The sequence below is a fragment of the Halalkalibacter sp. APA_J-10(15) genome (genome assembly GCF_023017105.1).
Lineage (GTDB): Bacteria > Bacillota > Bacilli > Bacillales > Bacillaceae_D > Halalkalibacter.
Genome location: NZ_JALKEV010000011.1, coordinates 115,343 through 165,173, shown reverse-complemented (window position 1 = coordinate 165,173; position 49,831 = coordinate 115,343). Strand labels below are relative to the sequence as shown.

General features: G+C 38.5%; 59 protein-coding genes, 1 rRNA gene and 2 pseudogenes. 24 read left to right on the top strand and 38 right to left on the bottom strand.

Going from position 1 to position 49,831, the window contains the following annotated elements; all coding sequences use genetic code 11:
* From MW695_RS14190 to MW695_RS14180, 3 genes are all read right to left on the bottom strand, one after another.
* A 16S ribosomal RNA gene (locus MW695_RS14190) occupies positions 1–203 on the bottom strand; the annotation flags it as partial.
* A 252-nt stretch (positions 204–455) separates the two neighbouring features.
* Positions 456–1,328, bottom strand: coding sequence for a nucleotidyltransferase-like protein (locus tag MW695_RS14185; protein WP_247106008.1), 873 nt, complete (start codon positions 1,326–1,328; stop codon positions 456–458).
* A 113-nt stretch (positions 1,329–1,441) separates the two neighbouring features.
* Positions 1,442–1,597 (bottom strand): hypothetical protein, encoded by a 156-nt coding sequence (locus tag MW695_RS14180; RefSeq protein ID WP_247106007.1) that lies wholly within the window; start codon positions 1,595–1,597, stop codon positions 1,442–1,444.
* 73 nt (positions 1,598–1,670) lie between these two features.
* On the opposite strand from MW695_RS14180, the gene MW695_RS14175 reads away from it, so the two are divergent.
* Positions 1,671–2,039 (top strand): YgzB family protein, encoded by a 369-nt coding sequence (locus MW695_RS14175; protein WP_247106006.1) that lies wholly within the window; start codon positions 1,671–1,673, stop codon positions 2,037–2,039.
* 278 nt (positions 2,040–2,317) lie between these two features.
* On the opposite strand, the gene perR is transcribed toward MW695_RS14175, so the two are convergent.
* The 4 genes from perR to MW695_RS14155 form a co-directional block, all read right to left on the bottom strand.
* Entirely contained in the window at positions 2,318–2,758 is a 441-nt protein-coding gene (gene perR / locus MW695_RS14170; RefSeq protein ID WP_247106005.1) for a peroxide-responsive transcriptional repressor PerR, read from the bottom strand.
* A gap of 138 nt (positions 2,759–2,896) precedes the next feature.
* Complete coding sequence (locus tag MW695_RS14165) at positions 2,897–3,199, bottom strand: cyclic-di-AMP receptor (RefSeq protein WP_247106004.1); 303 nt, start codon at positions 3,197–3,199, stop codon at positions 2,897–2,899.
* A gap of 61 nt (positions 3,200–3,260) precedes the next feature.
* Positions 3,261–3,734, bottom strand: a complete 474-nt coding sequence (gene bcp / locus MW695_RS14160) for a thioredoxin-dependent thiol peroxidase (protein WP_247106015.1) — start codon at positions 3,732–3,734, stop codon at positions 3,261–3,263.
* A 56-nt stretch (positions 3,735–3,790) separates the two neighbouring features.
* Positions 3,791–4,204, bottom strand: a complete 414-nt coding sequence (locus MW695_RS14155) for a potassium channel family protein (protein WP_247106003.1) — start codon at positions 4,202–4,204, stop codon at positions 3,791–3,793.
* 152 nt (positions 4,205–4,356) lie between these two features.
* Here MW695_RS14155 and sda point away from each other — a divergent pair, with 152 nt between their 5' ends.
* From sda to MW695_RS14140, 3 genes are all read left to right on the top strand, one after another.
* Positions 4,357–4,485: a sporulation histidine kinase inhibitor Sda gene (sda, locus tag MW695_RS14150; protein WP_247106002.1), complete on the top strand. Its 129-nt coding sequence runs from the start codon at positions 4,357–4,359 to the stop codon at positions 4,483–4,485.
* 143 nt (positions 4,486–4,628) lie between these two features.
* On the top strand, positions 4,629–5,927 hold the full coding sequence (locus MW695_RS14145; protein ID WP_247106001.1) for a glutamate-1-semialdehyde 2,1-aminomutase: 1,299 nt from the start codon (positions 4,629–4,631) through the stop codon (positions 5,925–5,927).
* Between the two features lie 13 nt (positions 5,928–5,940).
* Entirely contained in the window at positions 5,941–7,011 is a 1,071-nt protein-coding gene (locus MW695_RS14140) for an FUSC family protein (protein WP_247106000.1), read from the top strand.
* A 654-nt stretch (positions 7,012–7,665) separates the two neighbouring features.
* Here the strand turns inward: MW695_RS14140 and MW695_RS14135 are convergent.
* From MW695_RS14135 to fabL, 4 genes are all read right to left on the bottom strand, one after another.
* Complete coding sequence (locus MW695_RS14135) at positions 7,666–9,405, bottom strand: ABC transporter ATP-binding protein (protein ID WP_274169707.1); 1,740 nt, start codon at positions 9,403–9,405, stop codon at positions 7,666–7,668.
* Between the two features lie 227 nt (positions 9,406–9,632).
* Positions 9,633–10,160, bottom strand: coding sequence for a nucleoside tri-diphosphate phosphatase (ntdP, locus tag MW695_RS14130; RefSeq protein ID WP_247105998.1), 528 nt, complete (start codon positions 10,158–10,160; stop codon positions 9,633–9,635).
* Positions 10,161–10,477: 317 nt separating this feature from the next.
* Entirely contained in the window at positions 10,478–10,687 is a 210-nt protein-coding gene (locus MW695_RS14125) for a gamma-type small acid-soluble spore protein (protein ID WP_247105997.1), read from the bottom strand.
* Between the two features lie 59 nt (positions 10,688–10,746).
* Entirely contained in the window at positions 10,747–11,499 is a 753-nt protein-coding gene (fabL, locus tag MW695_RS14120; RefSeq protein WP_247105996.1) for an enoyl-[acyl-carrier-protein] reductase FabL, read from the bottom strand.
* A gap of 209 nt (positions 11,500–11,708) precedes the next feature.
* Here fabL and MW695_RS14115 point away from each other — a divergent pair, with 209 nt between their 5' ends.
* Both MW695_RS14115 and MW695_RS14110 read left to right on the top strand, forming a co-directional pair.
* Positions 11,709–11,930: a cytosolic protein gene (locus MW695_RS14115; protein ID WP_247105995.1), complete on the top strand. Its 222-nt coding sequence runs from the start codon at positions 11,709–11,711 to the stop codon at positions 11,928–11,930.
* A 22-nt stretch (positions 11,931–11,952) separates the two neighbouring features.
* Positions 11,953–12,288 carry a hypothetical protein gene (locus MW695_RS14110; RefSeq protein WP_247105994.1) on the top strand — a complete coding sequence of 112 codons (336 nt, stop codon included), beginning with the start codon at positions 11,953–11,955 and terminating at the stop codon, positions 12,286–12,288.
* A 56-nt stretch (positions 12,289–12,344) separates the two neighbouring features.
* On the opposite strand, the gene MW695_RS14105 is transcribed toward MW695_RS14110, so the two are convergent.
* From MW695_RS14105 to MW695_RS14095, 3 genes are all read right to left on the bottom strand, one after another.
* Entirely contained in the window at positions 12,345–13,100 is a 756-nt protein-coding gene (locus tag MW695_RS14105) for an SDR family NAD(P)-dependent oxidoreductase (RefSeq protein WP_247105993.1), read from the bottom strand.
* Between the two features lie 27 nt (positions 13,101–13,127).
* A complete protein-coding gene (gene mutY, locus MW695_RS14100; protein ID WP_247105992.1) occupies positions 13,128–14,219 on the bottom strand; it encodes an A/G-specific adenine glycosylase in 1,092 nt (363 codons plus the stop codon).
* 431 nt (positions 14,220–14,650) lie between these two features.
* The gene (locus tag MW695_RS14095) at positions 14,651–14,962 is read right to left on the bottom strand and encodes a hypothetical protein (RefSeq protein WP_247105991.1); all 312 of its coding nucleotides are present in this window, start codon (positions 14,960–14,962) and stop codon (positions 14,651–14,653) included.
* Between the two features lie 84 nt (positions 14,963–15,046).
* Here MW695_RS14095 and MW695_RS14090 point away from each other — a divergent pair, with 84 nt between their 5' ends.
* Complete coding sequence (locus MW695_RS14090) at positions 15,047–16,027, top strand: metal-dependent hydrolase (protein ID WP_247105990.1); 981 nt, start codon at positions 15,047–15,049, stop codon at positions 16,025–16,027.
* 46 nt (positions 16,028–16,073) lie between these two features.
* Here MW695_RS14090 and MW695_RS14085 read toward each other — a convergent pair whose 3' ends face one another.
* Entirely contained in the window at positions 16,074–16,340 is a 267-nt protein-coding gene (locus tag MW695_RS14085; protein WP_247105989.1) for a YfhJ family protein, read from the bottom strand.
* Between the two features lie 89 nt (positions 16,341–16,429).
* Between MW695_RS14085 and sspK the strand changes: the two genes are divergently transcribed.
* Both sspK and MW695_RS14075 read left to right on the top strand, forming a co-directional pair.
* Positions 16,430–16,582, top strand: coding sequence for a small acid-soluble spore protein K (gene sspK / locus MW695_RS14080; protein ID WP_060526032.1), 153 nt, complete (start codon positions 16,430–16,432; stop codon positions 16,580–16,582).
* Positions 16,583–16,605: 23 nt separating this feature from the next.
* Complete coding sequence (locus MW695_RS14075) at positions 16,606–16,761, top strand: YpzG family protein (protein WP_081728018.1); 156 nt, start codon at positions 16,606–16,608, stop codon at positions 16,759–16,761.
* Between the two features lie 1,050 nt (positions 16,762–17,811).
* Here the strand turns inward: MW695_RS14075 and MW695_RS14070 are convergent.
* The gene (locus MW695_RS14070) at positions 17,812–18,123 is read right to left on the bottom strand and encodes a YfhH family protein (protein ID WP_247105988.1); all 312 of its coding nucleotides are present in this window, start codon (positions 18,121–18,123) and stop codon (positions 17,812–17,814) included.
* Between the two features lie 13 nt (positions 18,124–18,136).
* Complete coding sequence (gene recX / locus MW695_RS14065) at positions 18,137–18,937, bottom strand: recombination regulator RecX (protein WP_247105987.1); 801 nt, start codon at positions 18,935–18,937, stop codon at positions 18,137–18,139.
* A gap of 97 nt (positions 18,938–19,034) precedes the next feature.
* On the opposite strand from recX, the gene MW695_RS14060 reads away from it, so the two are divergent.
* The 6 genes from MW695_RS14060 to MW695_RS14040 all read left to right on the top strand — a co-directional run bounded on the left by MW695_RS14060 (position 19,035) and on the right by MW695_RS14040 (position 24,380).
* Positions 19,035–19,949 carry a TIGR01777 family oxidoreductase gene (locus tag MW695_RS14060; protein ID WP_247105986.1) on the top strand — a complete coding sequence of 305 codons (915 nt, stop codon included), beginning with the start codon at positions 19,035–19,037 and terminating at the stop codon, positions 19,947–19,949.
* A gap of 745 nt (positions 19,950–20,694) precedes the next feature.
* Positions 20,695–21,243 carry a GNAT family N-acetyltransferase gene (locus MW695_RS14055; RefSeq protein ID WP_247105985.1) on the top strand — a complete coding sequence of 183 codons (549 nt, stop codon included), beginning with the start codon at positions 20,695–20,697 and terminating at the stop codon, positions 21,241–21,243.
* A gap of 257 nt (positions 21,244–21,500) precedes the next feature.
* The gene (locus tag MW695_RS22715) at positions 21,501–21,611 is read left to right on the top strand and encodes a YfhE family protein (RefSeq protein ID WP_260505915.1); all 111 of its coding nucleotides are present in this window, start codon (positions 21,501–21,503) and stop codon (positions 21,609–21,611) included.
* Between the two features lie 433 nt (positions 21,612–22,044).
* A complete protein-coding gene (ectA, locus tag MW695_RS14050) occupies positions 22,045–22,533 on the top strand; it encodes a diaminobutyrate acetyltransferase (RefSeq protein ID WP_260505914.1) in 489 nt (162 codons plus the stop codon).
* Positions 22,534–22,609: 76 nt separating this feature from the next.
* A complete protein-coding gene (gene ectB / locus MW695_RS14045) occupies positions 22,610–23,893 on the top strand; it encodes a diaminobutyrate--2-oxoglutarate transaminase (RefSeq protein WP_247105984.1) in 1,284 nt (427 codons plus the stop codon).
* A 100-nt stretch (positions 23,894–23,993) separates the two neighbouring features.
* Complete coding sequence (locus tag MW695_RS14040; protein ID WP_247105983.1) at positions 23,994–24,380, top strand: ectoine synthase; 387 nt, start codon at positions 23,994–23,996, stop codon at positions 24,378–24,380.
* Between the two features lie 169 nt (positions 24,381–24,549).
* Here MW695_RS14040 and MW695_RS14035 read toward each other — a convergent pair whose 3' ends face one another.
* Positions 24,550–24,846: a hypothetical protein gene (locus MW695_RS14035; RefSeq protein ID WP_247105982.1), complete on the bottom strand. Its 297-nt coding sequence runs from the start codon at positions 24,844–24,846 to the stop codon at positions 24,550–24,552.
* A gap of 30 nt (positions 24,847–24,876) precedes the next feature.
* Positions 24,877–26,748 (bottom strand): putative bifunctional diguanylate cyclase/phosphodiesterase, encoded by a 1,872-nt coding sequence (locus MW695_RS14030; RefSeq protein ID WP_247105981.1) that lies wholly within the window; start codon positions 26,746–26,748, stop codon positions 24,877–24,879.
* A gap of 374 nt (positions 26,749–27,122) precedes the next feature.
* On the opposite strand from MW695_RS14030, the gene MW695_RS14025 reads away from it, so the two are divergent.
* On the top strand, positions 27,123–27,362 hold the full coding sequence (locus MW695_RS14025; RefSeq protein ID WP_247105980.1) for a hypothetical protein: 240 nt from the start codon (positions 27,123–27,125) through the stop codon (positions 27,360–27,362).
* A gap of 77 nt (positions 27,363–27,439) precedes the next feature.
* Complete coding sequence (locus MW695_RS14020) at positions 27,440–27,802, top strand: hypothetical protein (protein WP_247105979.1); 363 nt, start codon at positions 27,440–27,442, stop codon at positions 27,800–27,802.
* A gap of 130 nt (positions 27,803–27,932) precedes the next feature.
* Here MW695_RS14020 and MW695_RS14015 read toward each other — a convergent pair whose 3' ends face one another.
* The 8 genes and pseudogenes from MW695_RS14015 to MW695_RS13980 form a co-directional block, all read right to left on the bottom strand.
* Positions 27,933–28,970 carry a linear amide C-N hydrolase gene (locus MW695_RS14015; protein ID WP_247105978.1) on the bottom strand — a complete coding sequence of 346 codons (1,038 nt, stop codon included), beginning with the start codon at positions 28,968–28,970 and terminating at the stop codon, positions 27,933–27,935.
* A gap of 91 nt (positions 28,971–29,061) precedes the next feature.
* Positions 29,062–29,463, bottom strand: a complete 402-nt coding sequence (locus MW695_RS14010; protein ID WP_368859660.1) for a GyrI-like domain-containing protein — start codon at positions 29,461–29,463, stop codon at positions 29,062–29,064.
* 30 nt (positions 29,464–29,493) lie between these two features.
* On the bottom strand, positions 29,494–29,943 hold the full coding sequence (locus MW695_RS14005; RefSeq protein ID WP_247105976.1) for a helix-turn-helix transcriptional regulator: 450 nt from the start codon (positions 29,941–29,943) through the stop codon (positions 29,494–29,496).
* A gap of 311 nt (positions 29,944–30,254) precedes the next feature.
* A complete protein-coding gene (locus MW695_RS14000; RefSeq protein ID WP_247105975.1) occupies positions 30,255–30,638 on the bottom strand; it encodes a hypothetical protein in 384 nt (127 codons plus the stop codon).
* A gap of 190 nt (positions 30,639–30,828) precedes the next feature.
* Positions 30,829–31,455 (bottom strand): annotated as a pseudogene (locus tag MW695_RS13995) (chloramphenicol phosphotransferase CPT family protein).
* A 121-nt stretch (positions 31,456–31,576) separates the two neighbouring features.
* Positions 31,577–32,101, bottom strand: coding sequence for a GrpB family protein (locus MW695_RS13990; protein ID WP_247105974.1), 525 nt, complete (start codon positions 32,099–32,101; stop codon positions 31,577–31,579).
* Positions 32,102–32,142: 41 nt separating this feature from the next.
* Positions 32,143–32,340, bottom strand: a complete 198-nt coding sequence (locus tag MW695_RS13985) for a VOC family protein (protein WP_247105973.1) — start codon at positions 32,338–32,340, stop codon at positions 32,143–32,145.
* A 757-nt stretch (positions 32,341–33,097) separates the two neighbouring features.
* A complete protein-coding gene (locus MW695_RS13980) occupies positions 33,098–33,769 on the bottom strand; it encodes an NAD(P)H-dependent oxidoreductase (RefSeq protein ID WP_247105972.1) in 672 nt (223 codons plus the stop codon).
* A gap of 119 nt (positions 33,770–33,888) precedes the next feature.
* Between MW695_RS13980 and MW695_RS13975 the strand changes: the two genes are divergently transcribed.
* Positions 33,889–34,215 carry a winged helix-turn-helix transcriptional regulator gene (locus MW695_RS13975; protein ID WP_247105971.1) on the top strand — a complete coding sequence of 109 codons (327 nt, stop codon included), beginning with the start codon at positions 33,889–33,891 and terminating at the stop codon, positions 34,213–34,215.
* Positions 34,216–34,281: 66 nt separating this feature from the next.
* Here MW695_RS13975 and MW695_RS13970 read toward each other — a convergent pair whose 3' ends face one another.
* Complete coding sequence (locus MW695_RS13970) at positions 34,282–34,788, bottom strand: CBO0543 family protein (protein ID WP_247105970.1); 507 nt, start codon at positions 34,786–34,788, stop codon at positions 34,282–34,284.
* 233 nt (positions 34,789–35,021) lie between these two features.
* On the opposite strand from MW695_RS13970, the gene MW695_RS13965 reads away from it, so the two are divergent.
* Positions 35,022–35,348 (top strand): winged helix-turn-helix transcriptional regulator, encoded by a 327-nt coding sequence (locus MW695_RS13965; protein ID WP_247105969.1) that lies wholly within the window; start codon positions 35,022–35,024, stop codon positions 35,346–35,348.
* On the opposite strand, the pseudogene MW695_RS23225 reads toward MW695_RS13965, so the two are convergent.
* A pseudogene (locus MW695_RS23225) lies at positions 35,240–35,629 on the bottom strand (pyridoxamine 5'-phosphate oxidase family protein); the annotation flags it as partial. The gene MW695_RS13965 and the pseudogene MW695_RS23225 sit on opposite strands and share 109 nt — an antisense overlap.
* A gap of 84 nt (positions 35,630–35,713) precedes the next feature.
* Complete coding sequence (locus MW695_RS13955) at positions 35,714–35,938, bottom strand: hypothetical protein (RefSeq protein WP_247105968.1); 225 nt, start codon at positions 35,936–35,938, stop codon at positions 35,714–35,716.
* A gap of 747 nt (positions 35,939–36,685) precedes the next feature.
* Between MW695_RS13955 and MW695_RS13950 the strand changes: the two genes are divergently transcribed.
* Positions 36,686–36,988: a hypothetical protein gene (locus MW695_RS13950; protein WP_247105967.1), complete on the top strand. Its 303-nt coding sequence runs from the start codon at positions 36,686–36,688 to the stop codon at positions 36,986–36,988.
* Positions 36,989–37,197: 209 nt separating this feature from the next.
* Here the strand turns inward: MW695_RS13950 and MW695_RS13945 are convergent, their stop codons facing one another.
* On the bottom strand, positions 37,198–37,662 hold the full coding sequence (locus MW695_RS13945; protein ID WP_247105966.1) for a hypothetical protein: 465 nt from the start codon (positions 37,660–37,662) through the stop codon (positions 37,198–37,200).
* Positions 37,663–37,908: 246 nt separating this feature from the next.
* On the opposite strand from MW695_RS13945, the gene MW695_RS13940 reads away from it, so the two are divergent.
* A complete protein-coding gene (locus MW695_RS13940) occupies positions 37,909–38,046 on the top strand; it encodes a hypothetical protein (protein WP_247105965.1) in 138 nt (45 codons plus the stop codon).
* 344 nt (positions 38,047–38,390) lie between these two features.
* Here MW695_RS13940 and MW695_RS13935 read toward each other — a convergent pair whose 3' ends face one another.
* Genes MW695_RS13935 through MW695_RS13915 form a run of 5 tightly spaced genes read right to left on the bottom strand, consistent with a single transcriptional unit; the run spans position 38,391 to position 44,456 of the window.
* Positions 38,391–39,170 carry a hypothetical protein gene (locus MW695_RS13935; protein WP_247105964.1) on the bottom strand — a complete coding sequence of 260 codons (780 nt, stop codon included), beginning with the start codon at positions 39,168–39,170 and terminating at the stop codon, positions 38,391–38,393.
* Positions 39,171–42,836 (bottom strand): multicopper oxidase domain-containing protein, encoded by a 3,666-nt coding sequence (locus MW695_RS13930; protein WP_247105963.1) that lies wholly within the window; start codon positions 42,834–42,836, stop codon positions 39,171–39,173. It abuts the gene before it with no gap.
* A 22-nt stretch (positions 42,837–42,858) separates the two neighbouring features.
* The gene (locus tag MW695_RS13925; RefSeq protein WP_247105962.1) at positions 42,859–43,143 is read right to left on the bottom strand and encodes a hypothetical protein; all 285 of its coding nucleotides are present in this window, start codon (positions 43,141–43,143) and stop codon (positions 42,859–42,861) included.
* A 30-nt stretch (positions 43,144–43,173) separates the two neighbouring features.
* Positions 43,174–43,659 carry a hypothetical protein gene (locus MW695_RS13920; protein ID WP_247105961.1) on the bottom strand — a complete coding sequence of 162 codons (486 nt, stop codon included), beginning with the start codon at positions 43,657–43,659 and terminating at the stop codon, positions 43,174–43,176.
* A 23-nt stretch (positions 43,660–43,682) separates the two neighbouring features.
* Entirely contained in the window at positions 43,683–44,456 is a 774-nt protein-coding gene (locus tag MW695_RS13915) for a hypothetical protein (protein WP_247105960.1), read from the bottom strand.
* A 181-nt stretch (positions 44,457–44,637) separates the two neighbouring features.
* Here MW695_RS13915 and MW695_RS13910 point away from each other — a divergent pair, with 181 nt between their 5' ends.
* Positions 44,638–45,054, top strand: a complete 417-nt coding sequence (locus MW695_RS13910; RefSeq protein ID WP_247105959.1) for a hypothetical protein — start codon at positions 44,638–44,640, stop codon at positions 45,052–45,054.
* A 103-nt stretch (positions 45,055–45,157) separates the two neighbouring features.
* A complete protein-coding gene (locus MW695_RS13905; RefSeq protein ID WP_247105958.1) occupies positions 45,158–46,183 on the top strand; it encodes a copper resistance D family protein in 1,026 nt (341 codons plus the stop codon).
* Between the two features lie 186 nt (positions 46,184–46,369).
* Here the strand turns inward: MW695_RS13905 and rlmD are convergent, their stop codons facing one another.
* Positions 46,370–47,773, bottom strand: coding sequence for a 23S rRNA (uracil(1939)-C(5))-methyltransferase RlmD (rlmD, locus tag MW695_RS13900; RefSeq protein ID WP_247105957.1), 1,404 nt, complete (start codon positions 47,771–47,773; stop codon positions 46,370–46,372).
* A 364-nt stretch (positions 47,774–48,137) separates the two neighbouring features.
* On the opposite strand from rlmD, the gene MW695_RS13895 reads away from it, so the two are divergent.
* Complete coding sequence (locus tag MW695_RS13895) at positions 48,138–48,500, top strand: GAF domain-containing protein (RefSeq protein WP_247105956.1); 363 nt, start codon at positions 48,138–48,140, stop codon at positions 48,498–48,500.
* Between the two features lie 405 nt (positions 48,501–48,905).
* Here MW695_RS13895 and pdaA read toward each other — a convergent pair whose 3' ends face one another.
* Positions 48,906–49,703, bottom strand: a complete 798-nt coding sequence (gene pdaA / locus MW695_RS13890; protein ID WP_247105955.1) for a delta-lactam-biosynthetic de-N-acetylase — start codon at positions 49,701–49,703, stop codon at positions 48,906–48,908.
* Between the last annotated feature and the right edge of the window lie 128 nt (positions 49,704–49,831).

Sequence of the window (49,831 nt, the reverse complement as noted above, 5' to 3'; positions counted from 1 at the left end):
TGCATGCGCATAAACGCTATCATCCGGTATTAGCACCGATTTCTCGATGTTATCCCAATCTACAGGGCAGGTTGCCCACGTGTTACTCACCCGTTCGCCGCTAACTTCAAAGGAGAACAAGTTCTCCTTAAAGTCCGCTCGACTTGCATGTATTAGGCACGCCGCCAGCGTTCGTCCTGAGCCAGGATCAAACTCTCCATAAAAGTTGAGTTGAATTAGCTCATATACTACATAAAACATTGACGAGATTCCTTGTTGCTCACGCAACAATTGTCTCTTTTCCGCTTGGCTTTTGTTCAGTTTTCAAAGAACTTTCGTCGTTTTTAGCGACCTTTACATCATAACATCAAACTATTTTTGATGTCAAGACTTTTTCAAAACTATTCCGTCGCTCATTTCAGCGACAAGTAATAATATATCATCGAAGAAGAATAACGTCAATACTTTTTTCAAGATCAGCAACATGAATAACTATATTGTTTATAATCCTGGTTACTTACTTGCCGCTCTTCAGCCTTTAGCTTTCTTTTTTCTACTAAATGACGAACGAGTAATTCTAAATCCAAGCGATATGCTTCTAGTTCATTTAATTTCATTAAATCAGTCATTGTAAGAGGTCGTTTTTGCTCTGTCAAAACCATTAAGAAATGACGACTTCCTAAATCCGTCTTCGATTGAATGGAGAGCTCCATCGCCAACAATAATAATTCTATTCTCTTCTCGACCGATTCGTTACTATTAAAAAGCTCCTGATACAATTTATAAATTGGCGGATCTATTCTTTTCACTTGCTCCCAAACGACCACTTCTGAATACATCCCTTGATTAACGATCGACAAACGAGCAAGATGATGAAGAGCGTGCATCATATGACTAAACGAATCAAGAAAGTGCCCTTCACGAAAAAAGGTTTTTCCTTCTTCAAACCTTCTTAATAATTTACTAAATTGAATCGTTAGTTTCTTCTGACGATCTTCAACAGGAAGTGCATCGATTCGTTCTTTAATCGTACGTAAGCTTTCATTTCGATCAAAGACCACTTCTCCATTCACAACCCAATCGATTAAACGGCGATGATTTCCCGTCAATAATGTTTGATCAATCATTTCTATACTAACGCAATGAAAAGAAACAGACTTCCCCTCTATCACATAATGTTGGACACCCCAAGAATACTGAGACTCATCTTTAATAAGAAGAACAACAACGTCAAATCCATCCGTAACCGTTAATGGTACATTTACCTTTTCAACCACAACAATAGCTAAAGTCCCATCATGACTTGTATATTTCTGATACATTTGACGCAAAGATTGATCAATCACCATAGTTCTTCCCACTCCTTATTAATCACATGCAAATCTATACTAACTATTCTCCACATTCAAAAAAATTCCTTCTACAGACAATTCATTTCTCTGTCAAATCCGATAATGGCCTTCTATGGTATACTAGAATTAAAGGAGGCCACTGAAAAAGTACGAATTAACTCTTTCAGTACCTTTGATTTGACAAGCAATGGCTTCACTCGTTGCTCAATTGATACGACACACCCACTTGTATCAATATTTTTAAAACAGGCAACGGCTTCGCTCATTGCTTAAAGGTCACCAAAAAAGTTAAAAATCAAACTTTTTCAGTGCCCTTATGACGAGTTAGGAGGGGAAAACGTGGGATTGAAATACGCAAACAAAATTAACAAAATCAGAACCTTTGCGTTAGGTCTTGTTTTTGTTGGGATATTAGTTATGTACATCGGAATCTTCTTTCGTGAATCACAAGTCATTATGATTATTGCCATGCTTCTTGGACTTTTATTTGTCATTTCGAGTACGGTCGTTTATTTTTGGATTGGTATGCTTTCAACAAGAACAATCCAAGTCGTTTGTCCAAATTGCGGTGGCGCAACAAAAATGCTAGGGCGTGTAGATGCATGCATGCATTGTCGTGAACCTCTTACATTAGACAAATCATTAGAAGGAAAAGAATTCGATGAAGCGTACAATAAAAAGAAGCAAGAAAAAGGTGATCTGTCATAACTGACTATCATTATCAAGCATGTTTTCTCATTTGAAGTGAAAGAGACACCTCTCAAAACATTCTTATCTGATCGTCGCTTAGCACATCTACTTCGGTTTCCATTCGCGGCTGGTGAGTTACCTCTGCTAAAACACTACGGCAACTCACCGCCGCCTTCATCTATATCCTACTCTATAGGGATTCCTAGACTCTCCCAAAATCATTTCTACGAATTTTATAACTCGTTAGTTTATAAAAAAGAAACCCAAACAGCTATTAACCATTCGAGTTCCATTGTTTAATGTTGCTTTGCTTTTGTTTGACAATCCGGACAAATGCCATTAATCTCCATTCGATGATTTAGCACTTTAAATCCTGTCACATGCTCAGCAAGTGTCTCCACTTCATCTAATCCCGGATAGTGGAAATCGACGATCTTCCCACAGTCATTACAAATGACGTGATAGTGATCGGATGTAACTGAATCAAAGCGACTCGATGAATCACCGTACGTTAACTCCCTTACGATACCAGCTTCCTTAAAGACGCGTAAGTTATTATAAACAGTCGCGACACTCATATTTGGAAAACGCCCTTCTAACGCTTTGTATATATCATCAGCTGTTGGATGGGTATTTGATTCAAATAGGAATTCTAGAATCGCATGACGCTGAGGAGTCATACGCACACGTGTACTTTTCAACGTTTCAAGTGCATCTTGTAAGCGATGACCAGACATAGTCATGCACCTCTCTTTCAAAAAAACCATTCTTACTTTGTAATTAGTATAATATCGAATGGTCACATTGTCAATCAAGGTAACATGAAGAATATTTTGTAAATAGATCCTGTCGCTAGTTCCAGACATTATTTTATTTTACCATTGAGTCCCCGCCAAAAAAGGCGCAGAGTCCTTCACATCTACTAAAAATGAGGTGAAGCGATGGGCTTGCTTGCTCTTTCTTTGCTTTTTCTTCTCTAAATCAAGACATGCCCCTTTAATCGACTCCTTTAATATAGAGACATCCTGTTCTTCAACCCCAAACAAGAAAGTTGTATTCCCCTTACGCCAAAACCCACCAGAGCTCGCGAGTTCTGTCATACGGTAATCTTTTTGCTTCAATTGCTTTTCAACTTCATCTCTATAGAAGTTATCAATAATACATACAAGCAGCTTCATCGCCTTTCCTCCTCTACCCTGTTACCTATTTATACTCTTCATTGAAAGAATTGGTTCCTGTCTATCCTTCTATTTCATCCTTAATATACATCAACGCCTCTTCGACGTGATCCTTCACACGAACCTTGCGCCATTCCTTAATGAGCTTACCTTCTTTATCAATTATAAAGGTTGAACGTTCAATCCCCATATACTCTTTGCCAAAATTCTTCTTCAGCTTCCACACACCATATAACTCACTCACCTGATGATCCTCATCTGCTAGTAAGTAAAAAGGAAGGTTATATTTATCCTTAAACTTCTCATGTCTTGAGATTGGATCAGGACTTACGCCAATAATGACTGTATTTAAGGCAGAGAAATCCTCCATATGATCGCGAAAATCACATGCTTGTGTTGTACAACCAGGTGTCATGTCTTTCGGATAAAAATACAAAACAACCTGCTTACCACGGAAATCTTCTAGCGATACACGTTCTCCTGATACGTCTTCAAGTGTAAAAGTAGGTGCGGCTTGTCCTATTTCGACCATGATTCAATCATCCCTTCAACCGTTTCTTCTAGAGTAGCTGATGTACACAAGAAATACAACTACCGTCCCATTTTTGCTTGCAAAAATGTGTTCATGACAAATGCCGCTGGTAATAGAAATCCTATAAGAGACTGAACAACCGCAAATAGACGTCCTAATCCAATTGGGACGATATCACCATATCCGACTGAAAGCATCGTGATCGCACTAAAATATATCATATCTAGCATACTAATCGTTTCTCCGAATAATGGGGCATCAATTTGAATGACACGTATACCAATCAGTTCAACTCCTGTATATAAGATCGCAAATGAGGAGATTAACGTAGCATAGACGAGAATGAGGAGCCCAAAGTGACTTAATGAAACAAGATGTGTTGAAGGATGGGGTCGAAAACGTAAGAGCATCAGTAGGCTCACAATCGTTCCAACCGTTGAAATTAATAAAAGAATTACGACAATCAGCTTCATATTTTCCCCTCCCATCCTTTTCATTATATGAATACAAATTGACCATTAGAAGGACATGTTTCCTACATTTCCTAATAGTTTTTCTCCATTTTCACTGGTAAAATAGCAAGGGAACATCTGTACTTATCCCATTACAAGAGGAGGGTTGAGTGATGCAACAGTTAACAGATGAACAACTGTTAGAAGCCTATGCTCAAGCGAGGAAAGCACAATTAAATGAATCCTTTCTCACATTATTACTGGAAGAAATTAAAAGAAGAGACCTTCAAGATGAAATTTAATCATGTTAATCTCCTATTATCCAAAAGGAAGTAATCGGAATACTAATTAAACTTCCCCAGTACTCCCTTCAGGATACTTGCCCTTCTTAGGCATCTATGATTGAATACTATCATGACAAGGAAATAAGTATAGGAGAGATGTCATGAATTGGTCAAAATCAGAGCAATACTATAAAGAAGCACAACAACATATTTTAGGTGGAGTCAATAGCCCTTCACGAGCCTATAAAGCTGTCGGTGGAGGGACACCTATTTTTATGGAACGAGCAAAGGGCGCCTACTTTTGGGATGTCGATGGTAATCAGTACATTGATTATCTTGCAGCCTATGGTCCGATTATTACTGGACATGCTCATTCGCATATTACGAAGGCTATACAAAGAGCAGCAGAAAGTGGCGTTTTGTACGGAACACCGACGACGTTAGAAAACACTTTTGCGAAAATGTTAAAAGAATCGATTCCTTCACTAGAGAAAGTACGTTTTGTCAATTCGGGTACAGAAGCAGTGATGACAACTATTCGGGTCGCACGTGCTTATACAGGTCGAGATAAAATCATTAAATTTGCCGGCTGTTATCACGGACATTCTGACCTTGTTCTCGTCGCCGCTGGATCTGGCCCTTCTACTTTAGGTACGCCAGACTCTGCCGGTGTCACAAAAAGCATCGCCAAGGAAGTGATCACGGTCCCATTTAATGACATTAACGCTTTCGAAGAAGCATTAAAAAGATGGGGCGATGAGGTGGCCGCTGTTCTTGTCGAGCCGATTGTCGGTAACTTCGGCATCGTTCAACCGCAGGAAGGCTTTCTAGAGGCCGTTAACTCACTTACACATGATTATGGCGCTCTCGTGATCTATGATGAGGTTATTACAGCCTTTCGATTTATGTATGGTGGCGCCCAAGACTTACTCGGTGTCCAACCAGATATGACAGCGTTAGGGAAAATTATTGGTGGCGGCTTGCCGATTGGTGCTTATGGCGGAAGGGAGGATATTATGGAAAAGGTCGCTCCACTTGGTCCTGCTTACCAAGCTGGAACAATGGCCGGAAACCCGGCTTCGATGAGTGCTGGAATTGCTTGCCTTGAAATATTACAAGAAGAAGGAATTTATGAGGAGCTTGATCGTTTAGGCGCTCGTTTAGAGGATGGAATTATTCAATTGGCCAAAAAGCACGGTCAATTGATTACCGTCAATCGTTTGAAGGGAGCCTTAACCATTTATTTTACGAATGAAACGATTACAAATTATGAGCAAGCAGAAAACTCAAATAGTGAACAGTTCGCCGAATTTTTTAAAGAAATGCTGAAACGTGGGATTAATTTAGCTCCGTCCAAATATGAAGCATGGTTTTTGACGATTGCTCATACAGATGAGGATATAGTCAAAACATTAGCTGCTGTTGATGAAGCATTCGCTGTGATGAACGCCGCACAATAAATGAGGGATAAACATGAAATTAGGTGCACGCATTTTCAAAACAGGCTTAGCGATTATCCTTTCGCTCTATATCGCTTCTTGGATCGGTCTTGAACCACCTACCTTTGCTGCCTTAACTGCAGCACTCGCGGTCCAACCATCGATATATCGGACGTTCCAAACGATACTTGATCAATTCCAAGCGAATATGATCGGGGCCGTGCTTGCGGTGATATTTGTTTTAACGCTAGGAGCCGATCCGTTTGTCATTGGGTTTACTGTCGTACTAGCGATTGCTCTTATATTGAAATTCAAGCTTGAGCCAACGACCATTCCCATTGCAATTGTGACGATCATTATTATTATGGAAAGCCCAGGGTCTAACTTTATTGAATTTGCTCTAAGCCGATTTTCCCTTATTATATTAGGAGTACTGTCGGCATTTATCATTAATTTACTCTTCATTCCTCCTAAATATGAGACGAAGCTATACCAGAAAATTTTGAACGTCTCTGAGGAAATTCATCAATGGCTTCAGTTATTTATTCGACAAAGCGCTGATCATCAGGCTCTTAAGAAGGATATCGTCCGACTTGAAGAAGAAATAGTCGAGATCGACAACCTGTATTTATATTATAAAGAAGAACGAAATTACTTCATGCGTAATAAATACGCTAAAGCACGGAAAGTCGTTCTTTTCAGACAAATGGCGATCACAACAAAGAAATCCCTTTTCGTGCTAAAAAATATCGCAAGCCGCTTAAATAACCTCCATGAGCAAGCGGAGGAGGTTCACGAATTACTTGAGAAACAACTATATGAGCTTACAGCCTACCACGAGCTATTAATGCTCCGTTATGTTGGCAAGGCCCATGTCGAACAAACCGACTCAACGAAGGCCGCCTTACATGTACGGAAGGAAGCCTTATTTAATCAGTTAATTGCCTTACGTGATCAAGAAACACTAACCGGAGAAGAGTGGATGCACACCCTTCCAGCCATTACTCAACTAACCGAATACCAAGAACAGCTAGAGCACCTCGAACAACTCATTGATAGCTTCTTCAGCTACCACACAAGCGAGAACAAAGTGAAGGTAGAATAAGGAAAACGCGCATCTTTGAATGATCCCATTCTCGCATTTTCTTACCTTTTATAGTCAATCGCTTCCGCGGTATCGCTCTTTTCTTCATTGAATTGCACTGATCCTGGAGCGCAGCACACTCCTCTAAGCGAATTCACTTCATTCTCTTTAATGGAACCTCATTCCGCTATTCCCCCCATTATAGGGTTTGTTACGACCTGTTCGGAACCTCATTCCGCTATTTGACCATTTACGCCCCTCTTCACACTTTTTTTGGCGTATTAACGGAATGACGTTCCACTTCGAACGTAAACCGACTTATTTCGTCCATTTAACGGAATGAGGTTCCGTTCGGCATAAGAAAAAACGCGCTAGTGTTGCGCAAAGCCGTTACAATGGTGTCAGTTAATCTGAAAGTGGGGTTCTTTCAGATTAACGAGTAACGAACGAAGCCCAGCGCTCTCCATTGAATTGCTCACGCCACCTATGAATTATCCTAATCTTCTATGCTAACTTCCTACTGCGACATTGATACAATCCCATTTTAACCGAATGAGAATTACCCTTATTCTGCTCAAAGCCTCACCCCTGGCTTTCTTCACAGAACTATGCCCTATCCCTTCACAAATAAAGCTCTCCTACAACGTCCTTACAACGTCATAAGAGAGCTATTCCTTATAGCTGTTGAACATCAAACAGCTTCTTGTATGCTCCTCTTCGCTTCATAAGCTCTTGATGATTTCCCTCTTCAATAATACGTCCATTTTCGATCACAATGATCCGATCAGCATGAGTAATCGTTGAAAGGCGATGAGCGATGATGAATGTTGTGCGATTTCGAGCGAGCTTTTCCATCGCCTCCTGAATGTAATGCTCACTTTCCAAATCCAATGCTGAAGTCGCTTCATCGAAAATGAGTATTGGCGGATTTTTTAAGAACACACGAGCGATCGCCACTCGTTGCTTCTGACCACCAGAAAGCTTCACCCCACGTTCACCAACCTCAGTCTCATAACCACGTGGTAAATTCATTATAAATTCATGGGCATTCGCCGCTTGAGCCGCTGCGATCACTTCAGCCTCTGTCGCATCAGGCTTTCCCATTAGTATGTTCTGCTTAACCGAATCACTAAATAAAATATTATCCTGCATGACCATGCCGATTTTATCTCGGAGAGAACGCACTTGAAATTCCCGTATATCAGTTCCATCGAACAAAATCTGTCCTGAGGTTACATCGTAAAACCGAGGAATTAAACTAATGAGTGTACTTTTCCCTCCACCACTCATTCCGACAAAGGCGACCGTCTCCCCTTTATTTACTTCAAAGTTCAGATTTTGCAAAATACGATCGTCTTCTTCATACCCAAAGCTAACATCATGAAATGTTACTTGCCCATTTACATGATCCAATGCCTTCGCATGTTCGCTATCCTTAATATCATACTTCTCATCAATAAATTCAAATACACGATCCATTGAAGCAATCGCCTGTGTTAACGTCGTTGACGAATTCACTAGTCTTCGCAAAGGCCCATATAGTCTTTCCATATAGAGGACAAAGGCTGTCATCACACCAACTTCAAATTGATTTGTAATGACAAAATAACCTGATACGAAAATAACTAACAATGGAGCAATATCGGTAATCGTATTGACGACGGCAAACGTCTTAGCATTCCATTTCGTATGATCAATCGCCCGCTTTAGAAAATGCTTGTTCCGCTCTGCAAAACGATCTTGCTCATAGTCCTCTAGCGCAAAGCTACGAATGACGTTCATTCCTTGCACACGCTCATGCAAATGCCCTTGCACCTCAGCCAACGCTTGAGAGCGAACACGAGTTAATTCACGTAGCCTCGCATAAAAATATTTAACGGAAAATCCGTAGAACGGAAACATGGAAATCGCAACGAGTGTAAGCCAAACATTGAGATTAAACATAATAATAAGTGCAATGATAATCGTCGCTAAATCAAGCCAAATATTCATAAGTCCCGTAATGACAAAATTCTTCGTTTGCTCCACGTCATGAATCACTCGTGATATGATTTCTCCTACTTTTCGATTTGAATAAAACCGCAAGCTCAGCTTCTGAATATGAGTAAAAAGCTGGTCGCGAATATCATACAAAATTTTACTACCAATCCATTGTGCAAAGTATTGCCGGAAATATTCAACTGGTGGTCTGACGACAACGAATAAAATCCCCATTACGATCATTACTTGAACAAGAGTTGACATCTTCTCATCCTCGGACATCGCTTCGGCAAAAATAATATCATCAATCACATACATCATCACGAGCGGAAGCATTAATGGAATTCCGAATTTTAATAAACCAATTAATACAGTAATAATAATTTCCTTCCAATATGGCTTTACAAATGCCATGTAACGTTTCATACTTTCCAGTGTCAATCACCCCTCAAGCCATAGCGCCTATCTCTTCTCTAAATTTACTTACCCTTTGGCTGAAACTCTTATTTTAATTGCGTCATACACATTCGTGCTATGTGTACGTACGAAGACAGCGTCACCCGTTTTTTGGTCCTTATTTGTTAAAGAAGTTGTCCCTTTTTAAAGAGACAACTTCTTATAGAAGCTCTTCATCCATTACAACTGGATAAACGCAACCTTTTCTATCGATATTGTAAAAAACGTTCATACCAATTCTCCACAAATTGCGGAGCAAACGGCCCTTTCCGTTGATGGATCCATGATATGAGCTCATCAACACTACGCTGTAATATCGTATCAATAGCCGGTGGATATTCCATCATTTTACTATGCAACTCATATTCATCTTCATCTAAGAGCTTAAAGGTCATGTCAGGAAAAACTTTAATATCAAGGTCATAATCAATATACTTTACCGCCTCTTGATCCCATGTAAACGGAGAACCTAAATTACAATAATAGTATATCCCATCCGAACGAATCATACCTATCGTATTAAACCATTTCTCTGCATCAAAATAGCAGATTGCTGGTTCTCGAGTTCTCCAATGTCGACCATCTGATTCTTTCACTAATATCCGGTCATTCCCTCCAATAATAACCTTTGACGTCCCTTTAAGCACAATTGTTTCTTCCCAAATGCGATGAATCAATCCATTATGCTTGTAGCTATGGATTTCGATGTTGCTACCAACTTTGGGAAAATTCATACGCTACTCCTTTCTATTCAGTTTTAAGACGTCAGTAGGTAGAGTAGGATCCCTTTATACAGTCCAAAACCACATATCCCCTCTATTCACTACCCTGTACAATCACTAAACATTTTCCTTCACTTCCTATTATAACTCTTTCAGAATCGATTTGAAATGATTTGACTATTTTCTAAATGCATTATTTTTTGGATATGTACATGCGTTGCTTGAAAGAAGAATTCGGGAGGCTATTGAACTTAATCATTGCATTCAGCGGAATTACAAAAAAATACCCTCTGGACGTTATGCCAGAAGGTATTTCTGATTGACAGCAATTATTTTTGTTGCTGCTGATTCGCAGAAGCTTGTTGTTTACGAGCTTGAGACTGCTGATTTTGTTGGCGAACTTCTTGCGCATTTGTTTCACTAGCGAACTCAGTGTTTGAGCTAGATCCTTGTGCAGAAGCTGCATTTTGCTTACGAACTTGCTGCTTATTTGTTTGTGCAGCTTGTTGCTGTGCTTGTTGTTGTTGGTTGTTATTCATGTATCTCACCTCCACGATTATTAAGGTGTCCGGGTGGTGAGAACTTTATTCAAAAAAAATTACGTTAATAAAGAAATTCCTCCATCAACAATCAGAGTCTGACCTCGAATCATATGTGCATCTTCGGAAAGTAAGAATAAAACAGACTTTGCCAAATCTTCCGTTTCAACAATTCTCCCTGCAGGCGTACGATCCTTTGCATCATTCAGTAATTCATCGCGATTAGGGAAATGAGTGAGAGCATCTGTATCTACCGCTCCACCTGAAACGGCATTGACTCGAATCCCCTTTTCCGCTAACTCGACAGCTAAATAACGTGTTAAAGCTTCGACTGCAGCTTTTGATACGCCAACAGTTGTATAATTTTTTAAATAGCGAATAGAACCGAGTGAGCTTAAGCTGACAATCGATCCACCACCATTCCTTTCCATCCTCTTTGCCGCTTCCTGCGCACAGAAAAGGAGCGCTTTACTATTAATATCCATCGTCCAATCCCAATGACTCTCCTCTAATTCCATCACTGGTCGCAACACACCAGATGCAGCATTGTTCACAAGTATGTCAAGCCTTCCAAACTCTTCATCAATTTGCGCAAACATTTCTTTAATTTTTTCTGGCTTCCCTACATTCGCTTTAATAACGAGTGCCTTTTGCCCAAGTTCTTCAACTTCCTGTGCCACTTCAAGCGCAGCTTTTTTACTACGCGCATAATTTATGACAATGTCATACCCTTTTTCCGCTAATTTAAGTGCAATATTCCTTCCAATCCCACGGCTACTGCCGGTTACTAGTGCCACTTTACTTTGTTCCACTTCCACTTCCTCCTTCAATACAACAATTCCCTTTATTATAACGTATAGTGCAAATGACGAACAGGAACACTATAGGTGCCTGGTCAAAAAAATATAGCAATTGCTTCCTTCGAGGTCATTCCAAAAGGGAAAACCGTCCTTTTGAAACAACCTCTATAAAAAAGTTTGAACAAAAGTAAAGTAGCCATCATTATTCAGGAGGAATTAATATGTATGTCGGACGTGATATGACCGAGCTTTCGATGCTATCAATTGAACAATGGACAGATAAAGAATTAGCTTATTTTCATCATAGTATGCAGCAAGTAACGCCCTATTTAAATGTAGAAGGTGTGACGATCCATCGCGAAATTATTGAGGAAATAGAAGAAAGAGGGGGCTTAAAGCACGAAGCCACCTGGACTAACGGAACCGAAATTCATCCAGATTAACCGCGTAGAAAGGAAGAATTCAATGGAAAAGCAATTGTATTATGTGAATTTAAACCCGATTAGTATGGATGATATTAGCCCTATACGCGTGAATGATGGTCAGCTCATTGAGTATGAGATTGAGGCGACTTCATTAGAGAAGAAGGAACTCGAAAAGCTCCTTCGCGAAGTACAAGCTCATGACGTTGAGCTTGGGAACTTATTTTCCTTTCGTCATTTCGACGATCAAGAAGGAGATCGCGACAAGAACGAATACCAAAGAGGCTTAAACGACGTGTTTGAGGAGCTATATCGCTTAGGAACAGAAGAAACGAAAGCAAAGATCCGCGAAATCCACCTTATTAATAATGATCAATAGATCCTTGTAGCGAACAACGTTCACCATGAAAGGTCATGGTGAACGTTTTATCGTCATTAAAAGCTATTTGACTGTCCACCGTCGACATTAATAGTGGCACCTGATACCCAACTCGCCTTTTCAGATGCTAAGAAGACGACGACGTTCGCCACTTCCTCAGGTCGGCCGAAGCGCCCTCCTGGAATTTCACCATCAACAAATTGCTTCATTTTCTCAGGGTTCTCCTCCATTCTTTTTTGCCAATTCCCTGTCGGATGTAAGATTGATCCAGGAGCGACACTATTCACCCGGATTCCATCGATAATCACTTCATCAGCTAATGCCTTTGTAAAACTAATCATCGCTGCCTTCGCATTGTTATACGTTGCCTTCCCACCTGACTCACGTCCGAAAATCGATGTTATGTTAATGATTGCTCCAGACTGCTGGGCCTTCATATACGGTAAGGCTAATTTACTAAAGTGCACGGCAGAGAAATAGTTTAATTCAAGCCCCTCGTAAAAAAGCTCCATACTCGTCTCCATAATTGCTCCTCCGTTACTTCCACCAACATTATTTACTAAAATATCTAGCTTGCCATAACGCTCGGTGATATGCTTCATAACATCCTCGCGCTCTGTTGCATTCATTAAATCGGCTGCTATCGTATCAATGTTGTCATACTCCTGTTCTATTTCAGCTAAAGCCTCCTTCCCTCGCGCAACGACGACGACTCTCGCTCCTTCTTCCTGCAGTCCTTTAGCAATCGACAAACCAATTCCCTTTGAACCGCCTGTTACTAAGGCTACTTTTCCGTTTAATTGTAAATCCATCGAATCATCTTCCTCCCGTTTTCAAAACTAGCTACATTGCTGTCGTTTTTTTAATGCTTCAATGATCTTTTGATGTGAAACAGGAAAGGCGTAATCCTCTAGTCGCTCGATTTCAACCCACATTCGCTCAACGGTATAGGCTCCCGACTGATCCCCTGCTGTTCCCTCATACACGTCAATTGTCCACTTCAAATGTGAAAAGGCATGCTCTACTTCCTGCACCTTGTCTTCAAGCTTTAATGAGATGTCATATGTCGCAAATTGCTCATGGATAGCAGTCACCTGCTCGTCTCTCTTCGCTTCCACCATAGGGAATTGCCACAGCCGTGCTAATAGGCCATTATCTGGCCTTTTCTCAATCAGCACTTCCCCTTTATCATTTCGAATGATCGTCGCTGCGAGCTCCTTAGCCTTTGGCTTTTTCTTTTTTGTTTTCACTGGTAGCTCGTCCTGTTTTCCAGCAGAGTAAGCGCGGCAAACCTGGTGCACAGGACAGATTAGACAGCCTGGCGAGGTCGGCGTACAGATGAGCGCTCCTAGCTCCATAAGTCCTTGATTAAATCCAGATGGATCATCCTTATGAATAAGCTCGTATAATATCGTCTCAAAGAGCTTACGAGTAGCTGGCTTAGCAATGTCATTATTCACTAGCAATACTCGCGCAAGCACTCTCATCACGTTCCCATCTACTGCGGGCTCAGGCTTCCCATAGGCGATGCTTAAAATCGCTCCTGCTGTGTATGGCCCTACTCCTTTAAGACTTGATATTTCTTTGCGAGTGTCTGGCACGACTCCGTTAAATTGATCGAGAACCTGCTGCGTCGCCTTCTGCAAATTGCGAACTCTTGAGTAATAGCCTAATCCTTCCCACGCTTTTAAGATTGCATCCTCATCTGCCTTTGCTAAATCAAAAAGCGTCGGGAACTGTCTTATAAATGCTTGGTAATAAGGGATTACTGTATCGACACGAGTTTGCTGAAGCATAATTTCCGATACCCATATTTTATAGGGGTCACTCGTCTGTCGCCAAGGTAGATCACGCTTCTGTGAATGAAACCATTCAACAAGAGCTACCTGAAATGTTTTCTGTGAAAAATCTTTTACGAATGATTGACTCATCTTCTCCCCCTTGTTGTTAAAAAAGCATTGAAAAAGGCCACTGAAAAGTTTGCTTTTTAACTTTTAGTGCCCTTCAAGCAATGAGCAAAATCGTTGCCTGTTTTGGAACAGCATAATACGAGTGAGCACGAATGAAGACATTGCTTGTCAGATGAAAGGCACTGATAAAGTCGATTTGTACTTTTTCAGGGGCCTCATTAAAAAGGTGGTGCCCATTTAGAAGCCGGATTGGATCATCATTCCTCTATTTGACCTTTACCTGCTTTATTCGACTACTTAGCGGATCCTCATTCCGTTATTCAGCCTTCTGATCCGCATTTTCTCTTTTTAACACCGATTTAGAGGAATGAGGATTCCTTTATTCACATTGTATGATATTTTCCCCTATTTAGCGGAATGAGGAACCGTTCCGACTAAGCTTGAACAACCTCTTACACATCTTTTCGTTGAAATGCCCAGCAATGGATTTTCTTCTCTCCACCCTCAATATACGGAACAATCGAGCTGAACACAGGATGCTCCGTAGATTGCCTTAGCTTCTTCAATGCTTGGTAATGAGAAACCGTCGGCACTTCAAACATTTCGACATATAGATATGGCTGATCCTCAGCGACAAACCATTCAACTTCAGTCACATCATAATCTGGCAATGTCGCAAGTACCATTTCCATCGACGCTTCATATTCTTTAATTTTTTGTGGTTTTATTTTATACTCCATGAAAATTTGTAAAGGTTTCGTCATCTTTTCCTTATCTCCCTTTTTAATCTCTTCAGTTTCGGGTATAAATAAACTATACCTATTTTAACCGATAAGGAGGATCTCAGCATGGATACTGGAACACACGTGGTGATGGGTATCGCACTTGGAGGATTAGCTACATTAGATCCCATTGTAGCAAACGACCCGCTCTTACCAGCAGCGGTTATGACCGCAACCATTATCGGTTCACAAGCTCCTGACTTTGATACAATTTTAAAATTAAAAAACAACGCCGTCTACATACGGAATCATCGAGGCGTCACCCATTCTGTACCTGCACTTTTCACATGGCCGTTGCTCATTACAGGTGGCATTACATTATATACAGGCACAAGCAATTGGCAAACGATCTTACTTTGGGCTTTTATTGCTGTGTTCCTACACATTTCCGTTGATATCTTTAATGCTTACGGCACGCAAGCATTAAGACCTTTCTCCAATAAATGGATTGCACTTGGCGTCATTAATATCTTTGACCCTTTTATTTTCATTAGTCACTTAGTTGCTCTTTCCCTATGGCTAGTTGGGCTTTCACCCGGACCTGTCATGCTGTCATTGTATATCATTACCGTCCTCTATTATATATGGAGGATTCTAACAAAGAAAGCGGTCGTACAAATCGCCAAAGAAGCCCATCCAGACGCAACACATGTCTTTGTTTCACCAACTATAAACTGGAGCCAGTGGCATGTTGTTATTCGAACGCCTAGTGTTATGTATGTAACAGAATGTCGCAACAGACAATTTGAATACTTCGAGCAATATGCCTTTGATCCGATTCCTGATACAGCAGTCTTAAATGCCGCACGACAAGACACTAATCTTGATGCTTTTCTTTCCTTTTCACCGACGTATCGTTGGGAAACGTTTGAGAAGGATGGCATTACAGAAGTTCGTTTCGTCGATCTTAGATATCGAAGCAAAGGGCACTATCCATTTGTAGCGATCGTCCAGCTAGATCAGGAACTTTCCGTTATGAATTCCTATACCGGATGGGTATTCAGTGAAGAAGCCTTACAGAAGAAGCTTAACATCGTCCTTCCCTAATCGTTTATTCGATTTCGGCGGTCATTGCGATCGCCGAAATCACTCATTAATGTGGAAACGGATCTTCATTGTTCAAATGGTTAAATTTCTTCTCTTTCGGCTTATAGTGGTGAAGATGTGGTCCATATTGAGCAATCCATTTGGCCACAACCTTCTCCGTCACGTCCTGCCCTTTGTAGCTCCAGCCACCCCTCGCTCTCGTCACCTCAAAATCCTCCCATAAGCTTTCAACCCATGTTCTCGCTTGTTGCATCGTTAATTGTTCATTACGTTCAAGAAGCTGTTCCGTTAAACGTTGAAAGCGAGTTTCCATATCCGTTCCTCCTTTGTCAAACATTGCGTGAAATAATCACATTATATCAAACCATACTATAAGTGAACATGTTTAAAGGAGGGACACTCGTGAGAAATAAAGCAAAGGACTTTCCTAATCATATTAACTTCAAAGGAAGTTCACCGAAAGATTACAACACCTATGAATCATTACGACCAAATGGGACCATTAATACGCGCCCACAAGAGCGAATGAAAAATAGCCAAGAGCAAGAAAAGTAGTTGATCAATCGGAGGTGTCCGTCATGAATAAGGAAACGATGCACGCATTCGAATACAAGAGTCCGTTTGATTCTCCACGAGCCAACCCTAAACATGCTTCACATCAAGTGAACGGTGAAACGCAAATGTCACAGCATGATATCAAAACAAGAATCCACCGCCGAATCCAACGAAGTTAATGCGCTGTAGCAAGCCTTACGATGAGCCTCATTCTTATCGTAAGGCGCTTTTATCATTCATATTATCACCGTAAAAGCTAAACCGATCCCATCCTTTATATTTGATCCTGCTAAAATCCCCATGCTCCCCGGAAATAAGCTAACCCTAACACTACTCGTAATCCGGTATTTGCAATCTTGAACATGAACATTGAAGGGTTGCTTCATTTCAATCAAGATTTGATTACCCGTTTGCTTTAATACCTTAATATTTGCAAAAATAGTCGTGTTGATATAAAATTCATCACACTATTTCGTGCAACAAAACAACGCTCTGAAATTGTTAGTATAGGTATCATTCATTGATACTAATAGACTTCTCCCCTTTTTTTATCCCTCTAATAAGGATGAATTAAAAACAAGGTGGAAAACTATCACAAAATGATTATTTTTACCCTAGTATATCTGTCTCTATTTTCAAAAAAGGCTAATCTACTAATTAACTTATCCAACCAAAAAAGAATTTTTCTCGTAAGATATAACGAATAAAAATTTATTTTAGGGAGGAAGATATTAATGTGTTGGAATGATTGTGTTTTTGGTAGCAGAGGTCACGACCATGACCGTAAGTGTAAGTGTGATTGCAGAGAATTATTTAAAGGTATAACTAGAAATACTCCTGTTAGAGTTCGATTAAGAGGAGGAGACTTTATAGACGCATTCTTCTTTGATGTATGCTGTGATACCGTTTATTTATTCTTTTGCAATGACGTAAGTGAATCTATTAAGCTCTGTTGTGATGATGTGATAGCTGTTCATGTGAGATCTATGTTTAAACATCATGGCTGTAAATAGTAAAGAGGCTGGGACAAAAGTGTTTTAATAGATGAGAAACCGAACAAATACACAACGATGCAAATATACAGTTCATGAAATAGACTTCACTGTTCGGATTCTCAGCTAACTACTTTCGTTATCTCCAACTTCTTTTTGAATATATATATTTCGAAAGCCTTGTTCAAATGCAACGACATCTAATCAAGAGCTAACCTGATCAGATGTCGTTGTCTTTTATTTTCTTTCAAGCAATGAAATCGGAACAGCCTCTAAGCCCTTAGCTCCATCTCGATAGCCCCAAGCAAAATATCCATTCAAATAGTCAACTTGAAAGCTTGACGTGCTCCCCTTTAAAGAATAGATTTCACCAGACTTGTAATCGGCTGGATCTAGTAAATAAGATTGAGCCATTAACATTTTTCGTTCATAAACTGCAAATTCGTTCGACATACCCATTTGTTCTGCCTTCTTAGCCTTTTCGTTAAAGTTAGATATAGCTGTCCGTAACTCATGTTCGGTCATTTCACTGAATCGTTTCTCAGGCACTAGAACTCACTCCTTATTCTTCCTGCAAATATTGTTCAATCATATCAATTGAGAAGCCTTTACGGTAGAGGGCTTGCTTACACTTTTGATTGTACTCCCAGCCATGTAACTGCCGATACTTTTTCCTTATCTTTTCCCCTTGATAACAAATCGCTTCCCATTCTTCACGATCTTGATCTTCATTTTCAAACGTGCTTAGCGCTTCTGAAATAATAGCTTCTGTGTAGCCTTTTGCATATAGCTGCCCAACTAGCTTATCTTTCCTCGATCGTTGTGACAAGCGTTTATCCTGTTTCCCTTTCTTTTCAAGCCACTTTCTCACTTCTCCGACCCATTCTTCAACCGGTATTTCCATTAAATGAACGTCAATAATCTCTTCATTTACTCCTTTCGTCATTAATTCTTGCTTTAGTTTCCTAGGACCCTTCACTTGTGTTAATCGTTTTGTTTGAATATAAGCTCGTGTAAATTCCCGGTCATCTAACCATTTTTCTTGCTCTAATTTCTTTATTGCTATATCAATATATTTTTCCTCCTTCTCTTTTCGAATTAAATAATCACGAATTTCTTTACGCGAGCGCATACGATAAGACAAATAATGAATAGCCAAGTGGTAAACCTTTCTTTCTTCATCTGCATCAAGTAAGTCCCGCAATTCCTTTTCATTGATTTCTTGTCCTTTTTGGAGACGGTACTTGACTAAAACATCTTCATCAACGCTAAAGCCATATTCTTCTCCATTTCCGCGATTCACAAAAATCGAATACCTCGACTTATTCTTCTTTTGAACTTCTATTTTCGTAATAGCTACCATATTTTCAAGACTCCTTCAAACCGTTAATGTTGGCTCTTCATCAAAAAAACCTTACAATAAATCTATACATGTCAATGTCTAAAGGGAGGACATCCAAATGAACATTGCAATCGCAGGTGGCTCAGGTTTAATCGGCTCTGCTTTAACTGAATATTTAACGAAACAAGGATATACTGTTTACATTTTAACAAGAGATGCTACAAACAAACCAGTAAAAGACAATGTTCGTTATGTCGAATGGTTACATGATGATGCTACCCCTGAAAAAGAATTGCAAGATGTCGAGGCTGTTATTAACTTAGCAGGTGAATCAATCGGTTCAGGCAGATGGACAGAAGATCGAAAGCGAGCGATTCTCGACAGCCGTATACAATCAACACGTGCAGTCATCGATTTAATAAAGCATCTTACTCCTACTTTACGCGTATTAGTCAATGCATCAGCGATTGGCTATTATGGCCATTCAGCAAGTGTCACTTTTACTGAAGACTCAGAGCCTGTGGATGATAGCTTTTTAACGACAGTCGTTAATAGCTGGGAAAAGGAAGCAGCTAAAGCTCGTGATTTCGGGGTACGGGTTGCCTTTTGTCGGCTAGGAATCGTACTTGATAAGAAGGAAGGCGCATTGCCGAAGATACTTCTCCCATATAAGCTCTTTGCGGGTGGAAACCTCGGTACAGGTGAACAGTGGATGAGCTGGATACACATGGACGATGTCGTGCGGTTATTCACTTTCGCTATAGAGCACAGCACAATCAACGGACCATTAAATGTCACAGCACCAACCCCTGTGCGAATGAAGGAGTTCGGTCAAACATTAGCAAGTGTGCTAAACAGACCTCACTGGTTCCCAACCCCAGCCTTCCTCCTTAAGATCGCACTCGGAGAAATGAGTACATTAGTACTTGATGGCCAAAAGGTCTTACCAAAGAAAAGCACAGACTTCGACTACACATTCCAATATGCTACGCTAAAATCTGCTCTAACAGATACACTACAAGGGAAGAAATAAGCGACGAGGCTGTGATGAAAGGGTATGAGTTAAGAAAACCGGACCAGAGGGAACTGAAAAAATTAATAATCAGAGGTCACTGAAAAAGTCCTTTCTAGTAACTCAAGGAAGAGTAATGGCTCCGCTCGTTGCGCACCTTGCTATGAGAAACCCACTCATTGCAAGGCTTTCAAAATCGGGCAACGGCTACGCACATTACTTCAAAGCCACTGAAAAAGTTAAAACCAAACTTTTTCAGTGGCCTCAAAAATCAAACTTTTTCAGTTCCTCGACGATGAGATTCTTTAATAAGAATTTCATTTCGTGCGGTTATTTCTTATTTTTTCATTAACGAATTTGTAACTCACTTGTTCATTTTCCTCCTATTTTCTCCCCCTTTTTTGCAATCCACCTTTTCTTTAAATATCTTGTCTATTCTTTAATCTTTCTGTAAAGAAATGATTATTTTTTTTATCAAAATTTCATGAAAAAGTGGTATCTTTTTTATAAAAATACATTTAATATAAAAGAGGATTACAGAGTTATACGTCGTATATTAGTATAAATGATGCATTTCATATGAATTACTAAAGAATTTAACGTTTTATACGTAATTATTCCATTATATAGCGAATGGGAAGGCAATTGGTGCGCCATCAGCTTGGCTGGTTCTAGTGGGTTCGATTCCCACCCCGAATTTGATGTGCTTGTTTATTAAATTCGAGGGTGGAGTCCCATTCTACCCTCAATCAAGGGGGTTTTTTTGATGATTTTAAAACAAAGAGATGTCGCGGATTGTCATCACTTATATGAATTATTAGTAGACCCAGCTGTTTTTCCCTTCGTACGGGAAAAGGCACAAACGTATGATGAATATGTCTTTTTGACAAAGAAGACAATTGAAGCTGAGGAGAGAGGGGAATTGATTTCAAGGACTATTATCGATGAATGGGGCTCTCCGATCGGCACGATTAATTTGTACGATGTTTATGAGCAATCAGGCTTTTTAGGTACATGGATCGGCTCACCTTATTTTGGACTTGGTTATAATCAGAGAGCGAAGGAATCCTTCTTCAATGAATTGTTTTTCTCCTGTGACATTCAAACGGTCTATATGAGAATTCGCAAGCATAACGAAAGGTCCTACCATGCTGCATTAAAGCTGCCTTATTGTACACTTGCCAATGAATTACGTCCTGATATTCTTGAAGTGCTCAACCAAAAGGGAGACTACAACTTATTTCAAATTGAAAAGGATCTCTATCACTTTCACTTCATGAGAACGTCACCAACAATCGAACGAAAAGAAGCATAAGAAAAGCCCTAATGGCGTTGCAGGCAGTCTTTGCAAGAGTTTGAGTTCCGTCTGTGCTTCATCCCACTATTTATGGCTTATTATTCCTCCTCGGTTAACGGTCCCATTTTAACGGCAGGAGGATTTCCTTTAGTCTCTCTTTGCTTGGCGTCAGCTTCCTCTTCTTATCATTAAACTCACTCTATGAGCCATGCTTAGGATAAAACGACTTTCTTTTGACGAAGCTACTACTAATCCAATAAGAAAGTGGTGACACTATGGAAAGTAAAAAACGCCGAGCTCAAGAAGAAAGACGAACACTACGCAAAGCACAAGAAGTGAAATTTGGTTCAGAGTTCAAAGCTGCTGACAGAGCCGCGCGAAGATAACATTCCTATTGCTCCCGGGGGATGTCTCAAACTGTACTTTTGAGACATCCCCCTTTCTCAACTGTCGATTTCTTATTTAGTATCTCACTATAGCTAACATCCATTTTTTTCATATTTTCTTCTTCATAATTTCTTAACAAAAATCCCCCTCCATTTAAACAGCTTAAAAACCCTTATACAGCAAGGGATATAACTCCATTTGAAAATTTCTGATATTTTCAAATTGTAAGGAAACCTAACCATACAGTAGTATTTACAGCCATTCATGTTCTTACTTCCATTCAACCAATCTAAGAGTGGCTCATCACGATTAATCCTCCTATTGGTAAGTTGCGCCATTTTCCCGAACACGCTTATCATAATAATAGTTCGTTTAACAAATTGATTTTCGAAGGAGGAAACTGATATTAAAAGCCAAGGAACTCCTGTAGCGTTGAAAACGGATGAGGTTGTCTTTTCGAAACCTACTGTTAAAGACGGAGCAGGCATGTGGAATTTAGTCAATGAATCAACACTCGATCAAAACTCTGCGTACAAGTACATTATGATGGGTGAATTTTTTGCAGAGACATGTGTTGTAGCAAAAGAGAACGATCATGTAGTAGGATTCGTTACAGCATTTATCCCTCCAGAGCGGCAAGACGTCGTGTTTGTTTGGCAGATAGGCGTTCATTCTTCTCAACGCGGCAAAGGACTCGCGTCAAAAATGCTAGAAGAACTTGTTAATCGACCTGGATGTGCTGATGTTAAGTTTGTAGAGGCAACGATTACTCCTTCAAATGAAGCATCTCAAGCATTATTCCGACGATTAAGCAAAACGTTCGATACAAAATGTGAAGTGAAGGAATGCTTTTCAGAAGACCTCTTCCCTGAGGATGGCCATGAAGAAGAGTTAACATTCCGTATTGGACCTATTCGCTAAGCAAATAAGGACTTGTCAGTGAAACAAAACCATTCCCTTTGTGAAAAAGGGTTAAAAAACAGGAGGAAAACAAATAATGGGTCAAACAGATATGAAGATTTTTGAAGAATTAGAATCTGAGGTACGTAGCTATTGTCGTAGTTTCCCAACTGTATTTACAAAAGCAAAAGGCTACAAAATGTGGAACGAGGACGGTAAAGAATATCTTGATTTCTTTGCAGGAGCAGGCGCTCTTAACTATGGTCACAACGATCCACATATGAAGGCTAAGCTCGTTGATTATATATTAAATGATGGAATTACTCACTCATTGGATATGGCAACGGCACCAAAGGCTGAATTCCTAAAAACGTTTAATGATGTAATTCTAAAGCCTAGAAACCTTGAATATAAAGTTATGTTCCCTGGACCAACTGGAACGAACACGGTGGAGAGTGCATTGAAATTAGCTCGTAAAGTAACAGGACGTACAGACATTATTAGCTTCACAAACGGATTTCACGGTATGACAATTGGCGCATTGTCCGTAACAGGGAATGCCTTCAAACGTAAAGGTGCTGGTATTCCATTACAGAACACTGTGACGATGCCGTATGATAGTTTTGTCAGCGAAAGTCTTGATACGCTAGAGTACCTTGAACGCTTCTTAGAAGATGGCGGTAGTGGTGTAGAAATCCCTGCTGCAATGATTCTTGAAACAGTTCAAGGTGAGGGTGGAATTAATGCAGCACGTTTTGAATGGTTACAACGTGTTGAGCAAATTTGTAAACGTTGGGGCATCCTCCTTATTGTCGACGATGTTCAAGCTGGAGTTGGACGTACAGGAACGTTTTTCAGCTTTGAAAAAGCTGGCATTGAACCTGACATCGTATGTATGTCTAAATCAATCGGTGGAATGGGATTACCACTTGCGATTACATTGATTCGTCCTGAACTAGATATTTGGGCTCCTGGTGAGCATAATGGTACATTCCGTGGAAACAACCATGCATTCATTACAGCAACAGCGTCTCTTTCTTATTGGGAAGATGATAAGTTTGAAAAGGACATCCAAGAGCGTTCAAAACGCATTTTCTCCTTCTTAGAGCGAATCGTTGCGGATTATCCTGAATTAGAAGGTGAAGCAAAAGGCCGCGGCTATATGGTCGGAATCTCTTCTCAAGTGGACGGTCTAGCATCAAAGGTGGCAGCGGAAGCCTTTGAGCGTGGATTAATTATGGAAACATCTGGTCCTAATGATGAAGTATTCAAGCTATTTCCACCTTTAACGATTGATGATGAAGGTCTAAACAAAGGATTCGAAATTATTGAAGATAGTGTTAAAGCCGTTCTAGGTGCTAGAGAGCTTGTCACATCTTAATGAAAATGAACGATTTTAAAAGGGGATCTTAGATTGCTTGAGATCTCCTTCTCTTATAAAAAAAGCAATCAAATCACTACTGACATGGAGGCTATTTAAAATGAAAGTTGTAAAATTAGAAGATATTATTGGAACAGAGCAAGAAGTAGATGGAGGCAATTGGGTTAGCCGTCGTCTCGTATTAAAAAAAGACGGTATGGGCTATTCCGTTCATGATACGATTATTCGTGCTGGAACAGAAACGCATATTTGGTATCAAAACCACCTAGAATCGGTTTATTGTATTGAAGGTGAAGGTGAAGTCGAAACACTTGCAGATAATAAAGTATGGCCTATTAAGAAAAATGAGATTTACGTATTGGACAAAAATGACGAGCATCTCCTACGCGCCAAAACAGATATGCGTATGGTATGTGTCTTCAACCCACCAATTACGGGAAGAGAAGTCCATGATGAGAATGGCGTATACCCAGTAGACGAAGGCTAAATAAGGAAGACCAAAATGGTACAGCCCCCCTAAAGTTGGAGTAGAAAATCTAACTTTAGGGGGGTGTTTTCATGTCCATATTTTGAGAAGAATTTAAAATAAAGCTTGTTACCGAATACTTAGCTGGAAACCTTGGATACGCAGCAACATTTCTTAGTCCATTTCTACATTAATGTAAGAACATTGATTGAAATGACACGTCTTCCTTCTCTACACCTATCTGTTCAAGAAAGTCGAACAACTCCCCAAAAGAGCGACACGGATAAGGGGTTTCACAGACTTTATTCGCTTTTTCAACCTGTTCAATAAACTCTTCATTGTTCCCTAACCCCTCTTGCATCTTCAGAACTAGCTCTAAAGATTCTTCATCCTTTGCCAATGTCATATACCCTTCATTTTTATTATAGTAAATGATAAAAGGGATATGAGTATTCGGATGAATAAACGATGCTTTATACACAACCATTTCAATTCCTTCCTTCTTACACGTATTAGCCTAAGTCACATTTAACCTTTTAAGCTTACATTTTAATTGTTCCTTTTGCGCGACAATTTCTTCAGCAGAGATCGGCTTACTTACGACAAACCCTTGAACGACTTCACATTCATTTTCATACAGCTTATTTAGTTGCTCTTCTGTTTCCACACCTTCGACAACCACTTTCAATTTCAGTAGCTTCGTCATTTTTATAACTGACGATAAGAGAGCATTTGCCTTTTCATTCGTTGTAATATCACTTACGAATGAACCATCAACTTTGACAATATCGATTGGCAAATCTCGTAACTGATTTAAAGAGCTATACCCTGTACCGAAATCGTCAATACTAATACTAACACCTAGCTTTTTAATTCGCATCAAAATTTGCTGAACACTTCCCTTATCCATCGCCATCGTTTCAGTAATTTCTAGCTCTAATCGATTGGGCTCAAGGTCGTTTCCCTTCAAAAACTGTTCGATTTTCTCAATTAAATTATGTTGAAACAACTGGCTAACTGATAGGTTTACAGATATAGAGGGGACATGGATTCCTTCCTCCGTCCATTTTCTCATTTGGATACATGCCTGTTCGATCACCCATTCACCTATTAATAGAATGAGCCCCGTCCTTTCTGCAATCGGAATAAATTCTCCCGGCGAAATCATCCGACCACTTGGATGGTTCCAACGAACTAACGCTTCTACGCCGACTAGATCACCCGTTTGAATATTCAGCTTTGGTTGATAATATAATAGAAGCTCTTCTTGGTCAATTGATTTACGCAAATCCGCCTCAATTCTCATTGCTTCATTAGGGCGTGTATTCATTGATTTATGGAAAAAGGCAAACGGTTGATGATTTTCTCTCGCATGCTCCAACGCATGTTGAGCATTTTTTTGCAAATCTTTCACCGTTTCGCCAACACCATGGAAATGGGTAACGCCAACAGTTGCCGTTAAAAAAAATTCATATTGATCGACTTTAATCGATTGTTCAATGGTCTTAATGGCAAAGCGTATCATCTTGATCGTCTGTTCATTAGGGCGCACCTTACGATCAATAATTGCAAAACGACTATCACTAATTCTCGCTATGTATAAATTTGGACTTAATAATGACTTAAATCGCTTTGCCAATAAGCGAATGACCTCTTCAGCAATTTCCTGATCGATATGCTTACGTATGAAATTCAAGCGATTGACTTTCAAAATGTAGAAACCAAACGGCTCCCCATATTTAATTCGTTCAAATAACGTATATTTTAAACTTTCATAATTAGCAAACTCTGAAACAGGGTCATTAAAGTATAGAAAACGAACCTCTTCCGCCGCTTGCTCCTCTTTTGTAATATCGGTTACGATGCCACCAATGTTCATTAATGACCCATTCTCTGAATAAATCGGGTAAATTTGATCCTGCACCCAGCGCTCTTTCCCATTTTTTTGGATGATGCGATATTTAATCGTTACATTTCCATCCCTTTCGATCTTCTTCTGCCAATATGATGGTGAATACCTCTTTCGGTCATTAGGATGTATCCGTTCATACCAGAGGGTTGGCGATGCCACTAATTCCTCGCTCGTGTATCCAAAGATTTCACTGACATAAGAAGACACACGTAATAGTTCGTTTGTTCGACTATCTCTTAACCACAACACTGAATGGGCTGACTCATACATGCTCTCAATTTGATGCTGCGCTTTGTTCTTTTCTTTTAACCCTATGAATATTCGTACAAGTAACAGAATAAGCATGATATATATGCTAAACTTAACAACTCCTAAAAGTGACTCATCTACAACATAAGGTACGCTAAACTGCAAACCAAGCAAACAAATTAAGACAATTAGTAATTGATTGATCGTTAATAAAGGTTTCCGTATCATCCTATCTTCCCCCATGACAACAACCTAAAACCCGCAATACTTAAGCGCTTACATAACTTTTCAAAAAATGAGGTAATTTTCTCTTTTATTGTATCACGTTTTAACATTTTTTTGACAACATTCTCTTAGAGATTATGCAAAAAGCACCAAAAAATATAGCAATGTCTCCGCTCACTACGCGTCTTGTGGCGAGAAAGAGCACTCACCACAAGACTTTTAAAGGATATAGCGCATGCACTCATTGCTTCGAGGTCATTCAAAAAGGAAAAACCCCCTTTTTAAATGACCTGTCTAATAAGAATTCAGTTATTTTTTCCTCCTTATTTAATAAAATTATGATAGAATGTATTACGATGGAAACGAGGTGATAAGAAATGCAACCATTAAAAAACCCAGGGTTAGCAGCAGTCCTCAGTGCTCTTTGGTGTGGACTCGGTCAAATTTATAACGGCCAAATCGGAAAAGGAATCATATTTATTATTATTCAAGCTATTAATGGCCTTCTTATGTTTGTTTTAATTGGTTTTATTACAGCACCACTTATGTGGATTTGGGGTATGATCGATGCGTATCGAGTAGCAGAACGATTGAATCGTCAACATCAATCAAGATAGCAAAAGCCTAGTGTAGCTTTCGTGTTGCACTAGGCTTTTGTGCTAAGCTAGAATGATTTGTAAGGGGGCCAATCACAATGAACCTATACTTCCAGAACTACATAACCATAATTAAAACAAATTTCATGCTAATTATCATTGCATTAATGCTTTTATTTGTAACCTTTTTCATTTGGGCTGGCTTACCATTTTTCGTTATCGGAAATACCATAGACCTTTTCACCAATCATGCCATCATGTTTTATGTTAGTATTTCCCTTTCAGGTGGATTTCTATTTTCACTCTATTTTCTACCGATTAATCTAAAAGTGGCGAAAAGCATTGCCGCTATAAAAGAACGTGGTGTAGTCCGCTCTTTTTTGCAAATACAACTAATCTGGGTGTTCGTCTGTTCTGTGCTTTTCGGCACTGTGTTGTATATACTTATTCAATTAGGTTGAACATACCGATGGCTAACATTTACAAATGAGGATAGAAATCTGAAATATTTCGCCACGTTATCTTTGAGTTACTTTTCTTATCCACTAATCAAATGCATACTTACTACTGTTACCTTTAATTTAGAATTTCTCACACATGATAGAATTGATCTGGATATGTTATAAGCTCTTTTTGGTCTGCCTTAGAGATCTGATGACTGATTGGTTTATAGCTAATATTAATAATCCGCTCATTGTCTTTAGTTGAGTATGGTGTGAAATTGTTCGTTACTTCACCGCTCAATCGGTTATCAATTGGTAAGGATAGAGCATGATCTAAATGCGCAAAACCAAATTGTTGTAAGGAAATTTGTCGTATGTTTTTATTTTTTTGATCCTTAAAGTAAATAATAAAATTATTTACATCAAAAACAATACTCCAATACGTAAATGTATGTGGAATCCTCTTTCCAATCCAATTCCACATACCTTGCATCGATGGCTTAATAGATACTTCCTTTAGAATTGAAAATGCTTGTTCGACTGCATTAGGGCTAGGTTTTTGATATACTTGCTCAATCAAACGGTATACCAAAGTAAATCGGTCGAGTGAATTTGTTTTTCTTGATAATTGTTGAATAGACTGGTTCGCAAATTGGTTTGCATATTCAAGTGATCGTTCATAACTAGTGTTCGTAATCATGTAATAGGTTGCCTGGTCAATAACGTTTGCCTTACCATTAATAAACTCAATTAAAACGGTTTCCCCCGTAACGTCACAAACCGTATAATGCAATGTATAAATCGACTTTTCAATCCGAACTTCTTCTAAATGCTTGATAACTTCTTTAACGGTTCCAAAATGATCAAGTTGATATTGAATCCACTGCAATTCGTTTAAACTTGGTCTCTCATCTATTGCTGGTAATTCACCGTCTTCATGAAACATCATGGCGATTGCCAACCCGTTTTCATTCATGCCACTCATTGGCAACTCACGACCAAATTGAGTAAATGTCACATTTCCATATTTAGAAATCCAATGCAACCTTTTCTCCTCTTCTTCAGATAACGAAAATTTACTTAGCCCTCGTGGACTTACAACAATTAACCCATGACCATAGTAAAAATCATAGTTTTGCCCCAATAAGAAATGTTCATTATTTTTCATTGTAAATGTTGTACACATTTCGACACCTCCATACTATGTCTTCTTAAAGCTAAGATAGCAGAGTATGGTAGTATTTTTCTTGACTCTCTTTGCTACTTTGATGTAGTCGTTATGTGATTGAAAAGGAAATTTCCATTTTTGATTTATCATCATATGGTCCTATAAATTCAGCTCCGTACCGTTCTATAATAAACTCATTCGTTAACTTTGCTTTTAATAATGGCATGCGATAGTAACAAATAAAATCATAGGTGTTTAAAACTCTTCCTACTTCATCTTGAAAAAGACGACCTTTATGTGTAAAAGTAACAACTTTCGCATTGTGAATTTCTTTTGTTATCATACCTTCTGGAACGATCGAAATATCTGTTACCTCTACAGCTACAAGTTCTTCGTACGTTGCCATTTCATTTGTTAAACCCAAATCAAAGCAAACACGATACAAAACATCGTTTTTTCTGTTTGTTATTTGATCAACTTGCTGTAAAAAGCTTTCAATAACAGGGGTAATAGTCGATATATTTCCATCATGTGAATAACGTCAAATTCCTATTAGTTTTACTGATAGTGTTTCAATTTTTTCACTGACGCGAACTTGTCCGTTCAAGGCTTTTACTTCTAGAATAATGGAATCGGTATTTATTGGTTTCAACTGGTTGGGGATTTTATAATACGGTTCTTTTCGTAGTCTACCTGGAGTTATCCCAAACATTTTCTTAAAATTTCTCGTAAAAACTTCTTGGGATAAGAAACCATACTTCATAGCAATTGTTAAAATATCATCTTGTGATTGTATGATACATTCAGCTGCTCTAGTTAACCTACGTTTCTTTATATAATCATAGATTGATAGTCCAACAACCGCTTTAAATAGACGATAGAAATGGTATTTAGAAATATGTATCCTTGCAATTGCTTGATCAATATCCATTTCTTCTATATGTTTCTCAAAATCATCTACAAACTTTTGGATATCCTCTAAATAATTCAATGTTTACACTTCCTTTATAAACCGCAATCGGCCTCCATATCGATTCAATCATTTTAGATCGGTAAATTCTATTCAGTTTTTGAAGATACGTCAAACCTATCATAAAAAAGGAACTACATTAAATAATACCAAATATTAAACTTACAAAACGTACTCGTTAGTTGACCAAGAACCCCTTAAATATTTAAAGATTTAATGCAGATTAAGCCCTTATCTACCGAAGTCTCTATACCCAATTTAATCGCCATTTCTCGTTATCCGCTTATGCTCCATCAATTCGCCAACTTCTTCAACTATCCCTGTTCTTTAGTTTATGATAAAGCAATAAATAAACATAATATGAAAGTAAAACCCGATAACGGTGTCATAATAAGTCTCTCTTTTTTGCTCTGTGATATTAGGTTTGCTATTGTATTAACACCGAGGAAAATTGTAATAACCCATACAAGTATATTAGTAGATAAAAAATATGACCAATTTAAGACATTTGTATGTTGGAGAAAAACTAAACCCATAAATAAGAGAATCACAGCATTAAAAGCACTCACAATACGAAATTTTTTAGGTAAAACTTTATAATAGCCACCCATTGCAAATTCACCAAAAGGGTACCCGAGTGAAAGTATCACTTGAAACACTGCAACGGACACAAACAAAATTGCCACAATGACTGATGATATGTAGATAAAATCCACTTCTCTAACCTCCTCACTTTAATTTCTTCTTAAAGTATCCTACTTCTATAGTTTAAACCACACATTTGACTGCTCCCGAAAGTTTGCTGTGTATCCCACTCAATTTACTTCAATAAGAAAAAGTCAGCCTTTTTCTTGAAGATTAACCACCGTTAGCTAAATGTCATTTACTGCTACTTAATCAATGACATTATTCAGTTTCTATATTTTTAATGAGCTGAAAAGCCTCCGGTGGCTGACCATTTTCGAGTCTCTGTCTAATTAATTTAGCACACTCTTCACGACTATAAACGGAGGTATCAATTTCCATGTCATAGACACCAGGTATATGGACAAGTTCTTGCCATAAAACAATTGGCTTTGGAACTTCACCATCATGGTTGTAACCAGCATTCCATGTCTTAATCCTCCGTTCCATAATAATTTCAATCGGGCACCGAACTCCTACGAAAAAAACAGGGAGTCCATCCAATATACGAGCACACTCAGGAAGAATTCTTTATGGAACTGAATATCCGTCATGATGTCCTACGTCAACCACAACATTTAGTCCTAAGCGACTGAATTGTGCGATTGTCTCATACATAGCTCGATACATAATTTTTATAGTTGATTCGAGGTCGGGTCGTTCACCTCCAGGTCGTAAACCGATTCCAGGTTGAAATTGTTTTGGAGTCATCTGCATAAACTGGTCTACACCTAAACTCATCCACACACCTTCAAATGTATTCTGGATTACTAAAGCTATGCTAGACTTCCCTGACCTTGGAGTACCATTTAGAATTATTATTTCTCCAGGTTTATCTATTTTTGGCATAGAGAGATTCCTCCTAAGTCACTCATTTTCACTTATTGAATAAAACTGCTCCGTTCGCAAAAAAGCGACAGCCCTGTTCAGCTATCGCCCCGTTAATTTAACAAGACGGACATCCCCTTTTTTACTTGCTATGTATTTCCTTATTTGCTTTTTCGATAATTGTTTTTATAAATGGTTCTTTTTTCTTTGTGTAGGTTGGTCTATCAAACTGATATTTAGAGGCAAGTTCTTTTTTTAATGAAGCGTACTCTTTTGCTACTTGGGGGTGTAACCTAAGATAGTCCCGAAACAATAATTTTTCAATCCACTCACTGCTATTAAATTCACAGATATGAAGATGACAAGTGCCTTGTCCCCATAATCCCTTCCTAAAAAACCTTCTGTCTTTAAACATTGGTTTTGGAACATATTCATATTCTATTTCACTTAAAGGAGGAACATAGTTAGATACTTCATCTAAATCTTGTATACCTATAATGATGTCAATTATTGGTTTAGCTTCTAACCCCTTTATAGACGTGCTTCCAATATGTTCAATTCCTACAACCCTATCACCTAAAATATCAAGAATTCTTTTTTCCTCAGATTCAAATTGTTTTTCCCAATTTGGATTATATTCACTAAGAATAACGATTGATTTCGTCATATTGTCCCACCTATAAAAAATAATGCTTCTTAGATTTAATTCTATAAAGTCAAACAAAAGCCTTCTCCAAAAATTCCTGAATATATCTCAAATACAAGATTACCAATTTCGCAAGCGTAATGCTCTGGTCCATTGCCATGTTGTTCTTTTTTAAATATAAGTCCGAGAGCTTCATAAAAGGTAACAGATTTTTCAATATTGAGTGAGCTAATTACAACAAGGTTTATATAAATGGACATTTAAAAGATCCTTTAGATTTGATTGCCCATACGTTGACATGAATTCTTTCTTCACCTAACCTGCCACATTCGCATTATAGGTTAGCCAGAATGTTAAATATTTCTGACTGAACTTTTTTATATGTTCTTATTCTATTAGTAGCTAGGGTAGAACGTAACTGCCCCTGGGACATTGATCCCATCAACTAAACCGTTTATCCTCTACTTATAGAAGCAAATTGTTGGCTGGATCGGACGTAGGTCTCGTATAACAAGCGAAGCTGTGATCCTGCAAGATGGAATTAGGGGTACCGTTTTACTTACATCGAAATCGACTCCTTATTTAAGATTATTTATACAATATTCAACATAAATACTCTTTATCCTTCAATAAAAAGATCTCCTGATCCAATTGCAGAAACGCTCCCTTAGTTTGAGTATAATGTTTCACAATCATTTTTTATGAAAAAGCGACTATCATCTGAAGAATCGTCCTCGGTTATAATTTAATTTTGAATTATGTTTAAACCTAAGCTCTTCAACAACGCAAAATACTGGGGACAAGTCCAAGACCAGTCCTCTAGAGAGCTGGTCTTTTTTTCCTTATTGATTAATAATCATATCATGGCGAACTACCCACCATTGTGATAAGTTATCATAAAATGACAAATTTCTAGATTTAAGGAATGATATTAAGCTAAAAACAATAGTTAAAAGGCCTCAGTCCAATGGGTTTTAGGACTAAGGCTGTTCTAATTGATTGTCTATTGTCGATCCTTTATGTCCAACGCACAATTTGATCCATACTGTTTCTTGTTTTGGCTCGTTCGGGCTCTTCATTCCGATATCCAAAAGCGACCATCACGGATGCCTTCAAATTCCCTTCCTCTAACAAACCTTCTTCTTTTAAGATTTGGTCTACTGCAGCATAGTCAAATCCTTCAATCGGACAAGAATCGATTCCAGCTAAAGCAGCGGCGGTCATCATGTTCCCCATAGCTATATAGGTTTGCTTGGCAGACCATTCATACATTAAACGTTCATCTTTCAACAAACCACGCACTTCCTGAACCTCTTTTAATGCACCAGAGATATAAGTAACAACCTCTTGGGGCATTTTTTGCACATTTTTCATTTGATCAATCACATATTCGGAATCATACCTTACATTTGTCCGGGCAAGAATGATCAGAAAATGACTCGCAGTGTCCAGTTGGCCTTGAGCTCCAGGTGAAACTGCTTTTAGCTTATTCCTTAACTCCGGATTTTGTACAACGATAAACCTCCATGGCTCTAAACCAATCAAGCTGGGAGATAACCTACCCGTTTCGAGAATATAGTTAAAATCCTCTTCGGATATTTTTTTGATCGTATTAAAAGTTTTGGTAGCATGTCTAAATTGAAAAGCTGAAATAACGTGTTCTTTGCAAATGGGTACTTTTGTATTCATCTGCGCACTCTCCTCCGTTTTTCATTTTATTGTAGAAGGATCTTCAGAGGTTTTCTACGCTCTAGGAGTAGCGTTAGTATGCAATTGGATACCGGAAAGAAAAGGAAAGGATGGCTATTATGAACTACACAAATGAGATATTGGAAAAATGTGGTTTCACAAGCGCTCAAAAGATATTGTCGGGAAAATGGTCCATGCTGATCATTCTGTTTTTAAGTGAAAAAACGATGCGATTTAATGAAATTCAACGGTTGTTTCCAGACATTACTCATGCAACCTTAACCAAGCAGCTTCGCATTTTGGAGGAGTATGGAATTGTTGTTCGTAACGTATATCCTCAAATACCACCTAAAGTCGAATATTCGTTGAGCGATATCGGAAAAAAAATAAAGCCGATACTAGATTCAATTATGGTTTGGGGGGAAGAATACAAAAAATATAAATAGTTACATTGTTTGAAACAATAAACAAGAGCAATACTGTCTAAACAGTACTGCTCTTATGACAAATTGCTAATTTTGCCTACTCATTATCATTTGTTTTCTATCCACTTTTCTGACAATACCAATAATAAAACGTGTTAACAGTGATTTTATAGTCATACTTAAAAAGGTATGATACCACCCCCATCCCTTTTTCCATTTAATTAAGTTTGTTTTCCTGACTGCCCAATACTCAACGAAAAACATAGGAACAGTAAAGTACAATAATTTATAAAAAATGGCGACAAATTTATCATTTTCAGTGACTTGATTATAAAGTATGGTGAAAGTTGGATATATCAAAAAGTCAAATAGGATATGTGTTTGAAACACTTTAGGGAAAAAACGTACTGGATATTTGACTATTCTATACGATGTAATAAAGTTATCTATAATCCCATTTGTCACGGCATTAAATAAATAAACTATAACCCATTCTTTTATCGGTGGCTTTCTAAATAGTAAAATCATTAAACTAATTAGAGTTACAACAGTTGTCGTTCTTAAAAATAATTTATCAAATTTATTTCCCTTCACTAAGCATCCCCCTTTTCTCTCTTAGAATGCTCTGCATATTAGAAATTTATAACAAATTTAATAATCCACATCTTTAGTTTAACATTAATTTCCTTAGCATTGGCATAACCATAGGCCTTTTTAATCCTCTGTTTTTCATTTTATTGTAGAAGGATCTTCAGAGGTTTTCTACGCTCTAGGAGTAGCGTTAGTATGCAATTGGATACCGGAAAGAAAAGGAAAGGATGGCTATTATGAACTACACAAATGAGATATTGGAGAAATGTGGTTTCACAAGCGCTCAAAAGATATTGTCGGGAAAGTGGTCCATGCTGATCATTCTGTTTTTAAGTGAAAAAACGATGCGATTTAATGAAATTCAACGGTTGTTTCCAGACATTACTCATGCAACCTTAACCAAGCAGCTTTGCATTTTGGAGGAGTATGGCATTGTTGTTCGTAACGTATATCCTCAAATACCACCTAAAGTCGAATATACGTTGAGCGATATCGGAAAAAAACTAAAGCCGATACTAGATTCAATTATGGTTTGGGGGGAGGAATACAAGAAATATAAATAGTTACATTGTTTGAAACAAAAGAGTAGGAGGGGGTGAATAACCCCCGACCTCTTACACCACCGTACGGGCTTCTTCCCATTAACGGCCATTTTATCGAGCAATTCCTGATCTATGATTAATGTTGCTTTCCCATTGACTCGTAATGTTTCACCTAAACCTGGGATAAAAAAGATAAGACCTACTCTTTCGTTTGATAAAATATTACGCATAGAATCCATTCTTTTATTACCAGGTCTTTCCGGTATGATCAACTGTATTTGATTTAACACTTTTACAAAGCCTGCTTGTGTTATTTCAATACCTCACTGGCTAGTTCCAAGAATCATCGTTTTGTAGTCAATCGCAATTTTAGTAGCTTCGTCAATTCATTCTTCAAACTGTTCATTGCTAAGCATTCCTACACCAATTGGATGTACAAATAAGTCTACACCGTGATAATCTTCTCCTTTTATTCGTTGAACGATTAACTCATCGCAAAGAATGTGACCTATTTTCATGCCTTCAACTTCGGCGAAAGCTGTTGTACTATATTTCACACTATCTAATATGATTTCACCCGATCGTAATATGGTTGGAAAATCATACAACATTAGTGAATACAAAATAAGCAATTAACATTCCTACAAGAAAACAAATACTTCTATAGCCACAAATATAGGTCTTTTACTCCACACAGCAATAAACGTCCATAACACAATCCATACCCTTAGATTGGTTGTTACCCCACTAATAAAACTGAAGAACATTCCACTTTCACTACTATTAGATAGAACCGTATCAGAATATTTGGCGATTCTCCCTAATAGAATCCCTACAAAGAAACAAGCACTTATATGCTGGTGCGTTTGTTTTGCAGTATAGGCTTATTTGTTACTCTAGAGTCCTTTATGAAAATTCTCGACACTTTGTCCCCTCTATCCTAACCTGTAAAAATACCTCATTATGGAATAAATACATATTTATTATACATGAAATTTAATCAGACATTGACATCTATTATTACGGTTAACCGCAATACAGATTCTCGTAGATCGTTACATTAGAAGTCCACTGAAAAAGTCCTTTCTAGTAACTCAAAGAAGAGTAATGGCTCCGCTCGATGCGCGCCTTGCTATGAGAAACCGACTCATTTCAAGGCTTTCAAAATCGGGCAACGGCTACGCACATTACTTAAAGGCACTGAAAAAGTGAAAATCACACTTTTTCAGTGCCCTGTTACATGAGCCCTTTTTTGTAAAATTAAATGTACAAAGTCCAATCCATTAAAAGAAAAGAACATAAATTATAGTAGTCCTCTCCACAGAGGAAATATAACAAACTCAGAAAGGGGATTTATCATGTCACAAAATTTAGGGCTTGAAAACCTTCTAAAAGATCTTCTTGATAAAAAGAAGGACGACAAATGCCCGGACGACAAACGCCGGGACGACAAATGTGGTGTAGAACAAGTTCTTAAAAACCTTCCTCCAAACTACCCAATTGGTGGTGTCTTTGTAAAAGGTAAGCTCATTCCAGTAGCTGTTTTCTCAAACATTTGTGATTGTCTTGCATACTTTTTAGATGAAGAATGTCAAGTTGTTGTGCTAGAAGTTGATAAAATTACTGGTATCTCGTTTGGCGAAACACCAGACCCACATTAATCTTTTTATAATAGAGACTGTTCAAAAAGGATGGTTTTTCCGTTTTTTGAACAGTCTCCAAGCAATGAGCGTAGTCGCTACATCTTTTAAAAGTCTTGTGGGGGGTAGTTTTCTCCCCACAAGACTAGTAGTGAACGGAGCCATTGCCACTTTTTTCAGAGCTTTTTGAACAAGTTCTAATAGGGGAAAGAGACTATCTTTCCCTCATTTTATTCTATGTCCTCATTGCCCCAACGTACGCCGTCAATTTTATTTACATGTAATGAATTAATGTTATCCTCATCTGAAAAATGGACCAGCTCTCCTTCCGTATTTAAAAAGCGTGTAGTGGGAACAGAACAGCCATTAAGCATTACTTCATACACGGGATAATTTGCTGGTAATGACTCGAACACTTTTTTAAACGGACTTACGTTTGAAAGTATATTTACTTTCTTTTCGAGTTCTTTTATTCGATTTCTTTGTTCACGACATTCTTCTATTAATGCTTGAAGTAATTCTCTCTCCGAAATATGATTGTTCCTGTTTTTCGTTTGAACAAATTGTTGTAATTCATTTTCTAATTGAGTCATTACATGACAATCATTATCGTGTTCAGAATAGTAAAAACTTTGATTTGCCTTCATGTTATCGTTATTTACGAGATACGGTAAGGAATTAGATCGTTTTTTCATAACATTTTGCTTCTCCTTTCTACAATTTTGAACGCTTAACCATTATGGAAATGGTGAGAGATGCTAGTTTGTTGTACCTTTCACATTCAATCTAATGACATATGATAAAGTATCTTTTTTAGGAAAGAGGTGAAGAAAATATGAGTCACGGCTTTGAGTGCCATTCATGTGGCAAATTCCGAAATGACTTTTTCTCACGTTGTTCTTGTGGAATAGACTTCCGTCACCATGATTTCCACAGAAGACATGATTGTCGTAGTTTATGTGATTGCAAAAGGGATCATTTCAGAGATTGTCAATGCTTCGATAGACATTTTAGAAACAGAGACTGCGACTTCAGACATCGTGATAGATTTTGCGATGACAGATTTAATATTCGCTTAAGAGGTTTAGAAGGTGGCTTTGCTTTCAGATTACGTCAGCTTGTCGGTTGTGTAGTTAAATTGGAAGTTGAATGCGGTGATGAGTGTAACATATTTACAGGGGTTATTTGCCATGTCGGAAGAGACTTTATTGAAATTGAAAAAATAGATGAAGATAGAAGACGCCGTAGAGATTGCCGTTGTACGACTCGACATAGAGAAAAGGACCAAAAAACTGATTTCGTAATCATCCCTCTAGATGAAATCAAAGCAATTAAAGTAATAGACGATAAAAAGCACTGTTAATGAATGTAGAATAATTAGTGTGCTTCCAAATGTAGGCACACTGATTATTCTTTTTCATTCCTATTTTATCCTTCTCGTTTTTTTCCTAGCTTCCTTTCTAATTTTCAGCAAATAAATATCTTCCAAATTCATTACTATTTTTCTTCTACGCATAAATGTTAACTTATCCGCATTAATATCTATAAGGCTTGCTCTAATAAGGTTTCTTTTCATAACGATATAGACTCGTTTACCTAAATGGAAGCAAAGGAAGGTATTTAAATCTAATCCGAAAAACAACTGAATTAATTCTGGTGATTGACCAACGGTTGCCCCAAAGTCTAACGTTATTGCCCTCCGAAGGCAAGGATCGAACATGGGATCGTGCTCATGCTCTTTCTTATGAAACTCTTCATCATGTTTTATTGAACATACATCTTCTAATCGAAAAACTTTAAGAAAACGTTCATCCTCTAATAAGACAAAATCTCTTCCGACTAAACATACGAACCCTTGAACTAATTTCTTCCTGCCTTGTTCTTGTTTAGCAAGCTCAACCTTAATAAACTGTCCTTGCAAACCTTCAAAAGCTTGCCGTAATCTCTCCTCCTCCTGAGCGTCCGCGTCTCCCTCCTCTACATTTCTTCTTGCTAGAGCAAGACTTAACAATAATTCATTAGCTGCTTCAATTCTTCGCTCTAAATCTTCAAGTTCTTCCGGAGGTAAGCACGTATTTGGCGACGGAAATTTCGGTGTCGGAATTCTCTCTGGACAGCATTCTTCAGGGATACAGAAGTCATCTGGCGCATCTGCAGGTACAAAAGCGGGACAGCGAAATTCTTTACAATGATGTTCGCTCATTTATTCCACCTCCTCTATATTGCAAGGTAACTCTAAAATTGGCGGAAGATGAGGCTGAGGTTTACCGTGAACACGAATAATTCCCCACATCCCTAATTCAATATCCCAACGGATGTTCCCTGATCGGTACATATAATCTCCGGGAATGTTGTATAAGCCACCAGCTCCTCCGACGAGACGTGCATCAAGCTTGTGACCGATAATATTTTGGCCTTCTACCGAACGTAATCTCGATTCTACATCTTCTCGATCCCTTTTCCAATAATGTCCATGAAGATGGAACGTATGGGATCGTCTTCGTTCTGCAGGCACGACTAAACGAACGGTTGTCGGGTCTCCTGCATATGCCTCAAATACAGGAGTAGAAGGGTCACCAAATGTTTTCGAACTTGCCCAATCCTGGATTATAAATTTTTCCGTATAGCGATTAATGATACGTTCTGTTCTATAATTAAAGCCTCTCGATCCTTGATCATACGTATCCACTTCACCTGGATCGATTTCTTCAATTAACCCATCTGGCGGATCAAAAATTAATTGCCCGTTTTTATCTAATAAACGTACACCATCATGCATTAGGAGGACAAATTCTCGGAAATCCGGTAATAGTGGATTAGCGATAATAACATTTGCTCCTGATTTGACAGGCTCTAACGTATGTGGATCTAAATAGATCGATCCTCTCGGCTCGGCAATAAATGCCCCAAATGCACCGTGATGACGGTGATTTCTAATATCTGCCATATCCCATAAATTACAAGCACCAAAGGCTTTATCAACGTACCAACGATACGTAATCGATTCTCCCGGTCCAACTGTTTGGTCTGGATTAAAACCGACTGTTTCTCCACTCGACGTTTTTATATCAAAGTCGATTAAATTCGGATGAAGCGAAATACGTGGAGATGGAGGATAAAAGGCTGGTACTTTTACAGCTGGGTAGCCATGTATTCCATCTTCAGCATGAAACAGATTAGGATCAAGTTTGTTTAATAGGTTGATCTCAACACATTCACCAGCATTTGCCCGAATGACTAGAGGCTCAGGATTTATTTTCCCTGATAAAATGTCTTCCACATCTTCTGCTAAGGCAAAGACAATGCCATATGGGTCATGGTCTCCATATTTGTTATACTCAATACACGCTTGAAAAGCGACAACATTAAACCTGCGTATAATCGCTCCATCTGGACATACACAACCATCATCGATCGCTGGATCTGGCGGACAACCTGTCACGATAGGGAGCGGGGTCTCTCTTTCCAGTGGCAATGGCTGATCAGGTAAAGGGATTAAGTCATCTACCTCTTCTTCATAAGCTCGTAAAATACCCCACGTCCCGATCCAAAGGTCTTCGACATCTTCAAACGCCCATAAATAATCACCTGATCGTGGGATAAACGATTCAAACGTAAACGATTCCGATACTCCTAGATGCTCTTGGTTTTTTTCATTTGAATCTAGATCACTACGTTCTTCATTCCAGCGAAGTCCATGGGCTACAAAGCTATGACTTTCTTCATGAGCTCCTTGTAAAATTCGAAAACGAATTGGATCACCCTCATAGGCTAGAAGCAATGGTGTTATCGGGTCCCCGTGTACCGTTGAACTGAAGGAATAAGCAGGATCACAATCTTTATCTAGACGAAATTGCAATGGCTCGTTTTTGTAATTGACACCAAATACACCTGGATCATCTTGAGAGCCAGGAAATGGCGGAGGTGCAATCGGACATTTATCTTTATCAAACAGTAATGCAAAGTCATGAATAAATAGCGTATAATCGCGATAATCTGGTATAAGAGGGTTCGTTACGGTTACTTGCGTTCCGTAGTCTAATTCTTCCCCAGTAGAAGAGTCAAACACAAACGAAAAACGCGGAAGGATATTAATAGAACCAAATAAGCCATGCTGTTGGTGCACCGAGGCAAACAAATGATCATGGAAAAACGTTGCTTTCAATTCAACATCGGCAAACCATTCATAACGAATTGTTTCGCCTGGTAGAACACTACTATCATAATTCCAGCCTACATTCGCGGCATCCGATACGAGTACGTCAAATTTGACAAAATGTACATGCATTCCCGCTTCATAGGTTCTCGTGACAAGTTGAAAAGCGTCCCCTTCAAGAATATTTGGAAGACGATTGGTGAAATTCACGCGAATACATGAACCAGCTTCTGCTTGCAAAACAAGAGGCTCCGGCTCTTTTCTTCCTGCCAACACATCATCAACGTCTTCATCTAACACGTAAATTCGTCCTTTTGGGTCATGCCAGCCTTGACGGTTATAAATAATAGGGAGCTCGATTACCGAAACGTTAAATTCTTTGACGACAGGGTTCCCAAGGCAGGATTCAACAAATACCGCTCCTGGTCGAGCAGTCGGAACCGCTGCATTTTCTTCTAATTCCGTCATTTCTCTCCCACCAACAATGCCAAGCGGTGGTCTTGGAGCTTTACAACCAACTTTTCCTGGAATAAAGTTAGGAAATCCAGGACACTCTAGCGTTGGCTTCGGTGGACACGGACGATCTGGCAGTGGTTGTAACGGCTTTATTGGGACACCGTTCGGATAACATTGGGAGCCATCTTGTAAGGTGTCGAAAATGCGATTAATATTCCACATCCCATCTTCAAAATGAGGATATAAGTGGCAATGCATAATCACATCACCTATAGCTCCGTGTAAGCTTCCTAGACCATACAGAGGTTCAATTGTGTATTTATTTTGTGGGCTAATTGCTTGAGAATCTTTTGTAAAAGAATCAACATCATTTGGATTAAACAACCATTGATGGACGTGATAATGAAAGACGTGTGTTTCTTTTACACCGCCATGCACTAAACGAACTTTGACCGGATCGCCAACATATCCTCTCATAATAGGCGTTGCCGGATCACCGAATACCCACGAGTCATGGTGAACTTCTTCGGAATCACAATCTGGACAAACAACACCCTCTTCTAACAAGCGGGCTCGATTGAGTAACGGCTCTGAGCGATAATTAATCGCATGAACTGATTCTGCGGGCTGACCTGTCATCGGGTTTATCCGTTCATTTCCCGTTAAATCATCATTTTCAGGTTCATCATGAAAATAATAACCATATTCTCTAAACGAAGGTAACATTGGGTGGTGAATATCTGCAATCGCACCACTATTTATCGGCCCACCTGTTACAGGATCAGTCCAAGTCGATCCTCGATATTGAACAAAAATCGCCCCAAATAAGCCATGAATATTTGTACCTAAATCTTCGCCATCAATTGGATTAGCGACATCTGAGAAATAATAAATTCCTTCCTTATTAGCCTTCAAACAATATAAAATTTCCCCACCAGGGGGCACTGTTGTATCTTCATTAAAGCCAACATTTGCACCATCAGAAGTCATAACATCATAGTCTGCTTCTTGGAAATGCATAGAGGAAGGTGTTTTTAATTGATTTTCGAAAAGAATTTCGATTTCATCACCTTCGTTGGCGCGAATTGCCAGCGGTTCGACTAAGTCGACAGGTGTAAATGGATTTTTTTTAACGAGCTCTCTAACTAGCTCTTCATTTTCTTTTAGAACATACATTCGTCCATCCGGGTCATGATCACCAAAATTGTTATAGACAATTCTGATCGGGATCGCAACGACATGGTATCGTCTAAGCATGTTTTTTATTCCCTTCTTTCATTTAAAATTCAGGAATTGTTGGCCAACCATCTCCACGTTCAATATAAAAAACCTGCATCGTATCAATGTTAATTTGCCAAATTCGATTTTCTAACTGTTCAATTTGCGTCCTTTCCACATCCATTATTATTTCGCTACCAACAACATCTAAAATGACACCAATATACATAAACGGAAATTGTGGAACGAGAATAAACGCTCGATTTCCAATGTAACGTGTAAATTCTTCAGCTATTGCTTCTATTCGCCAATCATAAGGGATTTTGCTTAACTCATAGTTTGACATATTTGTCTCTCTCCTCCCGGAAGATAGTCATTACAATATCGGTATTCTAGTCGTTGGATCAAAACGGGTCATTCCAACAACTTTTTGAATTGGAAAGCTAAGCGGCGTAGGAAATTGGAAAAATGGAGCATTAGGCATTTTAATAATGACATCCTCTAACAAAATGGAACCCACTGTTACTTCAACGATTCTCCCAGTAAAGATTGGACGAAATACTTGACCTAAAATATTTAGTTGAGATGCCTCTAGAACGATTAAAACATCCTCACCAATTCGTTCTCTAAATAGATCAATTTCATTTAAACTCGAACCCAACGTGCTTCGATAAGAGCTTTCTTTATTATCTTTCGATTGTTTTGTTACTGGATCTGTTTCTTCCACATTTTCTGCTGTTATTGGATCGAGTTCATCGACATTCTCGTCCTCTGTTTCCGTTGTTTCAGGATAAGTTTCATGTACACGTTTGCTCTTACGTTCGATGATGATTGGTCGTATCTTCTTTTTGCTATTATCCATATACTATTATCCTCCATTTCACCTTATGGATTATTTGACCTCTTCTTCCTCAATAAACCGGTTAATATATGAAAAAACCTTACTGTTTTAATAAGCGTAATATCCGACAGTAAAATCGATTGACTACCTTTCAATCCGTTAATTTCAACTTTTCCATCGTTCGAATGAATAATCTTACCGATGTATTCCATATCTTCTGTCATAATTTCAACACGCGTATCTTTCCAAGTTTGCAAATTGGTTTCTAACGTCTCTTCAAAAAACTGTTGCAGTAAGACATCCTTTGAAATGACTGTTTCACTAAATCGAGTAATTAATTTTTTACGTAATTCCTCATCATAAACAAAATGCTGGTGAGAAGATGAAACCTCAGGTAAACCGTATGGAACCTTGGCAGATTCAATCCTCCAAAAAGGTATCCAAATCCGATCCCTCAAAGACGTGACTGTCACAAAATTACGACCGATTGTGTTTACTTTCCCTATTATTTGAAGTGGCTGCTCTCCTAAGGTGTATATCTCTATTTGTTGGTTTCGTTTATGCTTAAAGAATTTTCTTAAAATCATTGCTTTTTTTCGATCCGGTAATGCTTTGGATAGGTTTAGCAAGTTCGTTCGGTGCATATATTGTTGGACCATTTTCAATTCTTCCGTAGGTAGTTCACTAGCTGGTGACGTTAGTCCTTGCCCATTTTTAAGACTAACGATATTTTCAGCACTTTCTTTTATGTCCTCTTTTTTTCTTTGTTCCCAAAGTTTCTTGGAGTACTCATCTAATCGGATATTAGATCTTTTCATTCTATCCTCCTTTCAGTCCTTAGGTTCATATCATTTTATCTAAACATATGCCCTCTTCAATCTTTTAGGAATAAAATCTCGAATTTTGGGCTTATACAAAAAGCAATTTATTTAATAACTATTGGAAAAAGCTACTTCTAATCGAGGCAAATATTCATATTGTAAAAAGGGAGGTGTTAACATGACTTCATTCATTTTATGGCTGCTTTTTTACGTGAACTTTGTTTTGATTGGAATTACATTTGGCTATTTGTATAACAAACGTAAGCTAATTGGCTACCATTTAGGGATGAATCTAGCAATGACACCAACGGGGCTTATCTCAATTGTAACGGGATTGATTCTTATTTATCATTTCCCTTTCCATTTTACGGAAATAACGATTTTTACAACGATTATTGGAATAGGCATTGGGGTATTGTTCGGTACCTTAGTCGAGTATCAAACGGTCATTATGGGGATCACAAGTGGTGTGATGAGTGGTATTATGGCACCTATGATTGGTGATATGGCACAGCATAGTTTGGTATTAATTGGTTTTGCTCAGATAATTGTCTTTATTGTAATGGGCATGCTTTGTTACTCATTAAGATCTTAAGCTCGGATTATGGGGTGAGGTTTTGAATCGATATTCGTTTATCCTTTATTTAATACTTTTAATATTTTTGTTTTGTTTACCAGTACAAGTCTTTTCTCATGCTATGATTGAAGAAACATTTCCTCAAGCTAAGGAAGAGGTAGGAACAGAAAAGGAAATCGATACGAAAGAAGAAGAGGTTTCTATTTTTAATATCAACAAACTTATTACAGTCGTTAAAGCGATAGAAACGATGACGTTAATCGGTTTAGCTGGGTTCTACTTTTTTATACATTGGATTTTAGGCGAGAAAACCCCACCCCAATTACAGAACCCACTTACCCCCAAAATGGAGATCTCATTCTATATTAGTGTTAGTATCATTTTTATGATGACAAGCTTCAGTCAGCTTTTCCTTCTAACTTATTCTTTTATGGCTAGTCCTTTTAGTCTCGTTGTATTTTTGAACATATTTTCAACTATCGCTTTCACATTAATGGGATTATTTATTTGGATTCGACCGTTAATAGTATGTATTTTGATTTTTGTTATACGAAGAAAATATCCTAAATGGACTCATCTCATTGTGCTATCGTCTATCATACTAACATTTTCATTAACCGGTCATGCTGTCGTCTATCACTCCATCCTTTCTCACTTTATTCACTTAAGTGCAGCAGCCATCTGGTGTGGCGGACTAACTGGTTTCATTATTTATACTTTTTCACGGGAACCATCCTATCTTAAATTGATTTTTATTCAGAGATGTATAACACGTTTTTCATCATATGCGTTAGTTATGTTTATGATCGTCATATTTTCGGGAATCATCATCAGTTTTACGTACTTACATAGTTGGGACATGATCGTTTCTACAACATATGGAAATCTACTAATCTGGAAAGTAGCACTAACCAGCGTCATTTTTTTGATTGCTAGTTTTCATCGCTTTATCTGGTTACCATCATTATATAAAATAGAACAACAACAAGATAAAATTAACCAACTTAAAAAATTTGTATATATTCTCCGACTAGAGATCGTTATATTATGGATCATTGTCATTATCGCTGGAACGCTTTCAACCACTCATTTACCAGAAAACCATACACCAAATGATGTAAACAGACATGAAGATCATCAGCATTGATTTGATCTATTAGGTGAGAGCAAAATAAATTGGAACTCACATTATCCTTTAGTCATATCATTCGTTTTTTTTACCTTTTGCAAGACAAAGAACAACATGTCGATATTAAAACCTCTTGCATGCCTTTAGAACGTACTTATCCTTTTGTTTTTTATAAGATTCCTCAATGACATCTCTATTCATTCGTTACGTATTCAATTCCAACACCGCAACATTTTCAACCTGTGCCGTCCACGGAAACATATCAACTGGCTGAATCGACTTCACTGCATAGCTCTCTTTGCGTAGCTCCTCAACATCCTTCGCTAATGTCGCAGGGTTACAGGAGACGTATATCACCTTTTTCGGTTTTACCTTCTTAATCGTTTGCAGAAGCTGCTTGTCACAGCCTACTCTCGGTGGATCGACGATGATCACATCAGGCTTCCAACCTTGCTTAATCCACTTAGGTAGTAAATTCTCCGCTTTCCCTACTTCATACGTCAAATGATTACATCCATTTTCCTGTGCATTCGTTTTTGCATCCTCAATCGCCTCAGCTATGACATCCATTCCTCTCACTTCAGCAGCTTGATCGGCAATCCATAACCCAATCGTTCCAACCCCACAGTACGCATCAACTACTTTTTCTTTACCGGTGAACGCTCCAACTTCCTTTACTTTGTTGTATAGCTTTTCCGTTTGAAGCGGATTCAGCTGGAAGAACGCTCGTGCTGATAGCACAAACGATGTAGAGCCTAATGTCTCAACAATCGCTCGATTTCCAGAAATAACCGTCGTTCGATCACCGAAGATGAGCGATGTTTTCTTTTCATTCACATTGTGAACAATTGATTTCACTTCGGGTAAGCGCTGATTGATTTCCGCAATGATTGCTTCTTGCCTCGGTAAGTCATTCGTTTTCGTCACGAGAACGACTTGAATCTCTCCTGTCTCAAACGCTACTCGTGACACGACCGAACGGATCGCTCCTTTATGCTTGCGCTCATCATAAATCGATACGTTTAAATCTGTTAAAATTTGCTTTACAACTTTAGTCACACGATTAATCGCTTCATGCTGGACAGGACACTCAGACAAATCAACAAGCTCGTGAGAGTTTCGTGCATATAGACCCGCTCTTACGAATTGTCCCTCCTTTTTCACCTGCATTTGACTTTTATTTCGATAATGCCAAGGGTTGTCCATTCCAATCGTCGGTTGAATGTTCAGCTTATCGATATTCAGCTTTGTATGACGCTCAAACGCTTGTATGACAATACTACGTTTTTCTGCTAATGTCGCCTCATAATTCATATGCTGCAGCTGACAGCCTCCACATTTTTCATAGACGGGACAGGGCGGATCAATGCGTTCACTTGATTTTTTCCTTGTTTTTAATACTTTTGCCTCAGTATAACGAGGATGAATCACCTCAGCCTCTGCAACTACCTCCTCACCAGGTAGCGCGCCTCTTACAAACACAACCTGCTTCTTGAAATAGCCGACACCTTCTCCATTAATCCCAAGTCGTTTAATCGTTAACGGAAACTTCTGCCCTTTTTCCATTTGATTAGACTTTATGTTTTGACTTTGTCCATGTCTCTTCATCCTACTCAACTCCGATCACACAATTCTTCTTATTATAGCATAAGAAGTCGACATCATTTAAAGCTATCAGCATAGGTCAAATGAAAAGAGCATGATATTAACTTAAGCCTGCACCTATCTCCGGTTTGATGCACATTTCTCCTCTATACTCTCACAATCCTGCATCTATCTCCTGTTTGGTGCACAGTTCCGCTAAGAGCTAGGAATGAAATCCTTCCAATTTTCTATGAACTCAGTTTACTTTTCTTCTACAGAAAGGTGCCACTTTCTATATATCTACGAAATCTTCCTAAACTTACTAGACCTCTTTCCTCTTTACCTCTGATAAAATAGATACAGCAGAAACAAATAAAGGAGAGATAACGTGTCAATACCTACAGATATTGCCTCATTACAAATTATGGCACAAGTTTATAAGAAGGAAAGTATGCAAACTATTTTTGAGAAAACAGTGGAAAGCTTAGTCGAGCAAGTTCTGTACATTGATTGGGCCGGAATCTATATTTACGAGCAGCTCGATCATAAGCTTGTCGCCGCTTCGTCCTTTGAAGATGATTTAAAATGGGAATGTAACGGAGAACTAAAATTCCCTATAACCAATTCGTCTGATGAGGAAATCGGCATGCTCATCGTAAGAAGTCGCCAGCCAATCGCATTTGATGTAACAGATGTTAGTACGCTTGAGACCATCGCTACAGCAATCGGTCAAGAAAGCTTTGCCAATTAAATAAGAAAAAGGGCACTGAAAAAGTTTGGGTTTTAATTTTTTTCGTGCCCTTAAAAGCGTTATGCGAAGCCGTTAATAGAATTAAATATTAATGAAAATGGTTTTGTGTGTATCGAGCGTAAACGACAGCTTTTGCGAAACTACTTGCAAAGTACCAACAAAAGTAATCCTCATTCCTCTAATTCAGAGAAAAATCGCATTCTAAAATGAAAATGTAATTCTCATTCCGCTATTTTGGCTTTTATGACTCCTTTTGAACTCATTTAGCTCAAATAGAGGAATGAGGAACCGTATAGAGGAGCACGTGATTTGCGATCCCTTTCGGTTTTTCCAAAATTATCGGAATGACGACCGATATAATAATTAGAATCCGATGCTCTTTTTCTTTGACTCTCCTTAGCTTCTTCAAGGAAACGGTAATGTCTCAAGCTGCTTCTGCAGCATGAGATCATCCAAGCTTTTAAAGACATACCCTTGTTCCCTTAGGTCATCAATGACTCGTGGTAATGCTTTAGCATTGTCGCTTGAAACGGAATGGATGAGCATAATTGCCCCTGGATGGATTCGTTTCATAATTTGTTCATAGGCATAATCTTCCCCCTTTTGCTTGTCAATCTCCCAATCTTTATAGGCCACCGACCAGAATACGTTTGTATAGCCCAACTTTTGCGAAAGTGTGAGAGAACGTTCACTAAACTCTCCTCTAGGCGGACGTAAATAGTGCATCTCCTTGACGCCTGTTAGCTCCGTAAACCGTTCCTTTACGTTATTCAATTCATTAAAAAGTCGTCCATCGCCAACCTTTGGTAAGCTTGGGTGATACCAAGAATGGTTTCCAACAATGTGCCCCTCCTCAGCCATTCTAATGACAAGATCTGAAGCATCCTCTAAATAATGCCCCGTCACAAAAAAGGCTGCTGGTACTTGTTTTTCCTTCAATACATCTAATATGACCTCGGTATACCCATTTTCGTAGCCGTTATCAAACGTTAAATACAACTCTTTCTGACTCGTATCACCGATAAAAAAACCACCTGTTTGTTCAAGCAACTCTATGTAATGAGTCTCTGTTGTTACAGGTTTTTGATCCTTTTCTGGTTTATAACTCCAATTGTAGATCGTCTCTTCATAGGCAAAAGCATATGGAGTGAGAACACAAATGAACAGAAAACTAAGCACGATAACGAACAATCTCTTTTCCATGCTTTCAACTCCTTTTTTCTTTTATAGTGCCATTCCTGCTCATTCTTTATGTATTAAAGCTGAGACTAGACAAAGCGTTCCACTCAAAAGAAGAACCATTAAAATTACTCCTCAGACAGCACACTCTA

Coding starts and splice junctions, on each gene's coding strand:
- MW695_RS14140 (WP_247106000.1), top strand. CDS start 5,941: ATGAAATTAGGTGCACGCATTTTCAAAACAGGCTTAGCGATTATCCTT.
- MW695_RS14115 (WP_247105995.1), top strand. CDS start 11,709: ATGTATGTCGGACGTGATATGACCGAGCTTTCGATGCTATCAATTGAA.
- MW695_RS13965 (WP_247105969.1), top strand. CDS start 35,022: ATGAACTACACAAATGAGATATTGGAGAAATGTGGTTTCACAAGCGCT.
- MW695_RS14040 (WP_247105983.1), top strand. CDS start 23,994: ATGAAAGTTGTAAAATTAGAAGATATTATTGGAACAGAGCAAGAAGTA.
- MW695_RS14090 (WP_247105990.1), top strand. CDS start 15,047: ATGGATACTGGAACACACGTGGTGATGGGTATCGCACTTGGAGGATTA.
- MW695_RS13925 (WP_247105962.1), bottom strand. CDS start 43,143: ATGTCAAACTATGAGTTAAGCAAAATCCCTTATGATTGGCGAATAGAA.
- MW695_RS14165 (WP_247106004.1), bottom strand. CDS start 3,199: ATGAAGCTGCTTGTATGTATTATTGATAACTTCTATAGAGATGAAGTT.
- recX (WP_247105987.1), bottom strand. CDS start 18,937: ATGGTAGCTATTACGAAAATAGAAGTTCAAAAGAAGAATAAGTCGAGG.
- MW695_RS13930 (WP_247105963.1), bottom strand. CDS start 42,836: ATGCTTAGACGATACCATGTCGTTGCGATCCCGATCAGAATTGTCTAT.
- MW695_RS14155 (WP_247106003.1), bottom strand. CDS start 4,204: ATGAAGCTGATTGTCGTAATTCTTTTATTAATTTCAACGGTTGGAACG.
- MW695_RS14110 (WP_247105994.1), top strand. CDS start 11,953: ATGGAAAAGCAATTGTATTATGTGAATTTAAACCCGATTAGTATGGAT.
- pdaA (WP_247105955.1), bottom strand. CDS start 49,703: ATGGAAAAGAGATTGTTCGTTATCGTGCTTAGTTTTCTGTTCATTTGT.
- ectB (WP_247105984.1), top strand. CDS start 22,610: ATGGGTCAAACAGATATGAAGATTTTTGAAGAATTAGAATCTGAGGTA.
- MW695_RS13955 (WP_247105968.1), bottom strand. CDS start 35,938: ATGTTGTATGATTTTCCAACCATATTACGATCGGGTGAAATCATATTA.
- MW695_RS13975 (WP_247105971.1), top strand. CDS start 33,889: ATGAACTACACAAATGAGATATTGGAAAAATGTGGTTTCACAAGCGCT.
- MW695_RS14105 (WP_247105993.1), bottom strand. CDS start 13,100: ATGGATTTACAATTAAACGGAAAAGTAGCCTTAGTAACAGGCGGTTCA.
- MW695_RS14055 (WP_247105985.1), top strand. CDS start 20,695: ATGATTTTAAAACAAAGAGATGTCGCGGATTGTCATCACTTATATGAA.
- MW695_RS14020 (WP_247105979.1), top strand. CDS start 27,440: ATGAACCTATACTTCCAGAACTACATAACCATAATTAAAACAAATTTC.
- MW695_RS14035 (WP_247105982.1), bottom strand. CDS start 24,846: ATGGTTGTGTATAAAGCATCGTTTATTCATCCGAATACTCATATCCCT.
- MW695_RS13950 (WP_247105967.1), top strand. CDS start 36,686: ATGTCACAAAATTTAGGGCTTGAAAACCTTCTAAAAGATCTTCTTGAT.
- MW695_RS13920 (WP_247105961.1), bottom strand. CDS start 43,659: ATGGATAATAGCAAAAAGAAGATACGACCAATCATCATCGAACGTAAG.
- MW695_RS14030 (WP_247105981.1), bottom strand. CDS start 26,748: ATGATACGGAAACCTTTATTAACGATCAATCAATTACTAATTGTCTTA.
- MW695_RS13985 (WP_247105973.1), bottom strand. CDS start 32,340: ATGTCCATTTATATAAACCTTGTTGTAATTAGCTCACTCAATATTGAA.
- MW695_RS13940 (WP_247105965.1), top strand. CDS start 37,909: ATGATTGTCGTAGTTTATGTGATTGCAAAAGGGATCATTTCAGAGATT.
- MW695_RS14085 (WP_247105989.1), bottom strand. CDS start 16,340: ATGGAAACTCGCTTTCAACGTTTAACGGAACAGCTTCTTGAACGTAAT.
- MW695_RS14095 (WP_247105991.1), bottom strand. CDS start 14,962: ATGACGAAACCTTTACAAATTTTCATGGAGTATAAAATAAAACCACAA.
- MW695_RS13990 (WP_247105974.1), bottom strand. CDS start 32,101: ATGACGAAATCAATCGTTATTCTTAGTGAATATAATCCAAATTGGGAA.
- MW695_RS14015 (WP_247105978.1), bottom strand. CDS start 28,970: ATGTGTACAACATTTACAATGAAAAATAATGAACATTTCTTATTGGGG.
- MW695_RS22715 (WP_260505915.1), top strand. CDS start 21,501: ATGGAAAGTAAAAAACGCCGAGCTCAAGAAGAAAGACGAACACTACGC.
- MW695_RS13905 (WP_247105958.1), top strand. CDS start 45,158: ATGATTGAAGAAACATTTCCTCAAGCTAAGGAAGAGGTAGGAACAGAA.
- rlmD (WP_247105957.1), bottom strand. CDS start 47,773: ATGAAGAGACATGGACAAAGTCAAAACATAAAGTCTAATCAAATGGAA.
- MW695_RS13980 (WP_247105972.1), bottom strand. CDS start 33,769: ATGAATACAAAAGTACCCATTTGCAAAGAACACGTTATTTCAGCTTTT.
- ntdP (WP_247105998.1), bottom strand. CDS start 10,160: ATGAATTTTCCCAAAGTTGGTAGCAACATCGAAATCCATAGCTACAAG.
- sda (WP_247106002.1), top strand. CDS start 4,357: ATGCAACAGTTAACAGATGAACAACTGTTAGAAGCCTATGCTCAAGCG.
- MW695_RS13945 (WP_247105966.1), bottom strand. CDS start 37,662: ATGAAAAAACGATCTAATTCCTTACCGTATCTCGTAAATAACGATAAC.
- MW695_RS13935 (WP_247105964.1), bottom strand. CDS start 39,170: ATGAGCGAACATCATTGTAAAGAATTTCGCTGTCCCGCTTTTGTACCT.
- MW695_RS13910 (WP_247105959.1), top strand. CDS start 44,638: ATGACTTCATTCATTTTATGGCTGCTTTTTTACGTGAACTTTGTTTTG.
- MW695_RS14060 (WP_247105986.1), top strand. CDS start 19,035: ATGAACATTGCAATCGCAGGTGGCTCAGGTTTAATCGGCTCTGCTTTA.
- MW695_RS14125 (WP_247105997.1), bottom strand. CDS start 10,687: ATGAATAACAACCAACAACAACAAGCACAGCAACAAGCTGCACAAACA.
- MW695_RS13915 (WP_247105960.1), bottom strand. CDS start 44,456: ATGAAAAGATCTAATATCCGATTAGATGAGTACTCCAAGAAACTTTGG.
- MW695_RS14180 (WP_247106007.1), bottom strand. CDS start 1,597: ATGAGCGAAGCCGTTGCCTGTTTTAAAAATATTGATACAAGTGGGTGT.
- MW695_RS14185 (WP_247106008.1), bottom strand. CDS start 1,328: ATGGTGATTGATCAATCTTTGCGTCAAATGTATCAGAAATATACAAGT.
- MW695_RS14075 (WP_081728018.1), top strand. CDS start 16,606: ATGAATAAGGAAACGATGCACGCATTCGAATACAAGAGTCCGTTTGAT.
- MW695_RS14025 (WP_247105980.1), top strand. CDS start 27,123: ATGCAACCATTAAAAAACCCAGGGTTAGCAGCAGTCCTCAGTGCTCTT.
- perR (WP_247106005.1), bottom strand. CDS start 2,758: ATGTCTGGTCATCGCTTACAAGATGCACTTGAAACGTTGAAAAGTACA.
- mutY (WP_247105992.1), bottom strand. CDS start 14,219: ATGAGTCAATCATTCGTAAAAGATTTTTCACAGAAAACATTTCAGGTA.
- MW695_RS14145 (WP_247106001.1), top strand. CDS start 4,629: ATGAATTGGTCAAAATCAGAGCAATACTATAAAGAAGCACAACAACAT.